A 57,671-nucleotide genomic window follows, 5' to 3' on the forward strand; every position below is an offset into this window, starting at 1 on the left:
TCGAACACCTCTTTATATGTAAATTTTTTTTGCCAAATAAAAAATAAAAACCCAAGTTGACATTGTATACTTTGCGATCTATTTTCTAATTGAATTCTAGTGAAAATATTTTTATTGTTGGACTGTTTCTATGATTGGCGGAAGCCACAGTGAAGGCGTTGTTCCCATTAAAAATGGCTATTGTCGGAGGATGCTATTGAGGTCATTAATTCACTCAAAAAACGGTTATTATAATATAGTAGGTTTGTCTAATAGCCTATTTAAAGTTATCTCTCTCATTTATCTAGCAATATTCTTTACTATCTGATTTGTCAGAAATTAATTGATTGATTTTGTAGATCGACAAAAAGCATGGCAATGTTGTTGCACTGACTATGCGAAACCTCGATCTTCTTATTTATAGGTGTTTTTTCATAATCATAAAATATACTAAATAGTTTTTTGATTTAATTAATATTAACGAGTTCTTATTAAGATATCGTAATTAATTCAATACGATGTCATTTTAGTTCACCCTAATAAAGAGATATTACAATGGGCTGGAATATATTGACTAACGCACCAGATAGTTACCATCTTACTACCGCACATATCCGCAACAACTTGCACCAACAAGGTTTTGCCACTTTCAATGCCACCGATCTTGACCTTTCTGACAGCGAAAAAATCGATCTTGTCTTTCTCTGTGAATTATCGAGGTCACTGCCATTAGACCGATTTGGTGACGGTGGTCGTCACCGCAGTTATTGTGAAGGAATATGGAGCTGGGAAACAGAAGATATTGATTGGAAAACAGGTTATCCGCAGCCCGATGGCAGCATAGAGATTGATTATCATCAGGGAAGTGAATATCAACCTGAATTTGGCGGTGTGGTACGCAAATTCCTGCGCATGTCTGACGAGATACTGAATAAAGGGCTACTTAATAAACTCATTTGGCACGATCTGAGTCTAACCGGCATGGCGGAGCATTATTCCCGTTTATTGTGTGGTGTGCATCTGATACGAATGCAGGCACTACCGGGTAAACCAGCGAAAATTACACCTAACTGTTTTCATCGTGACGGTCAGCCGTTCACCGCTGTACATTTAATTGAACGTTGCAATGTCGAAGGCGGCGCAACACATATCGCGCCCCCTTATTATGCTAATTGCCAGCTTGAATCAGTACCTGCTCACGAAATAACTCGCTTTCTCCTTAATGATCCCCTTGATAGCTACATCATCGATGACGCAGCGATTTGTCATTACATCAATCCTGTAATTTGCGATGAAAACGCCAGTGTTGGAGTCCGTACTATCATTCTGATTGACTTCACTCCACTAGAACAGAGTGACAGGTGTTCCCAATAGCGCTTTTGCCATAAGAATGATTGACAACCAGGAGTGATAGTTTTTACGGCAATCACTGAGCTGCAAGAATCTTTTTATCTTAGGAAAAATTTTGTGAGTAATTATTCAAACACTTTATCGAATGTTCCATGCTTATTACCAACACCAGCTCAACGCAGGCTATGGCTTATTAGCCAAGGAAATATGGATTCAGCATTATATAACGTGCCATTTTCGCTACGTTTGCGTGGCACGTTAAATAGAGAAGCGCTTGAAAAAACTATTATTTTTATGATTGAGCGTCATCCGGTGTTGCGTTCACAATTTCATGTTCTCAATGGCGAATTGCAGATAGCATTGAATTCGCAGCGGCCTGAATTACGCATCAGTGATCTCAGCGATTATTCCCCAGAGGAGCGCGAAAGCAAAATACAATCAATCTACGATAATGAAGCAAGATACGGTTTCAATCTCAGTCGTGATTTACCTTTTCGTTGTTTATTGCTTCGTCGGCAAGAGAACGATCATCAGTTGATATTTACTCTGCACCATATTGTATTTGATGATTGGTCTACTCACGTTTTTCTTAATGATTTTAGCCATGCCTATAACCGGTATAAAGCAGGTCAACATCCTAATTTAGCGACGATTACCTACCCGCATATCAGTGATTCTGTAACAGATATTCATATAAATAGCGCTCGCCGGCAGCGCTTACGCGACTATTGGGGAAAACAACTGGCGGAATTGCCTGAACTACATAAATTACCTACAGATCGGCCACGGCTATTGGAACAACGGGGACGTGGTGCGGTATATCATAAGTCACTTCCTTTATCTCTCGTTGGACGTATTGCTAAAATCTGCCAACGTTATGGATTGACGCCTTATATGGTGGCGATTTCCGCTTTTGCGGTACTACTGAATCGTTATTCGCACGATGACGACATTGTTATTGGGAGTCCATTTGCGAATCGTCACAATATTGATGAACATGTCCGTCTTGGCTTTTTTATCAATTTATTACCGTTGCGTTTTCGCTTTAACAAAGGGATAAGTTTCAATGATCTATTGGTTCAAGCGCGCGATATATTGCTTGATGCCTATGAAAATGCTGATTTGCCGTTTGATGAGATTGTTGATGTGGTACAGCCCCTGCGTTCTTTGAGCCATGCCCCTATTTTTCAGATTATGTTTGATTATTTGAAGAGTCCGGGACAAGCATTGCAACTGGATGGGTTAGCAGCAGAAGTACAATTTATCCATTCTAGCACTGCTAAATATGATTTGACGCTATCGATAGAAGAATCCCCAAATTCACTACTTTGTCTGGTTGAGTTTGACACCGATTTGTTTGATAACCTCACCATTACTCGCATGGTGAATCACTATGAGAAATTGTTAGATTCCTTGTTAAGTGAACCTGAGCGTTCTGTCGCCAAATGTAGCATGTTGCCGCCAGAAGAGCTGGAGACATTGGCTCGCTTCTCCCGGCCGGCAGAACCTCTACCTGTATTGGAATTTATTTCGGTAGCTGAACGCATCAAGTCACAGGTACGTAATAATCCAGATGCACGAGCTATTGTTTGGCGTGATCAACGTTTCACCTATGCTCAACTGGACGAGTACGCGCAATGCCTGCTCGCGAAGATGCGCCAGTGCGGCGTTGAACCGGGTAGCCGGGTTGCGGTATTTATGAGCTACCGGCCAGAAATTGTCATCTCTTTTTACGCTATTCTTTCTGCCGGTGCGGTTTATGTGCCGTTATCCCCCTCTGATCCTCGCTTCGCCGATAAGATAAATGACGCACAACCAGTACTGATCCTCACCAGTGAACAGGATGCTGTTGGTTTACTTGATTTTCGTGCCATCGTGCTGGAAGTTGACGGGCTGTTTCGTCAACCAGCGCCGCCGGATGTGCAACCAATTTGGCCGGTTCAGGAGAGCGATTCCGCCTATGTTATTTACACTTCTGGTTCAACGGGTAATCCAAAAGGGGTGGAGGTAAGCCACGGAGGTCTGCATGCGTCATACCATGCCTGGCGCCATGACTATCGTTTCACCCAACCCGGTGAGCCGGTATCGCTACAACTTGCCGCACCGATTTTCGATCTCAGTATAGGGGATTTCAGTCGTACTCTGGGCTGTGGTGGATGCCTGGTGATGTGTCCGCGTGAGTGGTTGCTAGATGCCCCTGAAATGCACCGCTTGATGATGAGCGAAGGCGTGACCTTCGGTGATTTTCCTCCTGTGGTACTGCGTCAATTAATTCAGTTCTGTCAGGAGAATGGGAAACGTCTGGATGGATTATCAACACTGGTGTGTGGGGCTGATGTCTGGTTTGGTCATGAGCTATATGCGGCGCAAGCGCTTTGCCGCCCAGATGCGCGTATTCTCGGTTCTTACGGTGTAACTGAAGCCACCATTGACAGCACTGTTTTTGACCCGGAAACACATCCATTGGAGGCCGGGCGAGTGATTCCATTAGGTAGACCGCTGGCTAGCTGTGAACTGTTCATTGTCGATGAACACCTACAACAGGCGCCAATAGGCGTCAGTGGTGAATTGTTAATTGCTGGCGTCACCGTAGCAAAAGGATATCTCAATAATCCTCAACTCACGGCAGAGAAATTTATTACCGGCAAATTCGATTGCCAGGGCCGTTTTGTGGTAGATGCTAGTGGTACGCGTTTTTATCGCACCTCAGATGTTTGCTGTTTCCTGGCTGACGGCACTATTGATTTCATAGGACGCAGTGATCATCAGGTTAAAATTCGCGGTTTTCGCGTCGAATTAGGCGAGGTGGAGAGCGCATTATTGGAACACGCAGATGTGCGCCAGTGTGCGGTTGTCGCCTGTAATGACAGTACAAATAATAAAGTGTTGGTCGCCTATGTTGTGTCATCCGCCGATACTGACACGTTACGTGGTTATTTGTCCCTGCGGCTACCCGGCCATATGATGCCGCGTGCTTTCGTGTTTCTCGATAAATTACCAACCACTCCCAACGGGAAGGTTGATCGTAAGCGCTTGCAGGTTCCAGATTTTTCGCTGCCAGAAAATCAGGAATCTATGACAGAACCAGCTAACGCCCGCGAAGAACAATTGCTGGCATTATGGAGAACGGTATTAGGGGTTCAGGTCATCGGTACGGAAGATAATTTCTTCTATTGTGGCGGCAATTCATTAATTGCTGCCAATCTGATTACACAGATCAATAAGACATTTGATGTTCAGCTTAAACTTTCCGCTATTTTCAATCATCCGACTATCGTCGGGTTGGCCTCGTTACTGGACAATGTTGAAAAAGACAGTATTGAAAAGAGCACAGAAAAACAGAGTGTTACTGTACAACACATTTCGCAGGTCAGTGATTTACTCTCATTCGGTCAGCGCGGTTTGTGGTTGATTGCGATGCAACGGCCGGATGATTGCAGTTACAACGTGCCTTTTACATTGCGCCTGCATGGTAATCTGCATTTTAATGCGTTAATGCAGGCATTGAATGACGTAGTGCAACGCCATGATGTATTGCGTACCACATTCTCCAGTCAAGTCAGCAAAGTAATTGGGCCGGATGGCTCATCCAGTTTTGAACCCAGTTATCAGGTTGCGTCTGAATTAACGCTACCTCTGCGTCAACAAAATATCTCCGGCGGAGAGTCTGCGCTGGCATTGAAATTGCGGGAAGAAATAATGGCAAGCTTCGATCTCGCCAATGGGCCACTCATCCGCGCGGTACTGTTTACGCTGTCCCCGCAAGAGCACGTGCTCTGTATTACTCTGCATCACATTATTTCCGATGGTCGTTCGCTGGCAATACTTTTTGATGAATTACGGCACTGCTATCAGGCTCGTCTGGCAAGTAAAGCCCCCTCGCTGCCCGTGTTGGAAGCAAACTATGGGCATTTCATTACCTGGCAGCGCACTCGACTGACTGAACCGGCGGTACAGCGACAGATTCATTTCTGGCGTCAACAATTGGCAGATGCGCCAGCGACTCTGAGACTGAATGATATGGCCGCACCAACCGACGAGGCGGCGGCAATAAGTTGTGTTATTCCCCATGTGTATGTTGAAGGTGTAGAGAAACTGGCTCGTGAACAGAACTGCACACCGTTTATGATCTGGTTGAGTTTGTTCGCACTCCTGTTGCGCCGGCAAAGCGGTGAGCAAGATCTTATCGTCGGCACACCGGTGTCGCTGCGCACCATACCTGCATGGGATGCGCTGATTGGCTACTTTGCTAATACTTTGCCGGTACGTATCAATAGCCGTGAGTGGCAAACTTTTCAGCAACTATTGATGCATACGCGACAGGTTAGTCTCGACATCCTTGAAAATCGTGATTTGCCGTTCGACTATTTGGTACAAACACTTAATTTGCCTCGTGTGGCGGGTAAAAATCCTGTTTTCCAAACTATTTTTTCCTGTGAATTGGATCAACCAAACGATGCAACATTGGAAGATATGAAAGTTTCAGACGTTGAGTTGGGGGACTATCGCGCCAAGATTGATTTGGAACTGGCGATTAACCGTGTAAATGGTCAGGTTTACGCTCACTTTATGGCAATGCCGGGGGTGTTATCTGCCGTTACTCTGGGACGGATGAGTGAGCATTTGCTAGCTATGTTGTCACAAGTCATTGAAAAACCAGATACAACATTGACTGATTTGTTGACGGTTACGGTTAATGCTGGCAGTAGCGCCCAATCAGAACTTATTGTTGATAAGCCACAAGGACTATTTCAGTTGTTTCAGCAGAGCCTGTCCCAATACCGCGGACATGTGGCGCTGGAAAGTGATGAATTGAGTCTGAGTTATCAGCAACTTGATACATTGACGGCATATGTGGCGCAACAACTACAACAAGCAGGTGCAAGCCGTGGTGATCGAGTTGGCATCCTGATGGGACACCATCCACATAATGTCACGGCAATGCTGGCAATTAACCGGATTGGTGCGGTGTTTGTGCCGCTGGCGCCTGACAATGCCGAAGCAGCAAACCGGTATGTGATTGATAATGCAGAAATAAAAGCAATATTGTACCGGAATGAAACCGCGCCTCTGTGCCAACGTCTTGGTCTGGCGGCAATTAATATCGATGAGTTAGATATAGCCAATGCACCTTATACAACTACGGCGGCTATCTGTCAGCCGGATGATTGCGCTTACGTTATTTACACTTCGGGATCGACGGGTAAACCGAAAGGTGTTGCTGTCTCCCACCGCAGTGTCTGCCATAACATTCTGGCAATCCGCGATGAGCTGAGGCTTGAACCTTCTTCTCGCATAGTGCAGTACTCTTCCCCCGTGTTTGATGTGATGTTGGGAGAAATTTTTCCGGCGCTTGCAACAGGCGCTTGCGTGGTCTTCGGTAATAAACAGCAACTGTTGCCTGGCAGTGAGCTGACAGAGTGGCTGGCGCATAAACAGATTACGCATATGTGGATTGTACCTTCCGCGTTGGCGATAGTGCCGTTAGTACCGCTGCCCAATCTCCAGGTGCTTATCGTAACTGGTGAGCCTTGTATGCCTGAAATCGCCCAGCGCTGGTCTGTAGGGCGCAGGCTGATGAATGGATACGGCCCTACTGAATGTGCGATTGTGGTATCCCTCACCGATTATCATGCCGCAGGACAAAATCTGGTGCTGCGTCCAATGGGCGATGTTCGCTTCTATCTGCTTGATGAACAGAGAAAACCTGTAGCGCCGGGGGAATTAGGTGAACTTTATTTAGCTGGAACCTGTGTTGCACAGGGCTATCTGGGGATGGATGAAAAAACCGCTGAGGTGTTTTTACCCGATAGTTTTGCACCACAATTAAAGGCTCGCATGTATCGTACCGGCGACATTGTGCGCCAACGCATGGATGGTGCGCTGGAGTTTGTTGGTCGGGTTGACCGCCAAGTAAAAATCCGTGGTCATCGAATTGAACTGAATGCTGTACGGGCCGCCCTAAGTGCGTTACCGGGTGTACGTCAGGCCGAAGCGCTGGCGATCACCGATAACCAAGGCAATAAAGAGTTGGCGGGATATATTGTCGGCGAAACCAGCCGCAGCGAGATCCTGAGCGCATTACGCCGACAAGTCAGTGAAGTTATGGTGCCGACAGCGCTGTTCTTTCTTGATGCACTGCCTACCGGCATTACGGGCAAAGTCGATCTAAAAGCGTTGGCTGAAATGAAACTGACACGTGCCGGTCAGCACCAATCTTCTCCTGCGCCAACCAAAGTTGTGTCATCACTTAGTCGCGTTGAGGCTATCTGGCGTGAACTGCTGGAGAGGGACGAGATCGATTATGACGAAAACTTTTTCGATGCCGGCGGCCACTCACTACGGGTTATGGCGCTATTCCAGCAATTGAATGAGGCGTTTGGCAGCGGCTTATCCGTAACCGATATTTTCGCTCATCCCACCATTCGACAACAGGCGCAACTACTGGACACACTGTCACAACAAAAAACACCTGTTGCAGTCACACCGCTGATAGCCACCGAAGAAACAACAACACCAACGTTGAATGTTTCAACTCAGGATAGCAACGCTATCGCGATCATTGGTATGACCGGCCGCTTCCCACAAGCGCCAGACCTCGACACTTTTTGGCAGCGATTGTTAGCGGGTTACGATGCCAGTGTGGAGTTGTCTGACGAAGAATTGTTGCAACGTGGCGTCGATCCAGCGCTGTTAAGTCACCCACAGTTTGTCAGACGGGCACGTTTGCTGGAAGGTTGTGCGGAGTTTGACGCACGCTTCTTTGGTTATTCATCACGTGAAGCGCAGGTGATGGACCCACAACAGCGGTTGTTTCTTGAAATGGCATGGGAAACGCTGGAATTATCCGGCTATGGCAATGATAGCGCACCACGTTCAGTGGGGGTCTTTGGTAGCAGTGGCTTCAATTATTACCTGCTAGAAAACGTCATGCCCAATAAAGACCGGATGCACCTCGATCCCGGTCAGTGGCAAATAGGTAATGATAAGGATTTTATCGCTACACGTGCTGCTTACAAGCTGAACCTCAGCGGACCGGCTGTCAGTATCGGCACTGCCTGTTCGTCATCACTCACCGCTATTCACTTAGCCTGCGAAAGCTTACGGCGCGATGAATGTGATATGGCGTTGGCCGGTGCTGTAGCGCTGGACCCGCAACAGGTTGGCTTCGTCCATGTCAGTGGTGGAATTATGTCGCCAGACGGCCTTTGCCGGCCATTTGACGCTGCGGCCAACGGTACAGCCAGCGGCAGCGGCGGTGGGATGATATTACTAAAACGTCTGTCCGCCGCTTTGGCAGATGGCGATACCATCCATGCAGTAATTAAAGGTTCCGCTGTCAATAATGATGGCGCACAAAAGGTGAGTTACACGGCACCCAGTATTGACGGCCAGTCTTCCGTGATTAAAGACGCGCTACGTAATGCCGGTGTATCGCCCGCCAGCATCAGTTATATCGAAGCACATGGCACGGCAACCACTTTAGGTGATCCAATAGAAGTGCGTGCGCTGACTCAGGCTTTCCTGGAACAATCTGACGGCAAGATGTTGCCTGTAGGAAGTTGTGCAATAGGTTCTGTGAAAGGAAATATAGGACATATTGATGCGGCGGCCGGTATCGCGGGAATCATCAAAACTGTGTTGGCGCTGCGTCACCAGACTTTGCCGCCAAGTATTCACTATCATCAACCCAATCCTGCAATCCACTTCGAACAGACCCCGTTTTCCGTGATCAATACCGCACGTCCGTGGCCGCAAACCAGTCAGCCACGTCGTGCCGGTGTAAGTTCTTTCGGCATTGGCGGCACTAATGCGCATCTTATTCTGGAAGAAGCTCCGCGTCGGCAAGATAACCGCGTATTAGATGACGAACGCTGGCATCTGTTGCCGATTTCAGCGAAAACGCCGCAAGCGTTGCTTCAACAAGGGGAACGTCTGGCAGTAACACTGACTATCGGTAATCAGCCATTGGCGGATATTGCCGGGACTTTGCAACAGGGACGCAGCGCTTTCAGTGAGCGTGCTTTTGTTGTGGGAAAAGACCGGGAGCAATTAATCAATCAACTACGCCAGCTATCGCCGCAGACGGTTAGTCGCAAGCAACAGCATCGGCCAGTGATTTTTATGTTTCCGGGACAAGGCAGCCAGTCTATTGAAATGGGCCAATCGCTCTATCTGCGCGATGGTGTATTCCGCCAGCAATTTGATCGCTGCGCCGAACTGCTACAGCCACACATCAAACTGGATATCAGGCAGTTAATTTATCCGCAATCGGAACGTGACAATGCTGTCAGTCGGTTAAATGCTACACGTTATACTCAGCCTGCGCTGTTCACTGTTGAGTATGCTCTGGCCTGCCAGCTACAAGCGTGGGGTATTACACCTCAAGCAATGATTGGTCATAGCCTCGGTGAACTGGTTGCTGCCTGTGTTGGGGGTATGCTCGAGCTGGAAGATACACTGGCATTGGTAGCAAATCGAGCTGCAATCATGCAGCGTCAGCCCACAGGGGCAATGCTGGCAGTACAGGCATCAGCTGAACGCATAGTTTCACTGGCGCCAGAGTGTGAATTTGCAGCGATCAACGGACCTAAACAGTGCGTGATAACCGGCAGCCATGACAATATCGCTGCACTGGAAGCACAGTGCGACAAGGCAGGTATTTCTTGCCGGAGACTCACGACATCCCACGCGTTTCACAGTTCATTGATGGAGTCCGCCGCACAACAGATGCGGGAATTCAGCGCAGGCTTCACGCTACAATCCGGTACCATTCCGATGATATCCAATATCAGCGGCGGTTGGTTCAGTGAACAGGATCGTGATAATTCTGGTTATTGGGGAGATCATCTGCGTCGGCCGGTACGCTTCTATGATGGTATTCTTACGTTGCTGAACCGTTATGACAATCCAATTCTGCTTGAAGTGGGTCCGGGGAGTGCGCTGACCAGCATGCTGAAAGATCTACAGCAGACAGGCCAGGCTCAGACACTGACCACGATGCGCCGTACTCATCAGCAGAAATCGGATGAAGAGGTGCTGCTTAATACCATCGGGCAGTTATGGCAGCAAGGCATTGCTATCGATTGGGCCGCATTTGGTCATTCACACAAATTGCATCGGGTTATGCTGCCAGCGTACCCCTTCCAACGCCAACATCTCTGGTTGGAACATCCTGTCACTACATCAGCCGCCGTAATAAATACACAACGGAAAAAATTGCCGACTTTCACACAGTTATCGGATAAAGAGGGGGTCACACAGTTTACTTGTAAGCTAGATGATCATGTCTGGTTTATTGATGAACATCGCATCTTCGAAGGGCAAGGCGTATTACCGGGCACAGGTTGCCTGGAATTAGTGCGTCGTGCTTTTAACGAATTACAACCTAGTGGCACGGCCACTTTCAGTGAGGTTTACTTCCCTTCACCGTTGGTACTACCGTCAGGTGTTGAGCGTCAGATACGTATCCGTTTGACCGCCATTGATCGCAGCTTTGCCTTTACGCTGGAATCTCGCGGTGATGGTGATGACATGTGGCAACTCCATGCAAACGGCAATGTTACTGCCGTCTGCTCTCCACCAGCAGAGATTGTTTCACCTTATGAGTTACGTCGGAATTTGCTGCTTGAAGAAGTTGCAGAAGCATCGGAGCGTTTCAATCAAGCATTTGCTGACTATGGACCGCGCTGGCAATGCATTGCAGATGTATGGATGGGCGATCGCTGTGCGTTGGCGCAGTTGCGACTCAATCAAGCATTTATCGATGATTTGCCTGATATTGCATTACATCCGGCTTTGCTCGACTTGGGCACGGTGTTCCTACATGCCTGTCTGTTGCCGGGCGATGCTTCAATACCGTTCCATTATGGTTCGCTGACGCTGCATCAGCCATTATGCGCCGAATTTTACAGCCTGGCGGTTGAGACGGCACCTCGGACTTATGACATAACGCTATTTAGTTGGGATGAGAGTCAGAATTGCAATCAGGTGCTGGCTGAAATTCACGGTTACAATTTACGTCAGATCAACTCCGTGCCACTCCAGCCCGCCCGCGAGGCGAATGTAGCACGGTGGTGTCGTTACCCTCGATGGTTACCGAAGCCACTGGACGAAGCAAAGCAAAATCGTGCGCCGTGGCTGATTTTTGGCGCCCAAGCCGCAGAGCTGAGTGATTTATGGCAAGCAGCGACGCCCGGTAGTATTGTTGTTGAAGATGCTGATCAATTCCTGCAACAGGATACTTACCGCTTTAGTTTGCGTAAGGATCAACCCGAAGATTATCAACGACTGATAGATTGTCTGATACAGCAACAAATACTCCCAGAACGTATTATCTGGTGCTGGACCGCGACAGTCATTTCTCAACCAGAGGCCGCGTTTGAACAACTGGCGGCTGCGATTAAAGCGCTGACCGGTCATCACAGGGTTTTTAATATTACCCTGATTTCCCGTGGGCTACAGGCAGCCAAGGTGCTGGAAGCCTGTAATGCCGCCCCCGCGCTTGGTTTGCTGGGAATATTGGCGGCAGAGTATCCCGGGTGTTCCGCACGTCATATCGATCTGGATGATGACACTTTTGCTACATATCAATCGCTGATTGCAGAACTGTATACAGATATGCAACCAGAAGAGACGACAGAAGGAATACCAGTTACCAGCATTACGCTTAAACAGGGTGAGCGTGAATTGCAGACATTTACTGAGCTTGATGAGATACCTCGCCGACAAATCCTGCGTGATGGCGGTGTTTATCTAATTACTGGCGGACTGGGGGGTATCGGTCAGTTACTAGCACGTCACATCAGCAATAAATGCAGCAAGGTTAAACTCGGTATTTTGAGCCGCCGGGAAACTAATGCGGCAAGTGAAGCTTTACTCGATGTGTTACGGAAATCGGGTGCTGAAATCATGATGTTACGCGCTGATGTTGCTGACGGTGTGGCATTAAATGAAGCATTGGCACAAATGCGGACACGTTTTGGCGCTATCAACGGTGTGATTCATTCAGCGGGTATTGAAGCCAGTGGATTGCTGGAGCATGGCACGTCACAGGACTGGCGGCATGTGATGGCGGCAAAGGTAAGTGGTACCCAGCAACTGATGACGGCGATTAGTCAGGACTCTCTCGACTTTGTTCTGTTGTGCTCTTCACTTGCCTCATTGGTAGGTGGCATTGGTCAGGCAGACTACGCGGCGGCGAACCGTTATCTTGATGCCGTGGCGCACTACTGGCGACAGCAGGCTATACCGGTAACGTCAGTTAACTGGGATACCTGGGCAGAAGTGGGAATGGCAGTGGATTATGCCGCACGCCGTAAAGAAAGTGTAATTGGTCTTAGTAATCAAGAGGGCTGCGCTATTTTCGATCTGGCTATCGCCGGAATGGAAGCGCAGATCGTTGTCAGTAAATTTACGACTGTCCCTGTTCAGCGCGCACAATCACAGAATTTATCAGCGATATCTGATTCCGCCAGCCCAGAAGAAGCGGTTCGTCAATTGTGGTATGAGCTACTGGGTGAAGAGACGATTAACCTGGAAGATGATTTCTTCGAACTGGGTGGTCATTCGCTGTTGGCAACACAAATGATCTCCCGTTTACGTGATCATTTCCAACACTGTCTGACGCTGGCGGAGTTTCTCGAGCAGCCGACAATGGCTCGAGTTGTCCGTTCACTATCTGACGATAAAAAGAGCCAGGCTCCTGAGAATGCCCATATCCGCTACTGTCTGGTGCCAATTAATCACGGCGGTAATGGTAATTACTCACCCTTCTTTTGTGTACCGGGTATGGGCGGCAATGTTACCCAATTTATGCCTCTGGCTGCGGCGTTACCACGAGAATTGCCATTTATCGGTATGCAATATTTGGGGCTTGATGGAAAAACTGCGCCGCATCAATCAGTGGAAGAGATAGCAACACATTACATTGCCTGTTTGCGTTCGGTACAGAAGCAAGGGCCATACCATATCGGCGGTCATTCATTGGGCGGCAAGGTGGCTTATGAAATGGCACGGCAACTTCATGCTGAGGGAGAAAGCATCGGTTCTCTAATACTACTCGACTCCGCCGCACCACCCTATGCACCGGTTCCGTATCAGGAAGATGCTGATATCGCCAAAGTTATTCTTGGTATTTTTGCCTACTACACTGACCGACTGGAAATGATCGACAGCCTGGACGACAACGAAATGCGTGCATTACCACGTGAGGCATTACTGAGCTATATCCAAGAGCAGTTAAAACGTTTTTCGTTGATTCACGCACAGAATGATATGAGCTCGATTAGCGGATTGTTCAATGTCTATCGGGCCGCATCGGATATGTCCCCTAAATATCGTCCAATACCCGTACAGTTGCCAATTCCTATGCTGTTAATAAAAGCGGTGGAACCCTTACCGAAAGGGGTTGTTGTACCAGAAATCCGGGAGACCAACGCCTGGGGTTGGGAGAAGTTCTCCAGCCTGCCCATTCGCATCGCAGAAGTGCCGGGGAATCATTATAGCTGTCTGATGGAAGAGCACGTGACACATGTATCACAGGCGATAATCCATCACTTTCCGTCAATCATAAAAGGGGGACAGGTATGAGTGACTCTTCCCCAACGGTTCACCTTCCTGAAAACCGACAGCATAAACGCCGATTGGCAGTCATCCTAATGACATTGGCTGTGGATGCTCTGGGTATCGGGATTGTCCTTCCCGTTTTACCCGATCTGTTGCGGGAGGTTGCCCCGCAGCCACCGGAAGCGGGTGTGCCGTTAATCGGGTTATTTGTCTCACTATACGCTTTTGCACAGTTCCTTTTCGCCCCATTGTTAGGAACGCTTAGTGACGCTTGGGGAAGACGACCGGTACTGCTTGCAACACTGTTTGGAACGGCACTGAGCTATACGCTGGTGGCGACAGCGCCGTCGCTGGGATGGTTAGTGACCGGTATATTTCTTGCAGGCGCCACTGCCGCCAGTACTTCCGCCGCATCGGCTTACGTAGCGGATGTTACGCCAGCGGAACAACGAGCCGCGCGTTTCGGTCTGGTCAGTGGTGTTCTCGGCTTCGGCATGGTTGCCGGACCTGCCTTCGGTGGATTATTAGGCATGATTGCGCCACGCCTGCCGTTTGTGATTGCTGGCTCACTGGCCGCGGTGAACGCTATCGCCGCCATGTTTGTTCTGAACGAAAGTCTGACCAAGGAGAACCGGCGTTCGTTCGACTGGCGCCGGGCCAATCCTTTGGGCAGCCTGAAACTACTGGCGACAGATGGGGTACTGAGACGATTGGTTTATGCTTCAGCGCTTGGCATGGTGGTTTACGGTATTTTTCTGGCCTGTTTTGTCTTACTCAATGAAATACGTTTGGGCTGGGGACCAAGTGAAAACGGTCTGGCTCTTACCGGACTCGGCATCGGGATTATCATAACGCAAACTTGGTTGCTAAAAATGTTCGTGACGCGCTGTAACGAATACCGCACAGCGATCATCGGTTACGGATTCTACATGCTGGCGTTTATCGCTTATAGCCTGGCCGTATCACCACTTATTGTTGCGGGGGCAATTGCTTTGCATGCACTGGCGTTGATCAGCGACTCAACACTTCGTGCTTTGATTTCATTACGTGCAGGCAATGAGCGGCAAGGGGAATATTTGGGAGCACAGAACTGTATGCTGGGTCTGGCTATCACCGCTTCACCACTATTAGGCGCGCTCTTGCTGCATTTTTCATCTCGTCAGGGACAACCTCTCTATTTTCAAGGGCTTCCCTTTGTTATTGCTGTCGTTGTTTGCGTCTGCGCCATATTGATTTTGCTACGTGGTTCTCAGGCAGACATTAAATTACGCGGTTTGTATAAATAAAAAGATCACCAGCCTGTGAGGATTAATTATGAAACAACATCAAGGAACCTATTACCCCCTGACCGCAGCACAGCAGGAAATTTGGCTGGCTGAACAATTAAATGTAAGCGCAGGAATTTATAATACGGGTTGTTATATTGATATTTCAGGCGCTATCGATATTGAGACGCTTAACACGGCATTGTCCCAATTGATAGATGAAGCTGAATGTTTACGAGTAGTGGTTGTACAACACCCACAAGGACCACAACAACAGATCGTGACCAATCTGCAATGGCACTGCCCACTTATTGATCTATCTAACCATATGGATGCGTTAACAGAAGCTGGAATCTGGATGAAGGCTGAATTGGTGCGGCCGATGGAGTTAACACAGGGGCCGTTGTTTGGTTTTGCGCTGCTAAAAATCAGTGATGAACACTATCTTTTGTTTATCCGTGTCCATCATCTGGCTAGTGATGCTTTTGGCACTACGTTGCTGATTCAGCGGCTGGCTGAACTGTACACCCAGAAATTTACTGGCGCTGATGAGCTGGAAAATCCTTTCGGCCCCCTTAGCGATCTGTTGGCTTTCGATGAAGAATACCGCCGCTCGGAAAATTTTCAACATGATCGTCAGTGGTGGTCACAGTATATGGCAGGACGAAGTGAGCCACAGAGCCTTGCCGTGGGAGCGAAACCCGGTCAGTTCGCCGACTTAGGTTCGTTCAGTTGCACCCAGTGTGAAATCCCGGCAAAGGTCAACGACATTCTGCGTACTCTGAGTGAAGAGAGCGGAAGTAGTATGGCACAAATTATTATTGCTATCGTTGCTTCCTGGATTTCTCGTATGACCGATAAGCAGGATATTACTTTAGGTATGCCAGTAACCGCGCGTTCAGGGCGTATGCTACGTAATATCCCAGGTATGGTATCCAATGTATTACCTCTGCGTTTGACAATAGATCCCGCTCATTCCATAGGTGACATTAGTAAGCTGGTCAGCCAAGAAATCCGCCTGTTACTCAAACACCAACAATTTCGTTCCGAAGATATCTATCGTGATTTACAGCGAAATGGTTCCGCCCCCCGCCTGTTTGCACAGAATATTAATGTGATGCTGTTTAACAGCAATGTGAGCTTTGCGGGTAATTTTGGGCGTACCAAAAATTTGTCCAGTGGGCCGGTAGAAGACCTCTCTGTGACCATTTATTATCATGACGAAAGCGGCAGTTTGCAGTTTACGCTCGATACCAATGATAACCTCTACACTCCCCACGATATTAACCTTCAAAAATCTCTTTTTCAGCACTTCATCACTGAATTGTTGGCAGATATATCACGCCCCATTGGTGAACTGACATTGCCAGGTTGGCGCCTAGGAGAGAGCCTATTACCTGCACGGCGCACAAAATCAAATAATGAGGAAACACTGACCTCACGCTTTGAACAACAAGCAATTGCAATGGCAGATAGTGTGGCGCTGACTTATCAACAGGAGAATGTGAGTTATACGGTATTGAACCAACGTGCTAACCAACTGGCACGCTATCTGGTATCCCGGCAAATAGGCCCGAAACAGCGTGTTATGGTCTGCTTACCACGCTCTATTGAGATGATGGTGACACTGCTAGCTATCATCAAGGCTGGTGCTGCTTACGTGCCAGTGGAGGCGGATTATCCACAAAGTCGTCTTGATTTTATGATTGACGATGCTGAACCCGCTTGTGTGATCACCACCCGTGAAATTGCACAACGTCTGGCAACTAATACACCTGTGTTATTACTAGATGATACCGAGTTGATCGCCCATCTGGAAATGCAGAGTGTTGCTGATCTGTCTGATAAAGAGCGCTTGCAACCGCTGATTTCAGCACACCCCGCTTATATCATTTACACCTCTGGCTCCACCGGCGTACCCAAGGGCGTAGTAGTGACTCATCACAATGTGATGCGTTTGCTACAAAGTACTCAACGCTGGTTTAATTTCTCTGACACTGATTGTTGGACAATGTTTCACTCTTATGCTTTTGATTTTGCTGTCTGGGAGTGCTGGGGAGCATTGTTGAATGGCGGAAGATTGGTGATTGTTCCCTGGGAAGTCAGCCGTTCACCCTCAGATTTTTTGCAGCTTTTAGTTAACGAAAAAGTGACGGTGTTAAACCAAACGCCCTCAGCGTTTCAAGCACTGATCCATGCTGATCGCGAAGCCCCTGAGCTTGGGCAGAATTTGATGCTGCGTAAGGTGATTTTTGGCGGAGAAGCGCTGAATGCCCATATACTGGAGGAGTGGTATCAAAGACACGCTGATAACGCGCCTCAGTTGATCAATATGTACGGTATTACTGAAACCACTGTACATGCGACCTATTTCCCTCTTTCGCGTGAAATCGTTGCACAGCCTGCTTCAAGCCTTATTGGTGAACCTATTGATGATCTCAGTATCTATATTCTTGATGAGGCTCAGCGCCCGGTTCCGATAGGTTTTGTCGGCGAGATATACGTGGGCGGCGCGGGAGTCGCGCGTGGTTATCTGAATCGCCCTGAACTCACGGCTGAACGCTTTATCGCTGATCCTTTTGTCGGCACAGATACGCGCATGTATCGTACTGGCGACCTGGCAAGATTGCGTCGGGACGGGGTATTAGATTTCCTTGGCCGCACTGACGATCAGGTTAAAATCCGCGGCTTCCGTATTGAATTGGGCGAGGTAGCGGCAGCGCTGAATGCACACCCTGATATCATACAATCCGAAGTAATTGTGCGTGAAGATGAAGGTCAACAGAAGCGGTTGGTGGGCTATGTCATTGCTCATCAGGGTATTACGCTTGAACCACAGTTAATACGGTCCAATCTAGCCACACGCTTGCCCGAAGCGATGATTCCAGCAGCAATAGTGCAACTTGATCACTTCCCGTTGACCATTAATGGAAAGTTAGATCGTAAAGCGTTGCCGAAACCTATGTGGAACAGTGCAGTAGTCAATGAAAGTGAATCTTCCAGTCCACAGGAACTCGCGCTTTGTCATCTGTTTGCCGAGTTGTTGGGATTAGAAAATATCTCTCCAGAGGACAATTTCTTTGAGCTTGGCGGCGAATCTTTGGTTGCAATGCGGGTAATAGCAAGAGTGCGTAGTGACTTCGGCGTTGAAATCACGTTGCGCGATCTATTTAACGCACCGAGGGTTAGCCAACTGGTGCAACGATTGAACGTTTTGCAGCAGGAAAATGAAGTAGTCAGCCAAGCCTAAATTTTTAACGCGATTATATCGGTAAATAAAACAGAGGATAAAACATGATGAACCGAATCGATGAATTAACCGCAGAACTTCTTATCTCAATGAATCAGCATGACCTTAAACGACTGGATAATATTTTTTCCGAAGATATTTCACTTTATTATCCGGGTATTCCTCCAATGGTAGGTAAAAAGATGTCGCTTATCTTTCTCAAGAAACTGTTCTCAAATTTTGAATATTTACATTTTACGCAGACTGGTTTTATTGCTAATAATAACCATGCTTGCGTTATTTGGGAAAATGAAGGGCGTCGTAAAAATAGTGATATTTATAGCAATATGGGCGTAACATTAATCGAAATTATGGACGATAAAATAACTCTCCTCAGCGATTACTTTAAATTTGAAATACCTCATTAAGTAGGATATCGCTGTAATAAAAATTTGGCGCTCTCTGGATGTTGTATTTGGTTTAGATATTATCGCTACGCTTTTATTTTATTAATCTGGCTTCCAAGGAGAAGGTGAAACGGCGGCTATAAACTGTTTCACCTTTAGTAATAGTTGCTACATGTAATGACATGGATGATTGTGTATAACCGTTTCATGCCAAAATAACCACAACCATTCTATTTTGTTCCGTCAGGGAGAATAAGATTAATATCGTTCAATACCATTAATCATATTTCGGGAAATTGTTGACCAATACAGTATACCTTTAATGCGATGTGGTAGATCAATTTTCCATGCTTACTACACACCATAAATATGTAGTAACAAATTTATGAAGCTACATAAAGCTGATGTTCGGTTATTGCCATTGCAAGACTGTATTCAATACCTGCCGTCTGAATTTGGCGTAATGTTTCCAGTTTAGGCTGATAAGGTAACAGATATTCCTGACACTGTGGAAAAGTAAGATATTGCGGTATCGGGCAAGGCGTTGTGGTTTTTTTATTAATTATGATGATACGATCAACAATATCCTGCCAATACCGATGCATCTTTATTCCCCCGACGATTGCAGTCGGATCCAACGGAAATAATAGTGATATATTTGTATAATTATCATAAACATATGCATTTTCCCACTGATGTGTATCTTCAAGTTGATATTCATTAAGTTTTCGGCTTTGTGCATGAGTTAATAAATTCAATAACCAGGGGTATGCATCAGGTTGCTGTCTGGCAAGTGTCTGCATCAATAAGATTAATATATCCAGTGGAAGATAAAGGGTTTTGCCGACAAGAGAAAACCCCGATAACTGTTCCTGAAATGCCTGCAAAATAATATATGAGAGAGCCAGATTATTGGCATATTGCGCTAATTGTATGCCCTGCCCAAGAACAGGGGGATAATACTGTTTATCTGATAGTAAAGGAGGTTGGCTGGCAATAATATAATGTTTTTTCTTTTTATTGCGACTAAATATAGATTGTTTTATTAATACTCCTTCCTCATTGAGATACCACCAAGAATAAGGGCGCCAGCCAAGATCACTAAAATTTGTGTGAGTCAGCACAACCCGGAGATGAAAAACTTCATGGTCTTCCTTTTGTTTGTCAGTAACGAATTTACTGACACCAGCGCGTGGAAAAAATATATTAGGGCTAGCATGGGGTAAAGTGACAAATATTTCTTTTGCACAGAGAAAACGTTTCAATGTTATCTCATTCCAACCTAATAAAGACCATATTTGATGTGATAATGTATCCGGCAGGGTTGGAAAAAGCAGAGATTTTTGATTATTTATCTGTGAAACAACTAACCGACGATAAATTATATTATTCATGTTTTTTTATTCCTTTATCAAGTAAATCTCTCTGAGATAAATACCATTGCAAAGAAAATAATAATAAGATACCAACCACCAAGTAATAAGTGGTTTTCAGGGAAAAGAGTGATAATAATGCCCCAGCACCTAATGAAAACGTTATCTTAGACAATGAAGCAATGGATGTTCTTAGCATAATAAATTTTCCGACATCCTGTTTTTCAGGCACCTGATTACATTTTACCTGAATACATATAACGTGACAGGTGATGAACAATGTTACACAAAATAACAATGCAGCTACCAGATATTTATTCTCTGCTCCAACCATTAATACAATTATGACTGCGCTGATTAACAGAGCATGATTAAGAATAAATTTTTCTCCGACTATTCTTCGCGACAGAAGTAACCCAGAGAGAAACCCCGCTATCATACAGCTAATATTGAGTGACGCGTAAAAATTCGCCCCCGATTCAGTAAGAGTATCAGCCAGTGGTGGTAAAGAGGTATTAATAAATTGAAATGTACCACTGGAAGGAATGGAAAATAATAATATTTTTCTTAATTCCTGTCGGTTAAATACATGAACGAGATACGCTTTATCCAGCAGTTGTTTCTGTTTTTTATCGGTATGAACTGTTGCTGGTATCACTGATAAAGTAAAAGAAGTAAAAAAGCCGGTAGCTACTGTACTGACGGCATAAAAAAAACCAGCAATAAATAAACCTGAATTACCGGCATCCAGTGTGAGAAATACCCCTCCCAATGCGGCACCCGATGTTTGCGAAATCTGAATATTTGATGCCGAAATTTGCAACATTTTACTGCCATCCTCCGGTGTAAAGTTATCCCGGACAATACGGTTAACCGACGTTTTATTGAACATCTTCACTAGAGATAAAATGCTTTGTACAGTTACAACTGCCAACATGAGCAATGTAGGTTGTGTTGCTGAAAATAAAAAAAACAGCGGCAGGCAGAATGCTGACAGAGTGAGGATGCCATTACTGACAGTGAGTTGCCGAGCAGGGTTTTTAGTTTCAGCAAATGAAAGAAGAAAAAAACCCATAATTGCGGACGGAAGATACCCTGCTATTATCGTGAGACTGATAGCTAACGGACTGTGTGTGATTTGAAAAACCAGCCAAAGAATAATCACACTTTGCATCCCCTCAGCTAAGGCAGAAAAAGCCGTATAGGTTTGGAACCCTATAAATTTTTTCCGCAATAACTGTTGATTCTTCATTGTACTTCTCTCTTAACATGCGTTTCTGGGAAAGATTCTGACAATTGATTAATCAAATTATGAAATTCAGCCAGACTTTGACATGAAACGAATGCCAAATAGTGAAAGTCGTGAGCACCAGTACGCGTCATTTTATGGCGTGTTTTTTCTAATTCCGATACAGCAACAACGTTTGGTAAACGTAATAAATCTGATGTGCAGCGCCCCTCTGGATAAACACCAATAACCCCAGAATAACCGTGATAATCCTGTAATGGTATATTATTAATTGGGCGTAGTAACTGGCTGTTAACAAAAGCCTGCCATAAATCTACTCCAGTAAAACGCAATAGTGACTCAGCAACGCCAACTCCCGGCGGCCGTAGGCCAATTTCACCAAAAATTAATTGTTCACCCCGTCTGTAAACTTCCATATGAAAAACGCCTTGTTTTAACGCTAATTTGGCAATAGCTCGTTGAGCCATAGAATAAGCTATTGAAAACATCGGATGAGATGAAGGTAGGTGAATACTTGCCCTTGTTTGACCTTTGGCACTGAGGATAGGAAGGCTGTAACAAGAAAGGCAGGCTACAACTATCTCAGACAAATTGACGATACCGTCAAGATGGAATTCTTCTTCTATATCTATTTCTTCCTCAATCAACATTAATGTATCCAGATGAGTAAGCTTTTGATGCAACTGATCGACGGTTAGGCGTTCAACATTCTGGCATGAAGAACCAGACAGAGGCTTAATAATAAAATGGGTGGCAGCTCCTTGAGTGCATTGTGCAAAATTGTTGTAGAAATAACCTGAAAGCCAACACCTTGGAGCAGGTAATTCATCTTCAAGACATTTACGCATACGCCATTTATTGGTTACACATAACGCCTGTTCGTAATTTAAGCCTAGCAACCCATAGCGACTACGGAGAAATCCGGCAAATGCCATGTTACTTTCTGAACTTGCAACCACATAATGAAAAGGTGTCTGATTCATTATGTTATCTATTTTTACCAGCGTTTCCTCCTGTGGAGCAAAGTACACCTGCGGTTCAGAAACACGAATATAATCAATATCCTGATGTTGCTTAATCGATTGTTCTAACAATGTTTTGTGAGTATCCAGAATAAGAGCTCGTTCAGACATTATCGTGCTCCTGTAAATGCAATAAGTTTATTGACATTTTCTACTAATGTGTAGTGATCCTTATGCGCGATAATCGCGTAGCCAGAACGACCATAAATGCCTTGAGATTGCATCTGTGTGTCTTCTGTCCAATCCAGTTCAACCAAATCAAAATTCTGGTAAAAGGACTGTTTTGTCAGTGAAACACCGTCAAAAGCACGTAATAGCACGACAGCAAAAAGCTGAGAAGGATATTCAGGCAGGTGGTGTTCATAAGGTAGCCCCAAAGAAAGTGTGGCATGAGCACTATATAGATCGACACCATAGCTCAGTTTTATTATTTCAGGTAGCCAGGCACCAGCAGGTCTTAAAGCACATTCACTAAAAAATATCCCTTCCCCATTTTTAAAAAACTCAAGATGGAATACCCCGTTAGCGGCATTTAAACGTTCCAAAATACGTGGACAAAACCGATCAATTTGTTGGTAAATATCTGGAAAATCTTGACGTGATAGTATTTGTAAAGCCAGTGTTTTTCCTTCATTACATTGCATCACAGGAGTGGCATATTGGCTTATAGAAAACCAATGTAATTTATCTCCAGACCAAATCCCATCAACACAAAATTCAGCGGCAGTGATCTTATTTTCCGCAACGTAGGCCACATTACTTAGATTTTTTTCATATTGTTGGAAATAAGTTTCATACTCTGATCTTGAATTGATAGCAGTAGTAGCAAAAGAGCCCATGCCATTAGCTGGTTTTATAATGAAAGGGGTACCCAACTCAACAACCAATTGTGAATAATCGTTATCACGGGTTACATACCGGCAATAAGCATGGGGGACAAGGTGTGCCAGCTTCTGTTTTTGTAAAAATTTATCCCGAAAATATAAAATATTACGATAATCTTTAGGTCCAGGTAATTGTAACATATCTCGTAATACCGCAGCCGTAAATACACCGTCTTCGTTGCCTGTAACAATACCTATAACTGTATGTAAGGAGAAGTTTAATACACACCGCAGAACTTCTTGTGCATCTTCTAGATTTTTAACTATATAGTACTTCGTGCCATTAAGGGCAGGTTTAACTCTGTTCACTATATAAATAATCTGATATCCCTGATGGGCTAAAGCTGTCGCAATACCTTCACGATATCCTAATACAATAACCGTGTTATTCATTCATTTTCTCCTGATCGCCAGATATAGAGATCGTGTTCGTTGGTATTAAAAGGAACTAAATATTCAAATCCTCGTTGAGTAAAGAAATGAATATTCTTCGCCAGTGAACGACGTAATGCAATAATGATAGGTAATTGCTCCTGCTGGACTGCTTCTTGGCAAATGATATTGAGTAATTTGCTGGCAATTCCCCGAGACCTGAATGCCGGTAATACAGATAAATAACTGAACGTTAAATTATCGTCCTCTTGCTCAATTAATACAGCCGCAACAACCTGATTATCATATTTAGCAATTCTCCAATAAATTAATTTCTCCATAATACTGACAGGCGTTTCATTCAGTGCTGTCGGCATAAAATCAGCCACAAATGGCAGATAAACGTCTTGCAAGAGTGCCAGTATCCCCTTGATATCTTCCTCAGTTGGTATAGAGAAGCTGATTGCTATTTCTGACATTATTCATTTCCAGAATTAACCTGCTTAACAACCATAAACAGTTGGCTTTCATATAAAATTGCCAATTTCCCCTCAAATTGATATTTATCCACCAGCATTTTTAATCTTTCGATAAATAACTCACCGTGGGTAGCTAAAGCACGTTGCACTTGAGTCGATGAACGACTCATCCCGATAAACGCTTCGCCGGGAATAGGTATACTCCAATGGGTATTGAGTGTAATATGAAGAGCGTTTTCATGCAGGAATGCCGTTTTCAATTCCTGCGCATAATCAAAATCCCGATAGTAACGGCTATAGTTAGGACTTAATTCTTCCAGCAGATTTTCATACTCATTCAGAAATCCACTATTCCGGTAATCTCGGTTATTTTGCAGGATCGCTATGACGCCATTATCTGCCAGACTGTTTCTGACCAGATTTAATACCGTTGCCCGATCCATCCATTGAAAAGATTGTGCTGCCATGATTAGGTCAGGATTAGCCACATTGGCGAGGTGCTGTTCAGCACTACCATGTAACCAACTGACCCACGGCAGTTTCTGTTTACCGGTGTCGATCATATCCTGCGAAATATCAATGGCAGTGTAGTGGTGTCGCTGACCAAGCAAATTTGCCAACCCTTCGAGAGCAATGCCGGTTCCAGCACCAATATCGACAACAGACAGTGCCTTGTCCTTAGGCAGCCAGTAGCAAATTTCACGGAAAAGTGCCTGCGGGTAACGAGGGCGATAGCGATCATAACCTTTAGCCAAACCATCAAATTTTTCTTTATGCTGTGTCATACTATCCTCTGTTCTTTCTCTTTGAGTGATGGGTTTTCGGGCGATTGATTAAAAATGTAATTGAGTCGTCCACCTGCGCGGACAACAGCCAACATTTGTTCGGATGGTGGATAAAAATCCGCTAATGACGTTTCAGCGATAAAACGGCCTTCGTTAATTAAGCATTCAACAACTAATCCTTCACGAAAACCTTCAATGTCGGCTTCAATCGCTAACAAGCCAAGATTCCATGCGTTGCGGAAAAAAATCCGCCCGAAAGCAGGAGCAACAACCATAGGTATACCTACTGCTAATAAAGTACTCACCGCCTGTTCCCTTGAACTGCCAATACCAAAAATACCATTACAGACAATAATATCTCCGGGTTGAAGTGTAGAGACAAGCTCAGGAAACCGGTTTTCAAACAGATGAGGAGCCAGTTGAGCTGACTCTGTGTACATGTGTTTATAACGTGCAGGGATAATATCGTCGGTAGAAATATCTCCCGTAATCATCCTGACACGTTGATTTTTGATGGAATCCCTTTTTACAAAATCGTTTTTTTGATCAATCATGCCATTCAAGCTCCGTAATCAGCGGCACCCTGCCATGTAATGCCACATTTGCTGCAACTAAAGGCGATGAGAGATAAATTTCCGCTTCAGCATTGCCCATACGCCCTTGAAAATTCCGGTTCATCGTTGAAAGAACCCTTTCCCCTTTGGCGGGAATGGTACCTTGTGTGCCAACACAAGCCCCACACCCGGGAGGAGTCACCAGAGCACCCGCAGAAACAATTTTTTCTATATAGCCACGTCGCATAGCTTCCAGATATACACGTTTTGAACCAGGCGTAACGATACAATGAACATCCTGATGTACGTGGTGCTTATCAAGGATTGCCGCGACTTCCGCAATATCTTCTAATCGGCTGTTGGTACAACTACCGATAAAGACATAATCTATCTTCTGCCCTGACAGCGTTTCCAGCGGCACTGCCTGAGCAGGGGAATGTGGCAGGGAAATATGCGGCGTCAGTCCTAACAGCGAAAATGTCAGATGATGATCAGCGACCTCTGGATTAATAGGCCGCATATTGGCTGGCCTGCCTGGCCCATCCGGCATAAAGACACATTTGGCACCAAGTTCAACCCCCATACTGGCGAAACTGGCAGCAGAATCTAAGGAAAGTGTCCGGCTCCATTCCCCACATAGCTCCACTGAGCGGTATAAAAAGGGGGATTGCCCGAAATGTCGCAGTAAAGCGAGCATCACATCTTTAGTCCGCGTAGCCGGATGGGGTTGACCGGAAATACTCAAACTGACTGTTTCCGGTACCTTCAGCCAAGTCTGCCCAGTCAGCATTGCTGCCAATACATCTGAAGCTCCCATGCCTAAAGCCAGTGACTGTACGGCCCCCCCTGTACAAGTATGAGAATCAGCTCCAATTACAATGTTACCGGGTTGAAACCACTGCTCTTCCAGGGCAATTAAATGGCTGATACCTTCACCTCTGGCAAAAATATTAACACCAATAGACTTGGCAAATTCCATTGCTTCATTAACACGTTCAGCCATTAACCTATCGGGCACAATCACTGAATGGTCGAAGAAAAAACCAATTTTTTCCGGGTGCAGAACCCGCTTAAGATTATGCTGGCGAAAGAGTTTAGCGATAGTCGGTGAATTCCCATCCTGAACATAAATTCTATCGACATCAACAGTGATCAGCTCCTTAGCCATAACCCTAGGTTTCTGGCTATGTTCAGCAATAATCTGATTAGCGATAGGCTGTTCATGAATCATCATGTTGATGTTCCTTCTGCCTGCTGATAGAGTTCATGCAATACATGTGTTGGGATCCCGCCGGGATATTCTTCGGCAGCTTTTCGTACCAGCGCCAGACAATATTCCAATGCCTGTGGCTCTGTCTTTATGCTATCTTCTTCTAACATATTTTGTAAGATAGCCCGACCGGAATGCTTGCCGACAACCAGACGACGCTGACCGCCAACCTGCTCAGGTTCAAAAGGTTCAAATGTTTTGCTATCTTTCAGCATTCCATTGACATGAATACCGGATTCATGGGCAAAAACATTGCCACCAACAATAGGTTGCCAGGGAGAAATGGTATGTTTACTGGCTTGAGCAACTTTCTGAGAGAGGCGGGTAAGTTGTCGGGTATCAACACCGGTATCTATCTGATGGAAATGTTGCAGAGCCATTACCATCTGAGCTAAATCCGGCATTCCGGCTCGTTCCCCCATCGCATTAACGCAGACATGGAAATAACGAGCCCCCGCTTCAAGACCCGCCAGCGTATTGGCTACAGCCAGCCCGAAGTCATTATGGCAGTGACACTGCAAATCAATAACTGATGCCTGACGAACAGCAGAAACCCGCTGTGCATATTGCTGGCTATTCAGAATGCCTATCGTGTCTGAAAGACGTAGACGGTCGGCACCAGCCTGCTCGACGGTAGCCGCGTATTCTTGCAAAAAACTGATTTCTGTCCGGCCAACATCTTCGGCACTGATTGAGACAAAAGCACCTTTATCTTTAGCGAATTTGATCATATCTCCGGCGGTCATTAACAACCAATCTCTGTCTTTGCTCACACTGTGTTTAAGATGAATATTGGAAGTCGGAAGGCCGATATGTATCGCCTTAAATCCCAGAGAGAAAGTATATTTAATATCTTCCAATACCCCCCGATTCCAGCCGATAATATTCACTTCATTTTTGCGTTCCAGAATCTCTTCTAATGCCAGAACTTCATCCCCTTTCATGGCTGGTATCCCGGCTTCTATCCACTTAACACCAGCGTCTACCAACGAATTAAAAATACTCACTTTTGTTTCTTTTGAAAATGCAACACCAGGAGCCTGCTCACCATCGCGCAACGTTGTGTCTTCCAGAATAATATTCTGTTGAATAGTCATAGCGTCATAACCTTATTTTTTATTAATGAGTATTATTTAAACGTGAAATTTACTGGGCGGTTTGGGAATATCCAGCTTCTCCCTTAATGTCCCTGATTTATAATCTGTTTTGAACACACCCATTTTTTGTAATTCAGGTACAACATGAGTCACAAATTCCTCCAGACATCCAGGCATATAAGGAGGCATAAGATTAAATCCATCACAGGCTTTTTCCTGTAGCCACTGCACCATTTGCGCAGCAACTTGTTGGTAAGAGCCAATAAGAATTAAATGGCCTCTGGCAATAATGATTTTTTCGTATAACTGTTTAATCGTTAAAGACTCTGATCTGGCCATCTTTTCAATAATCGCCCGACGGCTTTGATTTCCATTAGAAATAGGAAGTTCTGACAGAGGTTGATTAATATCGTAGCCTGATAAATCAATACCACCAAGCAAATCAGATAGCATGCTGAGACCAAATTCAGGGTGAATAAGCGCCTGCAAATCGTTAAATTTCTTTTTAGCACTCTCTTCATCAACGCCAATAAAAAAGCACAGCCCCGGCATAATTAAAATATTGTTATAGTGCCTTTCATATTGACTGAGCCGGGATTTTAAATCGCTATAAAATGCTTTTGCTAAATTCATATCAGGCTGTGCAGTGAAAACTAATTCAGCTGTTCTGGCTGCCAATTCTTTTCCCGGCTCTGAAGAACCAGCCTGCACAATAATGGGGTGCCCCTGAGGAGGATGGGAAATATTTAATGGCCCTTTTACGGAGAAATATTGCCCCTGAAAATTTAATTCATGGCATTTTGATGGATCATAAAAAATACCACTCTGCTTATCACGTGGCAGAGCATCATCATCCCAGCTATCCCACAATCCAGTCACAATGTCCCAAGATTCAGCCGCCTGATGGTATCGTTCATCATGCTCAGGATGTTGAGCAAAACCGAAGTTTTTCGCTGCATGAGATTTGGATGAGGTCACCAGATTCCAGCCAGCTCGCCCACGGCTAATATGATCCAACGAAGCAAATTCACGGGCAATATTAAATGGATGCTTATAGGTGGTGGATGCGGTAGCAACCAAACCGATATGTTCAGTCACTATTGCCAATGCAGATAAGAGAGTTATGGGTTCAAATACGACTACCCGGCTACCATAACCCCGCTGATCATCCTGAAAAACCGAAGGTGTATCAGAAAGAAAAATGAAATCGAGTAAACCTTTTTCCGCTATACGAGCCATATTCAGATAATGCCCGATATCTTGTGCAGCTTGCGGATTAACATCAGGATGACGCCATGCAGCAGGATGATGTCCTGTACCATAAGCAAGATAAGCACCAAGCACGAGCTGTTTCTGGTTACTTTCCATTATATTTTCCTTTATAGTACCTGCCATCTTTCAAGTTACCTCTTTTCTGGCAGCAGTCATCATTTTTATAAAAACACGGGATTATCTATGCTCCCGGGAATTCGCTCTTTTGTCACCACGATGCAATTCGAAATCCATAGGTTATATATATGTGTAAGAATATATTTTCTTGATAGAAAAATATTAAAACCCAGGTATCAAGATGTATAAGGAATAAGGTTGATGACTTTTTTTATACTTATGCAATCTTTCTCTACTTCTGCGGAACGCCCATACTTTAATATTTCGTGAGATACATGCTCCATTGCTTTATAAGCCGCTCTAAGCATATGATTGGCATAAATAATAATATTAAAACCTGCTTTGCTCAGATCATTATGATAAGTTGCTGAATAAGTCGTTGGTACACATATCAGTGGTAATTTTGGATATTTCTTCCTGAATGACTGGCTAAAATCAATAACTTCATCAGGCGTATTCTGGCAGCTATGGATCATAATACCATTAGCACCAGCTTTAACATAGGCATTGGCTCTCTCCAATGCATCCTCCATTCCGTAACCAGCAATTAAACTTTCCAGCCGTGCAAAAATCATTAATCGGCTCTTTTGTTGTGCAGCTTTACCTTTAGCTATTTTGTTACTGAATTCTGTAATATCCGCCAATTCTTGTTTAACGTTGGTGCCAAACAGAGAATTTCTTTTATTGCCCGTTTTATCTTCAATAATGACTGCATCAATACCTACCTGCTCCATTTTTCTGACATAATGGACAAAATGCTCAACCCGTCCACCTGTGTCGGCATCCATAATAACCGGCATTTTAGTGAGTGATTTTATCTCATGAATGTTTTGTAAACGACTATTAATATCCAATGTTTCATTATCAGGAATACCTTTAACAGCTGAGTCAGTCAAAGAACTTGACCAGATACCATCAAATTTATGGGTACAGCCATTATCATCTGTATAATTTGTATTTTTAATAATGAGTGCTGAAAGCGGATTATGTGCTTCAATAAAAGTAAGCGATTTCTTCTCTTTGAGTAACTTCTTCAACATAAAACAACCTCAGTTCAAAAACCAATCAGATCAAGATGCTATTTCAAACAGTTCAATGAGTATTATTGCCAACACTACTTGATTATAGCTCTGTCTAAATGAAATTTAGGTGCCCATGTTCTCGCTCTGAGGGCTTTACAATGAATGAAAAAATAATAGTTAAATTTATGCAAAATACCCATTTTTAGTTAATCATAAATTAACATATAAAGTCGATTTATCCGTGATAATCATCACAAAATAAAACAGTGGTTCAGATAATATTATCTACATCGTTAAAAACCCAGAGTTTATGCGGCTTTCAGCTACACAAACACAAATATAAACCGCTGTCAATTTAAATAAGTGTAATGCTTGTGAGAAAAAGATGAGAGGTTACTCTAATGCTTGTACAATCGGGAACTTCCACCATACAGATTAAGAAATATTGTAAGCTGTCAATGTTATGAATAGAGGTAAGCTATTCTTATCATCAAACAAAAATTTGCCCCCGCTCAATCTAATCGATAATACGTTATTATTTATGATCCCATTAGCTGCAAGGATTACCCATCGGATGGCGAGCGAAAACTCCCGTGGCCTGAAAGGGGGAGCAAAATTGCGGGTACATCTGCGCACTTTTGGCAGCAAATATCGTTGGACACATAACCCACCGTCTGACGATGAAAGTCATTTGACCTCTTTATATCGTGGTCAACAATTTCCAGAAAATCTTTAATCCTGAGTGGCAGGTTTACCCCTGCCACGTTTATTCAGAAACCTAAGCTATCCAGTAAATCATCAACTTGAGCCTGATTAGCGATAACGCCCACTCCATTTTGATTCACCTGCGGACCATTTAGTAAACTGTCAGTCTCTTTCTTGGTTTTTATCACCTGATCAGCCGGCATGTTTTCCATTAATACCATCACTAACTGTTTTTCTATTTCCTGAATAACATCCATCATCCGCTTAATAACCTGACCGGTAAGATCCTGAAAATCTTGCGCCATCATGATCTCTAGCAGTTGAGCGTTAGTGAATGCGGTATGTTCAGGTACCGTATTGAGGTAATTCCGGGTATCCATAACCAATGAACGTGCCACAGGCATCTCAACTGGGTTTTCAAACCATTCATCCCAACGTTTTTTCAGTGATATTGCCGATGACTCTAATTCATTCTGACGAGGTTGCGCCGCTTCAACGCAATTAAGCGCCCTTTCCGCCGCCTGCGCTGTCATCTGTACAACATAGTCCAAACGTTCTCTCGCATCAGGTATTGCCTCAGCCGCCTGAGCAATAGTTTTATCCAATCCCAACTCACGTAAACTATCACGCAACATGCGCGTAAGCTGGCCGATACGGCTGATAATTTCACTGGCGCTAATGGTCTCATCCCTTGGCATGACTGGATTTACACTCATTATGTCTCCTTAGAGGCCCAGTTTTTCAAATATTTTGTTGAGCTTTTCTTCCAGAGTAGCTGCGGTAAAAGGTTTGACAACATAACCACTGGCCCCGGCTTGGGCGGCGGCAATGATATTTTCTTTCTTCGCTTCCGCTGTCACCATCAAAACCGGTATCTTAGCCAATTGGGCATCTTCACGAATGACTTTTAGCAATTCTAAACCATCCATATTGGGCATATTCCAATCAGAGATAATAAAGTCAAAGTGAGATGAACGAATCTTAGTCAGAGCTTCTGCCCCATCTTGAGCTTCTTCTACATTATTAAAGCCCAATTCTTTTAAAAGGTTACGAACAATGCGACGCATGGTTGAAAAATCATCAACCACCAGAAATTTCAGATCCTTATTCGCCATAAAAACTCCTTGAAATTAGTTACCAGTCAGCACAGAGCCGCTAAAAATTTAAATTTATACCCGTCATCTTTCAAGTTGCCTCTTTGTTGGCTGCACTCGCTCACCCCAGTCACATAGTTACCTATGCTCCCGGGGATTCACTCCCTTGCCGTCGCGATGCATCTTGAAATCCATAGGGTATATCCGACAACCGTTAAATACGGACAGCCTGCCCTAAGCTTATTTTTGCCAGCATTTTCTTACTTATCTTGTGTATGTCCATTACCTCATCCACCGCCCCCACCTGTATTGCCGCTCTCGGCATACCAAATACCACACAGCTTGCCTCATCCTGCGCCAATGTGTATGCTCCAGCCTGTTTCATCTCCAGTAAACCTGCCGCGCCATCACTGCCCATGCCGGTCAGCAACACACCGACAGCATTTCTCCCGGCAAATTTAGCCACTGATCGAAATAACACATCTACAGACGGACGATGACGATTAACAGCCGGTGCATCGGTGATTAGAATCTGGTAATCAGCACCATTACGACACAGCTCCATATGGCGATCCCCCGGAGCAATGTAAGCGTGCCCCGGCAAAATCCGTTCACCATTTTCAGCCTCTTTTACGGTAATTTGGCTAAGTTTATTCAACCGTTCAGCAAAAGAACGGGTAAAACCAGGAGGCATGTGTTGAGTAATAAGCAGTGCCGGGCTGGTGACAGGTAACGGTTGCAATAAATTCTTTATGGCTTCCGTTCCACCGGTAGAAGCGCCCACCGCGATTAGTTTTTCACTGGATAACAGAGGCTTAAAACTTAAAGGCACAGAATTTATCGGTGTAGCTATTGGCACAGATAATTTAGCCTGTGCCGCTGTCCGTATTTTCTCCGCAATAAGCTCGCTGTAAGCCAGCATACCTTCACGAATACCCAATTGAGGTTTGGTTACAAAATCAACAGCACCAAGTTCCAATGCCCTTAATGTGATTTCAGAACCTTTGGCTGTCAGAGAAGAGATCATAACCACCGGCATTGGCCGTAAACGCATTAATTTTTCCAGAAAATCAATGCCATCCATACGTGGCATTTCAACATCCAGTGTGAGTACTTGTGGGTTATGCTTTTTAATGAGATCACGCGCCACCAGTGGATCTGGCGCACAGGCCACCACCTCCATATCCGGGTGGCTGTTGATGATCTCTCGCATGATTTGGCGCATAAGCGCTGAATCATCGACACAAAGAACAGTTATTTTATTCATGACCTCTCCTTGCCCGGCCTACACCGTAAACAGTCTGTCCTTGCAAGTAGAATTCCCGGCTTATTTGAGTGACATTTTCAGAATGCCCTGCAAAGAGCAATCCATCGGGTTTTAACAAAGCGACAAAATGACGCAGTATCCGTTCCTGCGTCTTTTTATCAAAATAAATCATAACATTACGGCAAAAGATGGCATCAAACTTCTCTTCAAACGGCCAATTGGGATCTAACAGGTTTAGACGCTGGAATGTCACCATGTCAGCAAGTTGGGGCCGGACACGAGCATAACCTTCATAAGATCCAACGCCTTTAAAAAAGTAACGCTTTCTCTGTTGATCGGTCAGTTGACGCAATTCATCCAATCGATAAACCCCTTTGCGGGCTTTTTCCAGTACATGAGTATCAATATCACTGGCAATAATTTTTACCTGGTGAAAACGCTCTCCCAACACATCGCTTAACGTCATTGCAATCGAATAGGGCTCTTCTCCTGTCGATGCCGCCGCACTCCATACCCGGTACGATCCACTCTTCTTACTCGCATGTTTAGCTAACAGAGGAAAATGATGAGCTTCCCTGAAAAAAGCCGTCAGGTTAGTTGTCAACGCATTGATAAATTCCTGCCACTCCTCACTCTCACTATTGATGTCGTTTTCAAGAATGAACAGGTATTGCCCAAAATCACGTATTCCAAGGGTACGCAAACGCCGAATTAAACGGTTGTAAACCATCTCCCGTTTATGTGCGGCCAGCACAATACCCGCACGTTGATATATAAGCTGGCAGATGCGCTCAAAATGCGCATCTGACATGGTATAGCGCTGAATCATGTGATTCAGTGGCGAAAGCGGCAAACTACTTGTCGCTGAAGCAATTAAATTTGATTTCATCTGGCCTCAGCGAGTCTGACTGACCGCCCCTTCGCTATCCGCAGACCTCAGCGTCAGTGAAAGTTCATTCTCAAGCTTATTTTCTGAATTATCTGGTAACTCAAACTGTGCCACTATTTGCACCAAAATATCTGCCTGGTCTTCAAGCGCAGCCGCAGCCGCGGCTGACTGTTCAACCAATGCAGCATTCTGCTGAGTAACCTGATCCATCTGTGTAACAGCTTGTGCTACTTGATGAATACCCCGACTTTGTTCATCCGATGCCGCAGCAATTTCAGCCATCAGATCCGTGACCTGGTTTACAGAAACGACCAATTCATTCATGGTTTTTCCTGCATGACTAACTAATTCAGAACCTTGGCTTACCCGTTGAACGGATTCACTAATTAATGTTTTAATCTCTTTTGCTGCTTCGGCGCTTCGCTGAGCAAGATCCCTCACTTCGCCAGCAACAACAGAGAAACCTCGGCCTTGTTCACCTGCCCGTGCGGCTTCTACTGCCGCATTAAGCGCCAGAATGTTGGTCTGAAATGCAATGCCATCAATAACGCTGATAATGGCGCTGATTTTCTGTGAGCTATTGGCAATCGCATCCATTGTTTCCACAACATCAACGGTCAGTTCACCTCCTTTAGAGGCTGTTTTCGATGCAGATACCGCCAATTCACTGGCCTGGCGAGCATTTTCCGCATTCTGACGTACAGTTGCTGTCAGTTGTTCCATACTGGCGGCGGTTTCTTCCAATGATGCAGCTTGCTCTTCAGTGCGGGAAGAGAGATCGGTATTACCCTGAGTAATTTCCTGAATACCGCTATACATTAAGTTAGTATTCTCTTTCACCGAAGCAATGGAACTCACCAGTGAACGTTGCATTTCGCGTAATTTGAGGAACACTTCACCAATTTCATCTTGAGTAAAAACAGAAACTTCTTTATTGAGTTTTCCTTCCGCAACATTCTGGAAGTGACTACGCATATTGGCAAACGGTCTGAGAAGATTCTTTTTTAACCACCAATGAGCCGCCCAAGCAACAACCAATACCATTAAGATCGCACCTGCAAACATGGCTGTGGCAATCTGATAATAAAAGCGACCATCTTGAACAGCAGTCTTAATTTCCTCTCCAATATACTGCATATATTGGTTGAAATCAGACTCCAGTTGCTGCTGATACTTTTCTGTCGGCTGGTTTAAGAAGGCATCATAATTACCACTTTCTAAAAAAGCCGAGAGTTCTCTAAGCGCTTTGATATATTCCTTATAGCTGGTTTCTACCGAGGCTAACAATACGCTACTACCATCCTCTTCATTTAATTTAGGTAGCGCGATAAACTCGGCAAAATGCATCTCAGCCCTATCCAAGGTCTCCTTAACATTAGCGACCATACTCTCAACATGGGCTTCAGATTGTTGCAGTGTTTTCCCCACAGCGATTCGATTAAGTGTATTACGCGATTGCAGCAGAGCCGCCCAGCTCAATCCTAAGGTATCCCTCTTCTGTGTTCCCAGATCAATCCGTTCAATATAAGACTGATCCGCATGAATGATCCCAAGTGATAAACCACTTGAGATTATCTGCATTACACAAAACATCATCAGTAACAGATATAAACTGGTTGATATACGAAGCCTGCCTAACATGTAATCACCTCTGTTAACGGCCGCATACGCAGCCGTGGTTATCGCTTAGTGTTTTAAAATGTTTCCCAATTAGCTTGTTCTTCCACATTATTGACTTTCTTCAACACCGGTGGATTCGATTTAGCGGGAGGAGTCTTAACCACAGGCAAATGCTCAGTTTTTGTTTCCGACTGAGGCTTATCGTCAAGACTCGGTAACTGGAACAGAGAAACCAATTTCTTCAATCCCGCCGCCTGATCTTCCAGTGCGGCAGCCGCGGCGGCGGATTGCTCAACTAAAGCCGCATTTTGCTGTGTGACACGATCCATTTCGGAGATAGCCAGACCAACCTGAGTTATTCCTCTGCTTTGTTCATCGGATGCGGATGCAATTTCACCCATGATGTCAGTGACACGGGTTACTGAACTGACAATGTTATTCATTGTTTCACCGGCGCTCTCAACCAGGACTGAACCGGTATCCGCGCGGCTTACTGAATCTTCTATTAATGCTTTGATCTCTTTTGCCGCCTCAGCACTACGCTGTGCGAGATTTCGCACTTCACCTGCCACAACAGCAAAACCTCGCCCATGTTCGCCGGCACGTGCGGCTTCCACAGCGGCATTCAGCGCCAGGATGTTAGTCTGGAACGCAATAGCATCAATAACACTAGTAATATCAGAAATTTTCTGAGAGCTACCGGCAATTTCACGCATGGTCTGTACAACATTCGCCACGACTTTCCCACCCCGACGGGCAATTTCAGAAGCACTGTCAGCCAGGTTGCTTGCCTGACGAGCATTTTCCGCATTCTGACGTACCGTCGCGGTCAATTGCTCCATACTGGCGGCGGTTTCTTCCAAAGAAGCGACTTGTTCTTCCGTGCGCGAAGAGAGATCATTATTTCCGGCGGCAATTTCACTGGTTCCGTTATAAATACTTTCGCTACTTTGACGCACGCTACTGACAGTAGTAATGAATTCTTTTTGCATATGTTTCAGGCCAATGGCTAACGTACTCATCTCATTTCTGCCTGAAACAGTAATATTTCGCGTCAAATTACCGGTAGAAAGCGCCTTGATGTTTTCCAATAATTTGTTTAGTGGATTTATCAAACTATGCTTGATGCTAACCCAACTGAAAATCATGGCTGAAACCAGAATCAGCATGACAATACCCAACATAATCATCGCATTTCTGTAGGAGATATTCGCATCAAATACAACATCAGAATAGAGGTGATCGTTTTGGGTCAAATAGAAGTTATATTCTTCTTCAAAAACACTCTGATATTTTCCTGTTGGCTGGTTGAAAAATTCTACCGCCTGATCATGTTCAAGCAAAACAATAAGTTCATGAAGCGCTGAAATATAAACATCATAGGCTTTTTTTAGACGATTAAGACTTTCTGATTCATGAATAGGCAATTTAGCGGTCTGTTCATATTGTTCAAAGCGCTGCTCCGCGATAGACAAGTTACTTCTGGCATCAGTTAGTAACTGCTCTAACGTGTAGTAATTATCAACACCTTCATCTTTTTTCATCATGTAGCGAATGCCAGCACGGTTCAAATTGTTACGGGCCTGCAACAAATTAACCCAAGTGTCACTTAAAAATGTCTGCTGTTCACGCATTTTATCCAGTATTTCTAGATTTTCTTTGTTACTTTTCAACTCATGGAAGAAAAGCCCTCCGGATATAAATTGCAGAGCACCAAATAATATGATGACCGCCATCAGCCCGGTCACTATTTTCATTCGGTTAAACATATTTTCCCTTTTTACAATAGATCAGCATGGCTCTGTTATCGGCATCACCAAAGGAAACTTTACTGGTTGAATAAAAGAAATTTGAATATTTTTCTGATCTGGACTTAACGGGAATATAGACAAAATTGGCTGCCATCTGTCGATGATGGCAGTCACATTTTATGGTTAGTTTTTAGCCACTGAATCTACTAACGCCATCTCTTCACTATTAAGCAGTTTCTCGATATCCACTAAAATCAACATGCGATCATCAAGTGAACCCAATCCTGTTAGATATTCGGTAGATAATGTTACTGCAAATTCAGGCGCCGGACAGATTTGTTCAGCTTTGAGCGATAAAACATCCGAAACACCATCAACTACAATACCAACCACCCGGTTTAACAGATTCAAAACAATAACAACGGTATTATCATTATAGGTAACCGTTTCCTGAGCAAATTTAATTCTCAGGTCAATAATAGGCACAATAACGCCACGCAGATTGGTTATTCCTTTAATGAATGCCGGCGTATTTGCAATACGGGTAACCTGATCATAGCCCCGGATCTCCTGTACTTTCAGTATTTCGATACCATATTCTTCATCACCTAGGGTAAAAACCAAATATCCTTCCCCGGCAGTTTCTCCTGACAATTTATTAAACGCTTCTATGGCCGACATGATCCTACCTTTTACTGTGAGATTGACGATTTTCTTTGGGGATATTCCCCATTCAGTGCTTATTTTTTAGCTTTGCTGAGTGCTAATTGATCATGATTGAGTTGTTGCAAGGCAGAAACATCAACAATCAACGCCACACTGCCATCTCCCATAATTGTGGCAGCGGAGATCCCGGGCACTTTGCGATAGTTACTTTCGATATTTTTCACAACCACCTGATGCTGACCAACTAATTGATCAACCAGTAAGGCATAACGACGGCCGGCACTTTGTACAATCACAACAATTCCTTTAGTCGGATCTATTTTTGCCTCAGGAATATCAAAAACTCGGTATAACTTAATCAGTGGTAAATATTCTCCTCTGACATGCAGTAATTTTTCATCACCAGCCAGTGGATAAATATCTTCTTCCTGCGGTTGAAGAGAACTCACCACCGCACTCAATGGCAAAATAAACACTTCGTCATTCACTTTCACTGACATACCATCGAGGATTGCCAGTGTCAAAGGCAACAAAATCCGCGTCACTGTCCCTTTACCGGCCTGGAAGTTAATCTGGATTTGACCACCCATTTCCTGAATATTTCGCTTAACTACGTCCATCCCTACACCGCGGCCAGATACATCTGTCACAATCTCAGCAGTGGAAAACCCCGGCGCGAAAATCAACATAGCAACCTCTTCATTGCTCATGTTTTCACTAACCGACAATCCTTGTGACATCGCTTTAGCCAGAATCTTTTCGCGATTTAGCCCGGCGCCGTCATCCACGACTTCAATACAGATATTTCCTCCCTGGTGTTCAGCAGAAAGCGTCAGGTTGCCTGTTTCAGGTTTACCCACCGCAAGCCGAGCTTCTGGTTCTTCAATACCATGATCCAGACTGTTACGGACTAGATGAGTCAGCGGATCAATAATGCGCTCGATTAAACTCTTATCCAACTCAGTGGAACTGCCAACCAAAGTGAGATCCACTTTTTTATTCAGCTTACTAGCCAGATCCCTGACTAAACGCGGGTAACGACTGAACACATATTCCATTGGCATCATACGGATAGACATCACAGATTCTTGCAAATCTCTGGAATTTCGCTGTAACTGAACCATGCAATTTAGCAAATCACCATGTGAAGTCGGTTCAAGAGCGTTACAGTGCTGAGCCAACATCGACTGGGTAATGACCAATTCACCCACCAGATTTATCAGTTGATCAACCTTCTCAACCGCAACCCGAATACTGGAAGATTCCGCTCGTTGACGTGGCGATCCAGCCGGTGGTGTCGGCGCAGGGCGCCCGACAGGCGGTACGGAACCTTTTTCCGGTGTCGTTGTTTTAACGACTTTAGCTGTATCTTGATTTTTAACTTTGTCTTTGGATTCAGCTACCGGCAAAAAAGTGATCTGTTCCGGTTCAATCACAAAACAGAGCACTGCGGTGATATCGTCCTCTGTGGCTGATGTTACCAATGATGCTTCAACACTATCCCTGGTCTGTTCAGCATCATAAACCTCCCCCAGATTACCCAATTCATCAAGCATCAAAGAAACTTCACGCTCTTTCAGACCAGAAAGGTGAACCCGAATTCTACCTTGCTCTTGCCGGTTTTCAGTCGCAGCAGGCTCCGATTTTAATTCCGGCTCTGATTCAGGCATCACCGCATCTATAACAGACTCAACCCCGCCTTCATTCTCTTCCTGTACTTCCAATGCAAGCTGGCGCAAAGTCTCACAGATGTAGGTAAACGCACTTTCATCCGGCTCCTGAGAACTTTTATAGGCATCCAACTGTTGCTGCATAATATCTTTCGCTTCTAAAAACAGGTTGATAATATCAGTCGTCAGACTCATTTCATCTCGTCTAGCGCTGTCCAGCAAATTTTCCAGAACATGTGTGGTTTGCTGTAGTTTGATAAAACCAAAAGTCGCAGCGCCGCCTTTTATTGAGTGAGCACTGCGAAAAATAGCATTCAATTGTTCTTGATCTGGCTCATCAGGATCGAGCTGCAATAGATGCTGCTCCATATCCTCCAGCAATTCATCTGCTTCATCAAAAAAGGTCTGATAAAACGCGGTAATATCCATTGTTACTTTGTCACCTTAGTCGGTATCACGATTAGGTTCAGCATTTGGTGATGCTGGCTGAACTGATACTGTGATTTCATTGGACTGTTGTGTTGGCCTGCTTTCAGCCGAATCCTTTCCAATCACCTCGTGAATTTCCTGACTATCATTAATAATCAGGGAATCGCTGCCGGTGTTTTGCTGTTCAATCCGCTCTTCCGCTTGTTTATTGAGCACTAAAATACTGATGCGACGGTTAACCGGTGCGCTGGCATCTTCTTGTTTCAAGCGAACCGTTGAAGCCATGCCAACCACCCGCAATATCTTTCCTTCATCCAACCCACCCATTAACAGTTCTCTCCTTGATGCATTCGCCCGATCTGCGGAGAGTTCCCAGTTACTGTAACCACGTTCGCCATTGGCATATTTCAAGTCATCGGTATGACCGGATAGGCTGATTTTATTAGGAATATCGTTCAGGATTGGTGCAATAGCCCGTAAAATGTCACTCATGTAACTTTCAACTTTCGCACTGCCAACCATAAACATTGGCCGGTTTTCCCGGTCAATAATCTGGATACGTAACCCTTCATCCATCATGTCAATCAACAGATGTGGACGTAATGCTTTAAGGCGAGGATCAGTAATGATCAATTGATCAAGTTGCTCACGTAGCCTATTTAATTTGCGAGCCTCATCATTAGCTTCAACGACTTCAACCTGACGCATAATATCTCCTTCCTGATGAAGCACATCTTCCCCTCCTCCCGGAATAGGATTGGAGCTATCACTGCTACGCTCCCCTTTATTGATTGCAACTTGTAACGGAGTACGGAAATATTCTGCAATTCGGGTCAGTTCTTGCGGGCTGGAAATTGCCAGCAGCCACATAACCAGAAAAAATGCCATCATGGCGGTCATAAAGTCAGCATAAGCAATCTTCCATGAACCACCATGATGTTTGATGCCATTTCTTTTACGTCTTTTTACCCTAATGACAGAGACGTTACGCGCCTTCATGTTTGTTCTTCAGTTTCTTGCTGGACAGGTGCTTTTACCCGGCGAACATGTTCTTCCAGCTCAGTGAAAGAAGGACGATCTGTGAGATATAGTGTTTTACGGCCAAATTCAACAGCAATTTGCGGAGCATAACCATTCAGACTGGATAACAATGTCACTTTAATGCATTGCATCATTTTAATATGTTCACCGCTGCGTTGACGTAACAATGTCGCCAGTGGAGAGATAAAACCATAGGCCAGCAAAATACCAAGGAATGTCCCAACCATCGCATGAGCAATCAGCACGCCAAGCTCTCCTGCCGGGCGATCTGCCGAACCCAAAGCATTAACAACCCCCATAACAGCAGCGACAATGCCAAAAGCAGGAAGAGAATCTCCAACCATCGTCAAACTGGTTGCCGGGATCTCACTTTCCTGTTCATAAGTTTCAATTTCTTCATCCATCAAAGCTTCAATTTCATGAGGATTCATATTGCCGCTCACAATCAATCGCATGTAGTCAGTGATAAAATCCATCAAATGCTTATCTTTAAGCAAACGCGGATACTGGGTGAAAATATCACTTTGCTGAGGATGTTCGATATCTCGCTCTAATGCTAAGACACCATGCATGCGGGATTTTGCTAGCAACCGGAAAAGCAGCGCCATCAGATCCATATACATCACTTTGTTATATTTAGATCTACGCATTACCTTTGGCAAAACACGCAATGTTGCCTTAATTGCTTTTCCGTTGTTACCCACAATAAAAGCACCGATACCAGCACCAGTGATAATTAAAAATTCAGCGGGTTGATAAAGTGCGCCTAAATGACCACCTACAATCAGGTAACCACCGATTACCGCACCAAAAACTACGATATATCCTAAAAATACTAACACGCGATATCCTTTAGCTAGGTTGGTGAGCGGATGGGAAGTTGAACAGTCTGAATCCAGAATGGTTGCGGTTTCAATACAGGTTACAAGAGAAAAAGCACTAATCTGTAACCTGTAGGAATAATTTTCCCATTTAAATTCACATTGCGTGCTGAGCAAGTCCATCCAGCAGTTGTGAATTAGTATCGGCAGACTCAGAGGAAAGTTTACGTTTTTTTACTGCACGTGATGGCGGTTGGCAAAGGCTACAAACAAAGCTATTCACAGGTTGATGAGCATGAGTAATAAAAGTTCCACCACAGGTACGGCACTGTGAAGGTTGCAACATGCCACTGTCGACAAAACGAACCAGAGTCCAGGCACGAGTCAACGCCAAAACCGGGGCGTCTCCTTCAACAGGAGGACATTGTTCAAGATAGAGTCGATACGCTTTAACAACAGCTTCCACACCTTCACAATAACCACTCTTGAGTAAAAAACGGTAGGCATTATAGAACATCGATGAATGAATATTCTGTTCCCACGTCATAAACCAATCTGTTGAAAAAGGCAGCATCCCTTTGGGCGGGGGACTCCCCCTCAATTCTTTATAAAGCTTAATTAATCGCCCTCTGCTCAATTGCGTTTCACTTTCAAGCATCTGTAACCGTGCCCCCAAAGTGATGAGTTCCATCGCCAACTGTATATCCTTAGCTTCTTGAACTATACTTTTCTCGGCCATCTCTTATGCTCTTTTTTTCACTGACGTATCGTCTTTCGAAGATAACTTCTGAAACAAATGAGTAGATAACAAAATGCCTGTATGTATTTGTTGTAAATCATCCACACGAGATTCCCTAGTAAGCTGCTGAATAGTTTCACTGTCTTCGAACCGGAAATTACAGACTAATTGATTAGTCTCAGCGAGCTTGACCAACTGAGGTAATGTCAATTCAGACAACATATCAGCCATAGAATCACTAATACCTAAACGGAACATCGCTGACGCTTTTTCATGGTTAATTAATCGCTGAGCTAAAAGCAAATACGATAAATTTATGTCATAAATATGTTTGAGCAATTCAACCGTACTCATTTCTCTATCCCGTCCGATTACATTAAAAAATCAGTTAAGTGTTCGAAAAACCACTCGTGACAAAATTCCTAAAATAGCTTAGGGATTAATAATCTCTTACATAACTAAAATATACAGGCTTAGTCAGAGTAGTAACCATCCTTTGTATTACTTTTGATTCATCCAACTTCAAAAATATTACGGTAGTGAGCTACAAAAGTATTATTGCGTTACCTGATATAACATTTTTCATTGGCGATTAAGAATATTCTTAATACGGAACAACTTTACTCCTGAATCATCAACTTATACAACGGAAAGAGAGCGCAATTTTAAATACTATGTGACATAACTCACAAAAACAAGGGCTTTTAATATGCATTTAATCGATGAGTTGCTCATTAAACATTCAAACAATTAAATAAAATCCGAATTCTCAATTTTAATAAGTTAAATTATCTAAATAAAAATATTAGATATATTTTTTGATTTTATACGATCTATTAAACTTATAAATTTAAAATAACGATAAAAAATCCTATCCTGAGTCAAACTAACACCCCAAAAGACAATTTTATCCTTGAGTAACAAGTGTAAACAATAATCTTATTCTGAGATCCGGTATCTCCATTTGTACGATAAAGCAGATTAATTTTATGTAAAATTTGGTTGCAAAAAAGATACTGGTATGATCACTTTTCGTTTAGATTTGTACTTTTTTTAATCCAAAGGCTTAACTGAAAATGTATACCATCACGTTCAGATATCACTAACCATACAAAAATAGCATAAAATACAGTAAGATAATGAATAAAAAAACAACTATAACAACATTTTATTGATTGCATAACAATCAATATCCAGCATAGAGATAACCAGAAAAATCGGTCTATTTCGACTCCTGACAACCCAAATAGCGACAAAAAACATTAGAAAAATTTATCAAAAATCATACCTTATAATATAACAATACGCAAAATACTTCGATTGATTACTTTATCTTTTTCATCTTGAATCTTCGTACTTCAAATTAACCATTAATTAAATTTACACATTATCAATATATATATTTTAAAAACATTAGGCATTTTAAACGGATTGAATGTGATTTATTACCCTTAAAACCTGATTTAAAGCTCCATAAGAGATACAATTCCAGCAATAAAAATTTTCAAATCACAAAAATATATAACCTTACTAAATATCCATCATAAATTAAATTACCACCATTTATATAATACAAGAAATGGATAGTTTACAGATTAATATTTAAATAAAAAACACACACCATTTCCGAACTCACATATTCTCATAATACAAAAAAAGTAAAATATTAAAAGTCATTTTTCCGTCTTTCATTATTTCATATGATATTTACGATCACCATCCCAAAAACACTATTTTCACATATAAAAACATAGCTAATGACGTCATTAATGTATATCACAAACGTCACTTTTTCATACGATAAGAATATATAAAATAATTAACTGCACAGAGAAAAAACAATTAATTGATATTTATTGCAAAAATAATTAATAGGAATAGAAATAAAAACCAATATCATTTACAACCAAAATAATGAAATTAATAATTATTGGTAACAGAAATACCCTGATATTTCATGAAAAAATGGAAAAAATAGGATTTTGATAAGAAATTTATTTACCCATATAAATAGTAGTGATAATTTTCCAAGTAATTATAATTATTCATCAAACATGATAGTTAATGCAACAACCGATTACAACCTAACCTAATCACAGAAAATACTCTCAGAATAAAGGCGCTAAACCCAATAGTTCATCAAACAAAAATAGAATATAGCGATCGAGAATCATTATCAACTATGTAATCAATAACACTGGAAATGCCCCTGTTTTTTGGACAAAACACATCCTTTATACGAGCAATATGTGAACAAAAAATATTTTAGAAGGTAACAATTCAATACACTAATCTGGCAGAAATAAAACTCAACAAACAGAATTATTAACTAAAAAAATAATAAATGCATATATATATATCTATACAACCAAAAATTCCCCAAGCTAGCTTCTCCAACACTATATAATACCCAATATTTTTAATACCTCATTTATAATGTTCTCCTCAGGAACTGTTTAATCCATTTTATCCCGATATAAAAAAGCTAATAAATATCATTCATCAGATCTTGTACTAGTAAACGAATATTTTGTACCAGAAAGAATGGAATAAAAGCTCTGCTAATCAACATTGAAAAAACATTACCAAAGTTCAAACTTACCGTTATATTCAAACACTTGATAATACTCGCTCTCTTCTCTTAACTACTCCTCATTTACCCCTTTAAGTTCTTACCAAGACTGGTAATACCTATCGCTTTTTTTGCACTATCTGTACCTTTGCTAACAAAAACTCCTACATCAGCTGATCTCAATACCATAACATCATTAATGTTATCATCAAGAAACCAACCGTATACCCGTTCTTTTACAACACAAGATTTTTACGATGCGCAGTTTAAATACCAATTTGATTTCATTTCTCAAGATTTCAGTAGTCATCAGCTCTGTTTGTTAGAATGCTAAAATAACTTTGAATTCCAACCCTATACCACGACAAATCCTGACACTAATAGTCGTGTTACCCTTGGTAAGAACTCTTGCTACCACTCCACTCTCTTAATACAGAAATAACAGAGACTACTCCCATCTCTACTGGCTCAAAGAAAGTTAGTAACTCCTGTAATATCATCACTCTTTCATCACCATAAAGATGACCCGCGTTTTTACTTTATCATTGGATAAATATCGAACTGTTAAATTAATGCCCCAAAATCTTGTCTGGTGGTAACCATTGGCTACTTCCATTATTTTTTCACGGCATTCTCCATCAAGCAGAATTATTATCTATTTTACTCTTATATAAGAACAAACTTAGATCATTTCTTCTACTTAGCCATCGAAAATAATTGATATTTTCACTGAAAATTCTGAGTAGTAACGAGCAACTAATAGCAAGCCAAATTAAATATCAACTCATCAATTTTTCTGTACCCGCGAATGGTACCTATATCAGGTTTACCACGACTAAGTTCTGATATAAGAATAGCAATGTTAACAATCAATCCAGCGACAATGACCAAGGCTAAAAATACCGTATCGAACGACTTTTACCTGATGAAGCCCATTTCCCATATCTGACTCAAATAGTACCAGGATCGGCAAAACTACAACTCAGTACTGTCACCACCATTCTCATCACAAGCTTCACTGCTTGTTTATAATTTATACTTACTAAAATTACCAACGTATCAATAAAAGCATCATAGGCGAAATATTCACCTTAATTATTCGAAAAATAGCACTAAATGGTTTCTTAATTACACGTTGCCTAACCGAGAAAACATACCGTAGGCAACGCTTTATTTGTTTCTTATGACGAACCACCATTCGTCAATGGTGATTCTTTACCGAACTAGTGATTTCTGTTTTATGCAAAAGATTTTCAGATCGGGGGTTCAGAAGCAATTTTCCAGTTTATTGAGCTAACGCTCTTTTCCAGACTTATACGACAAACAATTGCTTCTATTTCTTTTTGCTCTGCCAGTGTTGCTAACACTTCAGCACGCACTTCAAATTTTCCAGGTTGAACCCTATCAGCGAAACTCAGTGATTGTAACCTCACAGCTACGCCATTGAGAGCTTGTAGTACCAAAGTTCTCACCAGAATTTCGTCATCACTGTCACACACTATGTGAATTTTATAGCACTGTACCTGATCAATGGCCTGCTGCCTGGGTTGTAAATTAATACGTTGAGCGGCTTCACGTAACAATATATTTGCGCAAAGAATGATCGCAGTTGCTATCGCGGCTAGCCAATATTGCCCAAGACCACACAACACACCAATTCCAGCCGAGCACCACAGGGTTGCTGCGGTATTTAATCCACGAATATTCATGCCTTCCCGCATAATGACGCCAGCACCAAGGAAACCAATGCCTGAAACAACTTGCGCAGCAATACGACCGGCACTATCGGGTGAAGTTGTTATTGAACTGAGGATAAAAACTGCTGCACCAGTCGCAACTAATGCATTAGTTCTTAAGCCTGCCATACGTTGGCGCCATTGGCGCTCAGCACCAATTAATGCACCAAAACACATAGCCGATAATAAATGAAAGACAAAAGGAGTTATTAACATGACATTCTCCATACAACCAAATGGATAAATAATCATGTGCATTTATTTTGCACACAGAAACGTATGCTGAATGTTTAATTCAGCCCTATTTTCTGTCCATACCAGGAGGTAACAAAGCGTAAATATATAACAGCATAATAAAAACCCAATATACTATCTTAGTTACTTAACTAAGTACCAGATAACGCTATTTTTTGAGTAAGTACAGCTCAGATATTTTGAGTAGCACTGCCCGCTTTATTTGGCAAGCAGTAAATCGGAAGGGATATACAGCTTGCCGTTTTATTGTCTATTTAACTGAAAACTTTGACTGTCCAATGGTTATCTCTCCAATGAAATTTGCACGAAGTATAATCAGGAGTAATTAATAAGTAAAGAAAGATATGACTCTAACCAAGAAAAAGCCCACCGCTATAGGAAATAGCGATGGGCTTAAAAATCATCCAAGCAATCAGATAGCTGTTACGTTTGCTGCTGCTGGACCTTTCGCACCATTTTCAATGGTGAATTCTACATTCTGGCCTTCTGCCAAAGTTTTGAAACCGTTACCCTGAATGGCAGAGAAGTGAACGAATACGTCTTTGCTACCGTCAGCTGGGGTGATGAAACCGAAGCCTTTAGACTCGTTGAACCACTTCACTTGACCTTTCATTTTGTCAGACATTGTGACTTTCCTATATATCAAAAAAATTTTGCCACCATTGGGCATGTATTGGCCAGTTATATCAGCTATTACTTATGGAGGCACTAAGAAGGAAACGCGTCAACAAAGGCTATCTGAGGATAACACTTACACATAACTCATTAACTCAAGATGTCGTACATAAAGTAGGTCTGTTTATCAGGCCGGCTGCATTAACTCATGATAGAAAAGGAATAGCAACCTTTTTATGCATTGGTGTTTTAAAAAAAATATTTATGCTCATTATTAGAGCAACAATTTAACAAATAGAGTTACTCGTTATAAATTTTTTTGATTTATTCAACCATTATCTTAATGAAAGCATTAATGTTAATCTCAGTCAATAACAGTTGGCAGATTAAAATAAGACAACTGATCTACGTAAGATTACCTGCCCCATGCTAACCTTAGAAGCAAGTCGTTATGAAAATATTTCATTTTTTCTCCATTTAATCAGGTCAATATTATGAATACCATTAAGCAGATACTGATTCAGGATCTCGAACGAATCAACATTGAAGAACAACGTGATGGTAAACCTCGTTTTAACCGCCAGTTTATCAGTAACCATCCTTATCTTTGCTTGGCTATGTTTGTATCCTACCTATTTCTCGCGGCACTTATCTGGTATACCCCATATTTTAGTTTACTTTCACTGCTAGCCTTTACTGTACTCTTCATTATTATGTCAGCGGTTTTATTATTCGAAATCAAACCAGTGTATCGGTTTGATGATATCGGCGTACTTGATCTACGGGTATGTTACAACGGCGAATGGTTCGTCAGCGAAAAAATCTCAGATTGCGCAATCAAAGAGCTTTGTTCCCATCCCCATGTTTCATTAACAATAAAAGATGAAATCAAACGCATTATACAAACGAAAGGTGAAATTCATTTTTACGATGTTTATATCATGGCATTTCCTGAACAATCACATATAGCAACATCGTTACCGATCATAAGTAGCTGATAATGAATAAAGGTACTCAATTGCAGTAAAATAGCACAGTTATAAGGCAATGTGCTCATATGACAGTCAAATAACAAAATAGTAAGCTTTTTGCGTTGACAGTGTTTCAATTGATCGCTAATATTCGTCCCGTTCTCAAGAGCGATTCCTCCATAGTTCAGTCGGTAGAACGGCGGACTGTTAATCCGTATGTCACTGGTTCAAGTCCAGTTGGAGGAGCCAAATTTAAGCCTAGAGATGCTAAAGAGAATCTCTAGTGTGCATGAAATAACTAGAAAAAATAGTTAACGCGCAAAAAGCCCAATGTAAATTGGGCTTATTTCTATGTAAACAACCACACATTCGTGAGCACCAAGCCAGTTAGTCCAAAACCACCTTATAAGTTTTCTCTTTAGATTTATGCAATATATTCGTTTCACCAATAAATGATATTTCGTAATGAATTTTCACCAGGCCATTACCTATATAATTAAAGAAATCAATTCCACCCGGTTGACCATCGGCATTTTTTTCAGGATTAATTACAGCCAATTTGAAAACATTATCTTCACTACCTTGTAAAGAATCTATCTTTAATACCAAATGCCCTGCATCCCGATCGTCAGCAGAATATCCTCTTATATGTACTGTACCTTTTTTCAATTGCTTGTCTTTAAGTTTAACATCGCTAACCGAAATATTGATGTCATACTCAATAATACTTTCACCAATTGGTCGGCCCCTATTTTCATCATACTCTTCAATGTAAGGTACTTCCAAATCACGATGGACCTGAACCGTCTCAGAACCTTCATCAAGTTCTACAAGTACACGTTGAACAGCCGAAAATCTAGCAGTACCGCTTTCACTAATAGTATAATAAAGGCTATCATGCTTACCTTCAGTAAGGAGAGCATTTTTTACAGGCAAACTACGAATATCACCGCTATTTTGTACACCAGGAACAACTTCAACATTGTTATTATCAAAAACAAATTTCAATTCATGTTTATCTAATATATTAGAATCAGTGAAAAGTACTTTAACTCCTGCTTTTATATCATCACCACTAATGACATTATCATAATGCGCTGGATATACAGGTGCAGCCAATCCTACTGATTTCAATTTAAATCGATTCAGAACCGCTTTCGCTACCACACCACCGCTCGCATCCGTGACTTCAGCCTCAAAACCAATTGTAGCGTTAACCTTCTGATCTGTTTTAATTTTTACTAATATTTCAAATGCTCTACTAACAGGATTGAATGCGTTATCGCTACTTACAACTTCATATTCGCCCTCATTCAAGCCACTCACTACAATTTTACTTTTGTAAGTATCTAATGGTACAGAACCGTCATCATCCTGTAGAACGACATATAATCGCAACGGAACGTTAAACCAATCTTTATGCGAAACCCAGTTAGCGACATCAGTATTAATTAAAAACTTCATGACTTTTCCTCATCTGTTTTATATAAATCACCAGAAAATTAGCCACTCTTTTCGGGGGATATTATTTTCTTATTTTATATTTAAGATTACCTTCACCTCCTCACCAATTATTTAATTTAAGATGTTTTCTGGAATAGTTTTTATTCATTTCATTGCATTTATATGTACATACAAATACATTATTAAATTGAGAATATCTTAGTGCACTAGCAGTAAATGAGATTTCATTATCAATGACAAACCCTTTAATATTCAATCTGGCGTGGGTTAAATTATGTTTGCCAAATCAGAATTCAGATAACAAATTACTTTTTCAGTTAATAATTATAGACGAGAAAATCCGATAATAAATATCAAAATACAATAAGCGATCTGTTAAAACAGATAAAATAGGAAAATTACCATTAAATATAAAAACATCATAAATAACACCAAAATAAAATTATACTATATATATTTAATTATATTTTTAGTTCTCATTATTAATTATTTTCCAAATAGAAACTATAGATGATATTTTCACCATCCAATTATCATAGACAAACATCAGTTAATTCTCATATTTCTTGAACTGAAAGGTTTAATTGGCTAAAAAACATCACCTTGAACACCGGTTAACCAATCAAACTCAATTTTCACTTTTCCCCTTTGACAAGCCTAAAATACCCAGATACTATTCGCCTCGTTGTCAAGGACAATTCCTCCATAGTTCAGTCGGTAGAACGGCGGACTGTTAATCCGTATGTCACTGGTTCAAGTCCAGTTGGAGGAGCCAAATTCATGAGAAGCCCGCCCAGTGCGGGCTTTTTGCATTTTAAATCCCACCATTTGCTTACAACGTAATATAATAATTCTGATCAACCTGCTTGCTTCCTATAGCATAAATCTCCAGCAAATACCCCTTATTCGGCATAAAAACAGATCAATAAGTTTAGTTTGTCAGCAAACAAACCATTTTTGTTATTTTCTGCTTTGACAAAGCAAAAACATACCGTTAATATGCACCCCGTTGTTAAGGAGTTCCTCCATAGTTCAGTCGGTAGAACGGCGGACTGTTAATCCGTATGTCACTGGTTCAAGTCCAGTTGGAGGAGCCAAATTATGAGAATCCCGCTTAATGCGGGATTTTTGCTATTCTGACCTCTCTACTTAGTTCTCCACTACTATTTTACTCACAACATAAGCAAAATAATTCTATTCAACTCACGTTAACGGAATAAAATTCCATCAACCCTCAATTAATTAGCATAAAAACACAACAAAAAGTGTATTTTGACAGCAAACAAACTATTTTTATTATTTTCTACTTTGACAAAGCCGAAACATATCACTAATATACGCCTCGTTGTGAAGGAGTTCCTCCATAGTTCAGTCGGTAGAACGGCGGACTGTTAATCCGTATGTCACTGGTTCGAGTCCAGTTGGAGGAGCCAAATTCATTTCTTTTTTTACCCTCAAATTTTATTTTTCCCTTTGTTATAAGAAAATCCACCTCTGATTGCCCTAACCTAATTGATTTAGTTGGTAATTTTGCTAAAAATTATATTCATTAATAGCTATTCGACCATTTTAGCTTTATCATCCATTCCCGGCCTGAATATGCTGAACTCAGCATCTTTCATTCCTATCATATATACTGGAGCCGGTTTCTCATGACCACTGAATCATACACAATAAAAATCCGCCGCCCTGATGACTGGCACATTCATTTCCGTGATGGTGAAATGCTAAAAACTGTCGTTCCCTATACCAGTCATTACTTTGGCCGAGCTATCGTCATGCCTAATCTGCTTTCACCGATTACAGAAGTGGTCAGCGCCAAAGCCTATAGGGATAGAATATTGGCAGCCATTCCCGAAGGGCATGACTTCCAACCTCTTATGACCTGTTATCTTACTGACACTACTGAAAGCTCTCAGATAGAAATAGGTTATAGAGAAGGCGTTTTTACCGCCTGTAAGCTCTACCCTGCCAATGCCACAACCAATTCAAGTCACGGTGTTTCTGATATAAAGAATATTTATCCGCTATTAGCAGTGATGGAAAAACTGGGGATGCCTCTGCTCGTTCACGGTGAGGTTACTGCTTCTCATATTGATATTTTTGATCGAGAAGCCCGTTTTATTGAACAAGTTATGGAACCACTACGTAACCAGTTCCCAGCACTGAAAGTTGTGTTTGAACACATAACTACCAAAGAAGCTGCACAATATGTGCTGGAAAGCGATGACAATCTGGCAGCGACATTAACTCCACAGCATCTCATGTTCAATCGCAACCATATGTTAGTTGGCGGGATTCGTCCACACCTGTACTGTCTGCCGGTGCTGAAACGCAATGTACATCAAGAAGCTTTGCGGGCAGCCGTCGCCAGTGGCTGTAATCGCTTCTTCCTGGGCACAGACTCGGCGCCACATGCACAACATAGAAAGGAATCCTCCTGTGGTTGTGCCGGCGTCTTCAACGCGCCATCAGCGTTAGCTGCTTATGCAACCGTATTTGAAGAGATAAATGCATTACAGCATTTTGAAGCTTTCTGTTCACTTAATGGCCCTAAATTTTACGGACTACCTGTCAATGAAGGCTTTATCGAGTTGACTCGCAAACCTTCTACCATCATTGAACACATCGATTGCAATAATGAAAGACTTATTCCATTTTTGGCTGGCGAAGATGCCCGTTGGAGTGTGAAAGTAGTAGACTGATATAACATGGGGATAGTCATTATCCCCATTAATTTACATAGTTACCAATACACCAACAAATTGACTCATAATTCCTAACAAAAAACCTTCTTACTTTCATTAAAAAGCATATACTAACTAATGACTCATTCGAGAATGAGGCAGTTTGCTCTTAGTCAATGATATTAATAAATAATGCAGTGATCTGATTAGGAGGTTTTATGGGCAGTAAAGATGAGGTTATTCAAACGCATCCTGTTGTAGGTTGGGATGTGAGTACCGTTGATACATATGATGCAATGATGCTACGCCTTCACTATTTGTCCTCCCAAGATCAAACACCAGAACATGTCATGGTAGATCGAACCTTATGGTTGACAACTGACATTGCAAAGCAATTGATATACATCCTCCAGGCAGGAATTGAAAAGATCGAATCTTCAGAATACAGCGATCTAAACCATACGAAACATTAATAATCTTAAACCCGGACACCCGCATAAATGGGTGTCCGGCTAGGAGACCCATCAATTCATCTCAAAGATTTTGTCTGGAATACCATATCACTATATAATAATTTCGGATTAAGTTAACTTAACCATCACAATTGCCGAGTTGACTACTAATATATGGGGCGTTTATTGTGAGTTTGGCCAAACAGGAACAGGGATGTACAATAATGAAAATCTTAGTTGTTGAAGAGTGCTATTATACCCGTTCAGGTATCAGCGAGTTTTTAAAGCAGAGCGATAATGCTGAAAATCTTGAAATCGTTGACTCGCCTTCAATCAACGAGGCTATAGATATTGTAACTCATTTTTCTCCTGATATCGTTCTGGCTAACTTGACACACTATTGCCATCATGCCAGTTACTGTTCCGATTTACAGAAATTTATTACTCTTATAGATAACACGCGTATATATATATACCTTCATAGCGCTTATCCTTATTGTGACAATCATATTACACTGAAGGATAATGCTTTTATTCTGGCAAAGAAAAATCTTACCTATCTGCTTAATAAAATTAGCAAAACTACATTGCAGGAAATTCAGAGACATAAAGCGACAGTCGACCAATGTTGCTCTATTTTCAGTCCTCAAGAGCATAAAGTTATCGATTATTGGATGAAAGAAACGCCTAATTACAAGATATCACAAAAGTTAAAGATCAGTAGTAGCACAGTCTATTCCCATAAAAGACACATTACTGAAAAGATGAATGTGCGTAATAGAATTGAACTCTGCTTTATTTACAATGTATTTAAATATCTCTATTAAAGTCTCCTTTAACTAAATCGAATAAGCTGGCACATTGCTCTCTGTGCCAGCGATTAATCACATTATTCAACAGACTGTATTGAAGTACTGCTCAATCCATCCTGTAGGCGATGCCGGGATTTATTAAATATTTTAGCTCCATTTTCACGACCGGCACGGCGAGCACGCTGTTCGGTTTCCGGTAACCTGATTTCTTCTCGGCACGCTTCGCTACAACAGCCTTCAAATTTAATCGCACACTCTTGGCACTGAATAAACAACAAGTGGCAACCCTCATTCTTACAATTAGTATGACTATCGCAAGACGCACTACATTGATGGCAATGAGCAATCACCTCATCTGAAATACGCTCTCCCATCCGCTCATCAAAGACAAAGTTTTTACCAATAAAACGTACCGGTAATCCCTGTTCCCTCGCTTTACGGGCATATTCAATAATACCGCCCTCTATGTGATGGACATTTTTAAAGCCATTGTGCAACATATAAGCACTGGCTTTTTCACAACGAATACCACCGGTGCAGTACATTACAATATTTTTATCCTTATTATCCTGCAACATTTCCACAGCCATTGGCAGTTGTTCACGGAACGTATCAGAAGGAATTTCAATTGCATTTTCAAAATGCCCGACTTCATATTCATAGTGATTGCGCATATCGACAAATAACGTTTCAGGATCATCCAACATCTGGTTGACCTGAGCTGCTTTAAGGTACTCGCCGGTTCTTGATGGATCAAAAGTTTCATCTTCAATCCCATCAGCCACTACTCGGTCACGTACTTTCATACGCAAAACCCAGAAAGATTTCCCATCATCATCTAGGGCAATATTCAGCCTCAAATTATCCAATGCAGGATCAACGCTATACAATAACGCCTTGAATGCTTCCAAATTATGAGTTGGTAAACTTATCTGAGCATTGATCCCCTCTTTAGCAATATAAACCCGGCCAAATACTGAAAGGTCAGTAAATTGCTGATATAAACTGTTACGAAAAGCCAGAGGATCTAAGATATTAAAATATTTGTAAAAAGAGATGGTGGTACGAGGTTGGGTCTCCGCCAACATACGTGCTTTCAGCTCTCTATTAGAAATGCGGTTGTGTAACACTGGCATGGTGTACTTTCCTGAATTTCAAGTCATAAAATAGGGATGTATAAGTGGATAGCCTCCGCTATCAAGCGTAATATGATAACGAAAATGATTTTCAACGAGTAGTCATTTATAACGCAGCAATAGGAAATCAGTAGTAAAACGGGATGCCGCCCCTCCCATCAGTTGAGCACGCAGCCCTTGACACACCGGCTAATAGAATAAGTCAAACAGCCGACAACCCGCAGGTTTAACTGGCAGTAACTTAATCCTTATCAGGGCAGGAACCAATCATCAGCGCTTTCCCATGTTTCCTGTAGAATCTCTTCAACGGCTTTCCTGTCATCAGGAGTGCCGCCACGAACAGATAGCCCATCATGACTTGCCAGCTTTACATTGGTTTTAATATCAGGCCATCGACGTCTAAGACGGTTGTCCAGTTCTTCAGCAAGCGCAGGGACAGCACCTTTTGGCAATTTTTTAGATTTATCGATAGTGACTTCTACATGCATAATTTTTCCCTCCACAAACAATACTGTTCATATAAACAGTAATATTATCTACATGAATTGTAAATAGCTCTGTAAAATTATTTTAGTTTTTACTTATCAGTAAATTATGAACTATCATTCTTTCACCAATGGCAAAACGGGATAATAAATAAGCACATCACCATCGACTAAAATTGAGATCATAAACATTTCACGCTTGAAAACTTCGATATCCCATTAAAAAATGTCACAATAGAGGAACTATTTTTTCCATCTTATTTGGAACTATAAAAACCTGAGAATCCATGATACAAGCACCTTCTTTTCAACGTTCACTACTTCATCCCCGTTATTGGCCTACTTGGTTTGGTATCTGTCTGCTTTACTTACTGGTTCTGCTCCCCTATCCCATTATTTACTGGATAGGCACTCGTCTGGGCAGATTTTCCATGCGTTTTTTGAAAAAACGCGCCAAAGTTGCCGAAAGAAATCTTGAACTATGCTTTCCTGACATGTCACAGGAGAAACGCGAAGCGCTATTAATAAAAAACTTCGAATCCGTCGGAATGGGAATCTTTGAAACAGGTATGGCTTGGTTTTGGCCTGACTGGCGGATAGAACGCTGGTTTAAAGTGACTGGGCGAGAAAACATTCAGAAAATTCAAACTACCGGGCAAGGAATTATTGTTATTGGCATCCACTTTCTGACGTTGGAACTCGGCGCCCGTATTCTTGGTTTGCTCAATCCTGGCATTGGCGTCTACCGCCCGAACGATAATCCGGTTATGGATTGGCTACAAACATGGGGGAGACTACGTTCCAACAAATACATGTTGGATAGAAAAGATGTCAAGGGCATGATCCGCTGCCTAAAAAACGGCGAAATTGTCTGGTACGCCCCCGATCATGATTACGGCCCGCGAAAAAGTGTATTTGCACCGCTATTTGCTGTTGAGTATGCTGCAACAACCACCGGCACTTCAATACTTGTACGTCTCGCTGATCCGGCAATGATCCCATTTACCCCCCGTCGTCTGCCTGACGGAAAAGGTTATGAACTGATTATTCAACCGGCAGTAGCAGGATTTCCAAAAGACGATGAAGTGAAAGCGGCTGCCTTCATGAACAAAGTCGTAGAACAGGAAATTTTACAAGCACCTGATCAATACATGTGGTTACACCGTCGTTTTAAAACCCGGCCCAAGGGTATGCCTTCTCTGTACGGGCAAGCTGATAAAGTCCATTAAATTTATTAACGGCTGCTTCTCCGCCCAAGAAGCAGCCATAATCGCTTTCTCATACCATACAACCCAATAATTGACTATACCCGTCATCTTTCAAGTTGCCTCTTTGTTGGCTGCACTCACTCACCCCGGTCACATAGTTACCTATGCTCCCGGGGATTCGCTCCCTTGCCGTCGCGATTCATCTTGAAATCCATAGGGTATATCTCATTTCAACGCTGAGGTTATACTTTTTAATTTAATTTATTTCCAATTTTTATATAAAAAAACAAGGA

The 57,671-nt window shown here is 42.6% G+C and carries 39 protein-coding genes and 4 tRNA genes; 15 read left to right on the forward strand and 28 right to left on the reverse strand.

What is annotated here, in order from left to right; translation table 11 throughout:
- Nucleotides 1–534 precede the first annotated feature (534 nt).
- The 5 genes from Phpb_RS12695 (at nucleotide 535) to Phpb_RS12715 (ending at nucleotide 18,818) form a co-directional block, all read left to right on the forward strand.
- Nucleotides 535–1,353: a 2OG-Fe dioxygenase family protein gene (locus Phpb_RS12695; protein ID WP_065390642.1), complete on the forward strand. Its 819-nt coding sequence runs from the start codon at nucleotides 535–537 to the stop codon at nucleotides 1,351–1,353.
- A 93-nt stretch (nucleotides 1,354–1,446) separates the two neighbouring features.
- Nucleotides 1,447–13,920: a hybrid non-ribosomal peptide synthetase/type I polyketide synthase gene (locus Phpb_RS12700; protein ID WP_240492545.1), complete on the forward strand. Its 12,474-nt coding sequence runs from the start codon at nucleotides 1,447–1,449 to the stop codon at nucleotides 13,918–13,920.
- Nucleotides 13,917–15,182 (forward strand): MFS transporter, encoded by a 1,266-nt coding sequence (locus tag Phpb_RS12705; RefSeq protein WP_065390644.1) that lies wholly within the window; start codon nucleotides 13,917–13,919, stop codon nucleotides 15,180–15,182. The genes Phpb_RS12700 and Phpb_RS12705 overlap by 4 nt, the downstream gene beginning before the upstream one ends.
- A 28-nt stretch (nucleotides 15,183–15,210) precedes the next feature.
- Nucleotides 15,211–18,411 (forward strand): non-ribosomal peptide synthetase, encoded by a 3,201-nt coding sequence (locus tag Phpb_RS12710; RefSeq protein ID WP_065390645.1) that lies wholly within the window; start codon nucleotides 15,211–15,213, stop codon nucleotides 18,409–18,411.
- Nucleotides 18,412–18,455: 44 nt separating this feature from the next.
- Complete coding sequence (locus Phpb_RS12715; protein ID WP_240492546.1) at nucleotides 18,456–18,818, forward strand: nuclear transport factor 2 family protein; 363 nt, start codon at nucleotides 18,456–18,458, stop codon at nucleotides 18,816–18,818.
- A 362-nt stretch (nucleotides 18,819–19,180) separates the two neighbouring features.
- Here Phpb_RS12715 and Phpb_RS12720 read toward each other — a convergent pair whose 3' ends face one another.
- From Phpb_RS12720 to aepX, 11 genes are all read right to left on the reverse strand, one after another.
- Complete coding sequence (locus Phpb_RS12720; protein ID WP_082302574.1) at nucleotides 19,181–20,191, reverse strand: hypothetical protein; 1,011 nt, start codon at nucleotides 20,189–20,191, stop codon at nucleotides 19,181–19,183.
- Nucleotides 20,184–21,422 carry an MFS transporter gene (locus Phpb_RS12725; protein WP_065390646.1) on the reverse strand — a complete coding sequence of 413 codons (1,239 nt, stop codon included), beginning with the start codon at nucleotides 21,420–21,422 and terminating at the stop codon, nucleotides 20,184–20,186. Before Phpb_RS12725 ends, Phpb_RS12720 begins: the two co-directional genes overlap by 8 nt.
- On the reverse strand, nucleotides 21,419–22,552 hold the full coding sequence (locus tag Phpb_RS12730; RefSeq protein WP_065390647.1) for an ATP-grasp domain-containing protein: 1,134 nt from the start codon (nucleotides 22,550–22,552) through the stop codon (nucleotides 21,419–21,421). The genes Phpb_RS12725 and Phpb_RS12730 overlap by 4 nt, the downstream gene beginning before the upstream one ends.
- A complete protein-coding gene (locus tag Phpb_RS12735; RefSeq protein ID WP_065390648.1) occupies nucleotides 22,552–23,718 on the reverse strand; it encodes an ATP-grasp domain-containing protein in 1,167 nt (388 codons plus the stop codon). Before Phpb_RS12735 ends, Phpb_RS12730 begins: the two co-directional genes overlap by 1 nt.
- Nucleotides 23,715–24,176, reverse strand: a complete 462-nt coding sequence (locus Phpb_RS12740; RefSeq protein WP_065390649.1) for a GNAT family N-acetyltransferase — start codon at nucleotides 24,174–24,176, stop codon at nucleotides 23,715–23,717. The genes Phpb_RS12735 and Phpb_RS12740 overlap by 4 nt, the downstream gene beginning before the upstream one ends.
- Nucleotides 24,176–24,961: a class I SAM-dependent methyltransferase gene (locus Phpb_RS12745; RefSeq protein WP_065390650.1), complete on the reverse strand. Its 786-nt coding sequence runs from the start codon at nucleotides 24,959–24,961 to the stop codon at nucleotides 24,176–24,178. The genes Phpb_RS12740 and Phpb_RS12745 overlap by 1 nt, the downstream gene beginning before the upstream one ends.
- Complete coding sequence (locus tag Phpb_RS12750; protein ID WP_082302575.1) at nucleotides 24,958–25,515, reverse strand: LeuD/DmdB family oxidoreductase small subunit; 558 nt, start codon at nucleotides 25,513–25,515, stop codon at nucleotides 24,958–24,960. Before Phpb_RS12750 ends, Phpb_RS12745 begins: the two co-directional genes overlap by 4 nt.
- A complete protein-coding gene (locus Phpb_RS12755) occupies nucleotides 25,508–26,749 on the reverse strand; it encodes a 3-isopropylmalate dehydratase large subunit (RefSeq protein WP_240492547.1) in 1,242 nt (413 codons plus the stop codon). Before Phpb_RS12755 ends, Phpb_RS12750 begins: the two co-directional genes overlap by 8 nt.
- Nucleotides 26,746–27,882 (reverse strand): homocitrate synthase/isopropylmalate synthase family protein, encoded by a 1,137-nt coding sequence (locus tag Phpb_RS12760; protein WP_065390651.1) that lies wholly within the window; start codon nucleotides 27,880–27,882, stop codon nucleotides 26,746–26,748. The genes Phpb_RS12755 and Phpb_RS12760 overlap by 4 nt, the downstream gene beginning before the upstream one ends.
- A gap of 36 nt (nucleotides 27,883–27,918) precedes the next feature.
- A complete protein-coding gene (locus tag Phpb_RS12765) occupies nucleotides 27,919–29,250 on the reverse strand; it encodes an LLM class flavin-dependent oxidoreductase (protein WP_065390652.1) in 1,332 nt (443 codons plus the stop codon).
- A gap of 197 nt (nucleotides 29,251–29,447) precedes the next feature.
- Entirely contained in the window at nucleotides 29,448–30,311 is an 864-nt protein-coding gene (aepX, locus tag Phpb_RS12770; RefSeq protein WP_065390653.1) for a phosphoenolpyruvate mutase, read from the reverse strand.
- Between the two features lie 445 nt (nucleotides 30,312–30,756).
- Between aepX and Phpb_RS26330 the strand changes: the two genes are divergently transcribed.
- Nucleotides 30,757–31,029 carry a hypothetical protein gene (locus tag Phpb_RS26330; protein ID WP_131817517.1) on the forward strand — a complete coding sequence of 91 codons (273 nt, stop codon included), beginning with the start codon at nucleotides 30,757–30,759 and terminating at the stop codon, nucleotides 31,027–31,029.
- A gap of 34 nt (nucleotides 31,030–31,063) precedes the next feature.
- Here Phpb_RS26330 and cheZ read toward each other — a convergent pair whose 3' ends face one another.
- From cheZ to cspE, 14 genes are all read right to left on the reverse strand, one after another.
- Nucleotides 31,064–31,714 carry a protein phosphatase CheZ gene (gene cheZ / locus Phpb_RS12775; protein WP_036775773.1) on the reverse strand — a complete coding sequence of 217 codons (651 nt, stop codon included), beginning with the start codon at nucleotides 31,712–31,714 and terminating at the stop codon, nucleotides 31,064–31,066.
- Nucleotides 31,715–31,723: 9 nt separating this feature from the next.
- Nucleotides 31,724–32,113, reverse strand: a complete 390-nt coding sequence (gene cheY / locus Phpb_RS12780; protein WP_065390654.1) for a chemotaxis response regulator CheY — start codon at nucleotides 32,111–32,113, stop codon at nucleotides 31,724–31,726.
- 193 nt (nucleotides 32,114–32,306) lie between these two features.
- The gene (locus Phpb_RS12785) at nucleotides 32,307–33,359 is read right to left on the reverse strand and encodes a protein-glutamate methylesterase/protein-glutamine glutaminase (protein ID WP_065390655.1); all 1,053 of its coding nucleotides are present in this window, start codon (nucleotides 33,357–33,359) and stop codon (nucleotides 32,307–32,309) included.
- Nucleotides 33,352–34,248 (reverse strand): protein-glutamate O-methyltransferase CheR, encoded by an 897-nt coding sequence (gene cheR, locus Phpb_RS12790; protein WP_065390656.1) that lies wholly within the window; start codon nucleotides 34,246–34,248, stop codon nucleotides 33,352–33,354. Before cheR ends, Phpb_RS12785 begins: the two co-directional genes overlap by 8 nt.
- A gap of 6 nt (nucleotides 34,249–34,254) precedes the next feature.
- Nucleotides 34,255–35,889 carry a methyl-accepting chemotaxis protein gene (locus Phpb_RS12795; protein WP_065390657.1) on the reverse strand — a complete coding sequence of 545 codons (1,635 nt, stop codon included), beginning with the start codon at nucleotides 35,887–35,889 and terminating at the stop codon, nucleotides 34,255–34,257.
- 53 nt (nucleotides 35,890–35,942) lie between these two features.
- Nucleotides 35,943–37,637 (reverse strand): methyl-accepting chemotaxis protein, encoded by a 1,695-nt coding sequence (locus Phpb_RS12800; RefSeq protein WP_065390658.1) that lies wholly within the window; start codon nucleotides 37,635–37,637, stop codon nucleotides 35,943–35,945.
- Nucleotides 37,638–37,802: 165 nt separating this feature from the next.
- Complete coding sequence (gene cheW, locus Phpb_RS12805) at nucleotides 37,803–38,300, reverse strand: chemotaxis protein CheW (protein ID WP_015834820.1); 498 nt, start codon at nucleotides 38,298–38,300, stop codon at nucleotides 37,803–37,805.
- A 59-nt stretch (nucleotides 38,301–38,359) separates the two neighbouring features.
- Entirely contained in the window at nucleotides 38,360–40,384 is a 2,025-nt protein-coding gene (cheA, locus tag Phpb_RS12810) for a chemotaxis protein CheA (RefSeq protein ID WP_065390659.1), read from the reverse strand.
- 15 nt (nucleotides 40,385–40,399) lie between these two features.
- Nucleotides 40,400–41,383, reverse strand: a complete 984-nt coding sequence (motB, locus tag Phpb_RS12815) for a flagellar motor protein MotB (protein ID WP_065390660.1) — start codon at nucleotides 41,381–41,383, stop codon at nucleotides 40,400–40,402.
- Nucleotides 41,380–42,267 carry a flagellar motor stator protein MotA gene (gene motA, locus Phpb_RS12820; protein ID WP_065390661.1) on the reverse strand — a complete coding sequence of 296 codons (888 nt, stop codon included), beginning with the start codon at nucleotides 42,265–42,267 and terminating at the stop codon, nucleotides 41,380–41,382. Before motA ends, motB begins: the two co-directional genes overlap by 4 nt.
- Nucleotides 42,268–42,403: 136 nt before the next feature.
- The gene (gene flhC / locus Phpb_RS12825) at nucleotides 42,404–42,985 is read right to left on the reverse strand and encodes a flagellar transcriptional regulator FlhC (protein WP_065390662.1); all 582 of its coding nucleotides are present in this window, start codon (nucleotides 42,983–42,985) and stop codon (nucleotides 42,404–42,406) included.
- A gap of 3 nt (nucleotides 42,986–42,988) precedes the next feature.
- Nucleotides 42,989–43,339, reverse strand: coding sequence for a flagellar transcriptional regulator FlhD (gene flhD, locus Phpb_RS12830; RefSeq protein WP_065390663.1), 351 nt, complete (start codon nucleotides 43,337–43,339; stop codon nucleotides 42,989–42,991).
- 3,471 nt (nucleotides 43,340–46,810) lie between these two features.
- Nucleotides 46,811–47,509 (reverse strand): MgtC family protein, encoded by a 699-nt coding sequence (locus Phpb_RS12835; protein WP_065390664.1) that lies wholly within the window; start codon nucleotides 47,507–47,509, stop codon nucleotides 46,811–46,813.
- A gap of 451 nt (nucleotides 47,510–47,960) precedes the next feature.
- On the reverse strand, nucleotides 47,961–48,173 hold the full coding sequence (cspE, locus tag Phpb_RS12840; protein ID WP_010847246.1) for a transcription antiterminator/RNA stability regulator CspE: 213 nt from the start codon (nucleotides 48,171–48,173) through the stop codon (nucleotides 47,961–47,963).
- 484 nt (nucleotides 48,174–48,657) lie between these two features.
- Between cspE and Phpb_RS12845 the strand changes: the two genes are divergently transcribed.
- Nucleotides 48,658–49,161, forward strand: a complete 504-nt coding sequence (locus Phpb_RS12845) for a YlaC family protein (protein WP_065390665.1) — start codon at nucleotides 48,658–48,660, stop codon at nucleotides 49,159–49,161.
- A gap of 146 nt (nucleotides 49,162–49,307) precedes the next feature.
- Nucleotides 49,308–49,383: transfer RNA gene (locus Phpb_RS12850), tRNA-Asn, on the forward strand.
- 138 nt (nucleotides 49,384–49,521) lie between these two features.
- Here Phpb_RS12850 and Phpb_RS12855 read toward each other — a convergent pair.
- Nucleotides 49,522–50,598, reverse strand: coding sequence for a hypothetical protein (locus Phpb_RS12855; protein ID WP_065390666.1), 1,077 nt, complete (start codon nucleotides 50,596–50,598; stop codon nucleotides 49,522–49,524).
- Between the two features lie 699 nt (nucleotides 50,599–51,297).
- Here Phpb_RS12855 and Phpb_RS12860 point away from each other — a divergent pair.
- The 6 genes from Phpb_RS12860 (at nucleotide 51,298) to Phpb_RS12885 (ending at nucleotide 54,564) form a co-directional block, all read left to right on the forward strand.
- A tRNA-Asn gene (locus Phpb_RS12860) sits at nucleotides 51,298–51,373 on the forward strand.
- A gap of 246 nt (nucleotides 51,374–51,619) precedes the next feature.
- Nucleotides 51,620–51,695 (forward strand) — tRNA-Asn (locus Phpb_RS12865).
- Nucleotides 51,696–51,955: 260 nt separating this feature from the next.
- Nucleotides 51,956–52,031, forward strand: a tRNA-Asn gene (locus Phpb_RS12870).
- A 219-nt stretch (nucleotides 52,032–52,250) separates the two neighbouring features.
- On the forward strand, nucleotides 52,251–53,303 hold the full coding sequence (gene pyrC / locus Phpb_RS12875) for a dihydroorotase (RefSeq protein WP_065390667.1): 1,053 nt from the start codon (nucleotides 52,251–52,253) through the stop codon (nucleotides 53,301–53,303).
- 200 nt (nucleotides 53,304–53,503) lie between these two features.
- Entirely contained in the window at nucleotides 53,504–53,758 is a 255-nt protein-coding gene (gene bssS / locus Phpb_RS12880; RefSeq protein WP_036775794.1) for a biofilm formation regulator BssS, read from the forward strand.
- A gap of 203 nt (nucleotides 53,759–53,961) precedes the next feature.
- A complete protein-coding gene (locus Phpb_RS12885; RefSeq protein WP_065390668.1) occupies nucleotides 53,962–54,564 on the forward strand; it encodes a response regulator transcription factor in 603 nt (200 codons plus the stop codon).
- A gap of 62 nt (nucleotides 54,565–54,626) precedes the next feature.
- On the opposite strand, the gene trhO is transcribed toward Phpb_RS12885, so the two are convergent.
- Nucleotides 54,627–55,685, reverse strand: coding sequence for an oxygen-dependent tRNA uridine(34) hydroxylase TrhO (gene trhO, locus Phpb_RS12890; protein ID WP_065390669.1), 1,059 nt, complete (start codon nucleotides 55,683–55,685; stop codon nucleotides 54,627–54,629).
- 251 nt (nucleotides 55,686–55,936) lie between these two features.
- Nucleotides 55,937–56,173 (reverse strand): DinI family protein, encoded by a 237-nt coding sequence (locus tag Phpb_RS12895; protein ID WP_065390670.1) that lies wholly within the window; start codon nucleotides 56,171–56,173, stop codon nucleotides 55,937–55,939.
- Nucleotides 56,174–56,457: 284 nt separating this feature from the next.
- On the opposite strand from Phpb_RS12895, the gene Phpb_RS12900 reads away from it, so the two are divergent.
- Complete coding sequence (locus Phpb_RS12900; protein WP_065390671.1) at nucleotides 56,458–57,399, forward strand: Kdo(2)-lipid IV(A) acyltransferase; 942 nt, start codon at nucleotides 56,458–56,460, stop codon at nucleotides 57,397–57,399.
- Nucleotides 57,400–57,671: the final 272 nt, after the last annotated feature.

Origin of the sequence: Photorhabdus namnaonensis (assembly GCF_001684335.1) — a bacterium.
In the GTDB taxonomy this organism is placed as follows: domain Bacteria; phylum Pseudomonadota; class Gammaproteobacteria; order Enterobacterales; family Enterobacteriaceae; genus Photorhabdus; species Photorhabdus namnaonensis.

Bases quoted from the DNA above. Each gene is read 5' to 3' on its own strand.
- Phpb_RS12725 (WP_065390646.1), bottom strand. From the start codon at position 21,422: ATGAAGAATCAACAGTTATTGCGGAAAAAATTTATAGGGTTCCAAACC.
- Phpb_RS12710 (WP_065390645.1), top strand. From the start codon at position 15,211: ATGAAACAACATCAAGGAACCTATTACCCCCTGACCGCAGCACAGCAG.
- Phpb_RS12720 (WP_082302574.1), bottom strand. From the start codon at position 20,191: ATGAATAATATAATTTATCGTCGGTTAGTTGTTTCACAGATAAATAAT.
- cspE (WP_010847246.1), bottom strand. From the start codon at position 48,173: ATGTCTGACAAAATGAAAGGTCAAGTGAAGTGGTTCAACGAGTCTAAA.
- Phpb_RS12755 (WP_240492547.1), bottom strand. From the start codon at position 26,749: ATGATGATTCATGAACAGCCTATCGCTAATCAGATTATTGCTGAACAT.
- Phpb_RS12695 (WP_065390642.1), top strand. From the start codon at position 535: ATGGGCTGGAATATATTGACTAACGCACCAGATAGTTACCATCTTACT.
- bssS (WP_036775794.1), top strand. From the start codon at position 53,504: ATGGGCAGTAAAGATGAGGTTATTCAAACGCATCCTGTTGTAGGTTGG.
- Phpb_RS12735 (WP_065390648.1), bottom strand. From the start codon at position 23,718: ATGAATAACACGGTTATTGTATTAGGATATCGTGAAGGTATTGCGACA.
- aepX (WP_065390653.1), bottom strand. From the start codon at position 30,311: ATGTTGAAGAAGTTACTCAAAGAGAAGAAATCGCTTACTTTTATTGAA.
- Phpb_RS12895 (WP_065390670.1), bottom strand. From the start codon at position 56,173: ATGCATGTAGAAGTCACTATCGATAAATCTAAAAAATTGCCAAAAGGT.
- cheY (WP_065390654.1), bottom strand. From the start codon at position 32,113: ATGGCGAATAAGGATCTGAAATTTCTGGTGGTTGATGATTTTTCAACC.
- Phpb_RS12845 (WP_065390665.1), top strand. From the start codon at position 48,658: ATGAATACCATTAAGCAGATACTGATTCAGGATCTCGAACGAATCAAC.
- Phpb_RS26330 (WP_131817517.1), top strand. From the start codon at position 30,757: ATGAATAGAGGTAAGCTATTCTTATCATCAAACAAAAATTTGCCCCCG.
- Phpb_RS12765 (WP_065390652.1), bottom strand. From the start codon at position 29,250: ATGGAAAGTAACCAGAAACAGCTCGTGCTTGGTGCTTATCTTGCTTAT.
- Phpb_RS12885 (WP_065390668.1), top strand. From the start codon at position 53,962: ATGAAAATCTTAGTTGTTGAAGAGTGCTATTATACCCGTTCAGGTATC.
- Phpb_RS12705 (WP_065390644.1), top strand. From the start codon at position 13,917: ATGAGTGACTCTTCCCCAACGGTTCACCTTCCTGAAAACCGACAGCAT.
- Phpb_RS12795 (WP_065390657.1), bottom strand. From the start codon at position 35,889: ATGTTAGGCAGGCTTCGTATATCAACCAGTTTATATCTGTTACTGATG.
- Phpb_RS12750 (WP_082302575.1), bottom strand. From the start codon at position 25,515: ATGATTGATCAAAAAAACGATTTTGTAAAAAGGGATTCCATCAAAAAT.
- cheA (WP_065390659.1), bottom strand. From the start codon at position 40,384: ATGGATATTACCGCGTTTTATCAGACCTTTTTTGATGAAGCAGATGAA.
- Phpb_RS12740 (WP_065390649.1), bottom strand. From the start codon at position 24,176: ATGTCAGAAATAGCAATCAGCTTCTCTATACCAACTGAGGAAGATATC.
- Phpb_RS12730 (WP_065390647.1), bottom strand. From the start codon at position 22,552: ATGTCTGAACGAGCTCTTATTCTGGATACTCACAAAACATTGTTAGAA.
- Phpb_RS12760 (WP_065390651.1), bottom strand. From the start codon at position 27,882: ATGACTATTCAACAGAATATTATTCTGGAAGACACAACGTTGCGCGAT.
- Phpb_RS12800 (WP_065390658.1), bottom strand. From the start codon at position 37,637: ATGTTTAACCGAATGAAAATAGTGACCGGGCTGATGGCGGTCATCATA.
- trhO (WP_065390669.1), bottom strand. From the start codon at position 55,685: ATGCCAGTGTTACACAACCGCATTTCTAATAGAGAGCTGAAAGCACGT.
- flhD (WP_065390663.1), bottom strand. From the start codon at position 43,339: ATGAGTACGGTTGAATTGCTCAAACATATTTATGACATAAATTTATCG.
- cheZ (WP_036775773.1), bottom strand. From the start codon at position 31,714: ATGAGTGTAAATCCAGTCATGCCAAGGGATGAGACCATTAGCGCCAGT.
- Phpb_RS12835 (WP_065390664.1), bottom strand. From the start codon at position 47,509: ATGTTAATAACTCCTTTTGTCTTTCATTTATTATCGGCTATGTGTTTT.
- Phpb_RS12900 (WP_065390671.1), top strand. From the start codon at position 56,458: ATGATACAAGCACCTTCTTTTCAACGTTCACTACTTCATCCCCGTTAT.
- Phpb_RS12745 (WP_065390650.1), bottom strand. From the start codon at position 24,961: ATGACACAGCATAAAGAAAAATTTGATGGTTTGGCTAAAGGTTATGAT.
- Phpb_RS12715 (WP_240492546.1), top strand. From the start codon at position 18,456: ATGATGAACCGAATCGATGAATTAACCGCAGAACTTCTTATCTCAATG.
- Phpb_RS12855 (WP_065390666.1), bottom strand. From the start codon at position 50,598: ATGAAGTTTTTAATTAATACTGATGTCGCTAACTGGGTTTCGCATAAA.
- pyrC (WP_065390667.1), top strand. From the start codon at position 52,251: ATGACCACTGAATCATACACAATAAAAATCCGCCGCCCTGATGACTGG.
- cheR (WP_065390656.1), bottom strand. From the start codon at position 34,248: ATGAAATCAAATTTAATTGCTTCAGCGACAAGTAGTTTGCCGCTTTCG.
- cheW (WP_015834820.1), bottom strand. From the start codon at position 38,300: ATGTCGGCCATAGAAGCGTTTAATAAATTGTCAGGAGAAACTGCCGGG.
- motB (WP_065390660.1), bottom strand. From the start codon at position 41,383: ATGAAGGCGCGTAACGTCTCTGTCATTAGGGTAAAAAGACGTAAAAGA.
- Phpb_RS12785 (WP_065390655.1), bottom strand. From the start codon at position 33,359: ATGAATAAAATAACTGTTCTTTGTGTCGATGATTCAGCGCTTATGCGC.
- flhC (WP_065390662.1), bottom strand. From the start codon at position 42,985: ATGGCCGAGAAAAGTATAGTTCAAGAAGCTAAGGATATACAGTTGGCG.